The following is a 57,671-nucleotide window of genomic DNA, read 5'->3' on the forward strand; positions in this document are numbered from 1 at the left end:
GGAGAGTTTGTTTTTGTCACTGATTTAGCGATACCTGAACTAAGCAATTCATTCCTGATCAGGGCATAGTTCTTTGATATATCACCCGTCATAAAATGGTACACCAGGTTATCCTTATTATAACCAGTATCCCGGTCCCGGGCATAATCTATTTGCTGTTTTACAACAATGGTACAGATGATAAGGATGATGGCAAATGTAAATTGTAACACCACCAGCACTTTCCTGGGCGTTACCAATGCATGCTCCCTTTTATAGGTGCCCTTTAATACCTTAACCGGCTGGAAAGAAGAAAGGAAAAACGCGGGATAACTGCCTGCCAGCAGTCCCGTAAACAGGATAAACCCGGTAAATGCCATCCAGGTATAGATATTCTTAAAGTCTATGAACAGCTTTTTATCCGTCAGCACGTTATAGCTGGGAAGGCATATCAGCACAATGATAATGGCCGCAACACCTGCCAGCAGGGCAAGAAAAACAGACTCCCCTATAAACTGGTTAATAAGCGAGCTTTTTTGCGCACCCACCACTTTCCGTATCCCCACTTCCTTGGCCCTTTTTTCACTCCGCGCGGTGCTCAGGTTCATAAAATTGATGCATGCGATCAGCAATATAAAACCCGCTATAATGCCAAACAGCTTTACGAACATGATACGGCCACCATTATCTTCCACACCATCACTAAAGCTCGAATATAAACGCCAGCGGCTGATCGGGTACAGAAACAGCTCCCATTTCATTTCCTTTGCCTCATCACTGTAATGCTGTCTCAACACCTTTATTTTGGGCGCGATGGATGCCAGGCTTGCATTAGGCTTCAGCAATACATAAGTAGCAGTACTGTTATCACTCCAGCCATAGTCCTGCCCTTCCGCGTATTGTACATTCGCCCAGGGCAATAAGCAATCAAAATCAAACCTTGTATTGTTAGGCAGATCCTTTAAAACCCCAGTCACCGTAAAACTTTCATTCTCTCCTATCTTTATGATCTTCCCCAATGCATCTTCACCGCCAAATAAGCTTTTAGCGGTTTTTTCAGTAAGCACTACGGAGTATCTTTCTTTCAGTGCTGTAAGCGGGTTACCTTCCAGCATCGGGAAACTGAATAACTGCAGGAAACCAGTATCTACCATGATCCCCGATTGCAGTATTTTTTTATCGCCAACAGTAAGCAGGAAACTTTCACTCGAATGTACCCTCACCGCACGCTCTACCTCAGGCAGATCTTTTTCTATGGCGCGGGCTGTTGGGGCAGATACCGTATTCCAGCACGTGATCTTACCATCAAATGGCACCCGGTTCCATGTCTCATAGATCCTGTCCTTGTTTTTATGGAACCCGTCATAGCTTACCTCATTTTGAATCCACAACAAAATAAGTACCGCGGCAGCCATACCAATGGCCAATCCCGTAATATTGATGGCGGAAAAGCCCTTATTGCGGAGAAGATTACGGTAAGCTACTTTAAAGAAGTTCCTTATCATACGGTTTGGATTTACAGCAGCAGCTTGCGCAAAGCGAATGCCGGACAAACATATATATTGATTTACAGCGGGATAGCTATCTCATGAAAACCTTGTTTGTTCGGAAACGGACAATGGCTGTTCGATTATGAAATGCGCCGCAATCATCATCACGGAGCATAGATCTGCTTAAAGAACCCTTCGATCCGTTCCTGCATTTCAGTATTATCGTTCCCTATATCCTCATGGCTCCGGCCACTATATATAAACAACTCCATATCAGCCTCCCTGCCTGCTGCCTTCATTGCATCAAATAACCGCTCCCCCTGCTCTTTGGGTGTAATAACATCTTTATCGCCAAAATGCACCTGCGTTTTAGGAAGCTGCTTGCAAAAATATAATGGAGAGCTGGCAATTAGTTTTAACCTGGTTTCTTTCAGGGTAGCCTTTCCGCTGATCAAGTCATCCAGGAACTGAAATTTGTACGTCGGGTCATTTTGATGTGTTGCTGTTAATGAGAGCAGATCCGAGGGAAAAGCGATCGCCTCCGCCAATTTTACCCTTTTATCCCGCTCCGCCATTAATAATGCCACTGTTCCCCCTCTGCTTCCGCCCTGTATCATCACTTTTGAACCATCAGCTTCCTCACATGTACTAACCACCGCATTCAGGCTTGCAATAGCATCATCCGCGGCGCCATCAAAGGCGTCATTTCTTGTCCCTTCTGAAACGGGCGTCTCATACAGTATACCATCAACAGTTAAACGCAGGGATTGGCCTTTTAATGCAGGAAGCATATATACAAACCGTAGACTATCAGTGCCTATTTTGATATTATGTTCACTGGTAGCATCTTTCAGCGAAAATCCTGTTACATACATCCTAACAGGCAAAGGCTTTGTAGTAAAGGGTATCAATACGCCTGCATATTGTTTATAACCAGCTGAGCGGAATGAAATGATCTTAAGAAGAACGTTGGCATGCGCCGGATATGTTTTTTCAACTTTAATGTCCACTGGGTTCAGATCCCTTTTCTCCCAGCTTGTTTGTATCGCTTCCAACTCTCCGGACGTGGGCGTTCCAAACAGCGCATCTTTGTCAATATTCGCTAATGGGTCTTTTTTGCATGCGCTGCAAAGGATAATAAATCCTAGTAAAGCTACGTTGTACATTTTCATCATAGTAAAGGAAATAGGTTTCTTTACTAAGATATCCGATATTGACTATTGGATTTTTAATGGTAGATCACTTTAACATATTATTGGCGTAGCCGCCCATATCTTGATATTACTTGTTTAAAAAAAATCCCCAAACACCTCCGCCTTCTCCATTACCTCCCAACTCCCTTCTTCCACTTCCTCCTCCAACTCCACTCCATCCCAGCCACAATACCCAATAAACACCTTCACATCTTCCTCGCCAATCACCCCGTTCCTGATCCCCCGCACCACATCCTTAAAATCCCCACCCAAAAAAACATCGCCCGCCACCAGGCTACCTCCCGCTATCACATCCGGCCGCCGGTGCACAAAATAAATATGCTCCTGGTCCACCGGTCCGCCAACATACACCGGAAAAGGCCCCACCTGTTTAAACTCCTCCAACTCATTCAGCCTCCGCGGGAATAGTCTATTCACCACAAACCCCATCGCCCCTTTTTCATTATACTCCGCAATAAATATTACGGCCTTCTCAAAAAAGCTATCATCCAAAAGATCCGTACTATGTAAAAACAAGCCTTGTTTCATATATAAATTATCACGAACTAAAATTCAAAGAGACTTTAGTACATCTAAATCAGCCTCATATCTGTTTTCTTTTAAATACTCAACCCATCTCGCCAGCCTCACCATATCCTCCGCTCCCGCTTGGTACATCGCCCTAAATAGCCGCTTAAACCGGTCATCATCTTTGGTAAGTACAGATTTCGATACTTTCTTAAATGGTTCCAATGTCATTGGTAACTCAAAATCAGATAATGAAATATTCACAGCGGCGGCGCCATCCATAATAAAACGCTCCATAGCTGGGCTAATTTGGATGATGTAATGATGTTTTGCAGCGTCCCTATGCCGGTGAAGTATTAATGACACCGTTTCGCAAACAATAATAAACTCCTTGAGATAATCTACTTCAAGTTTATCTTTATCAATAATGCCCAATGCAAACCGGTCGCCAAAGGCCTTTTTCATCTTCATAGTAACTGTCCCGCAGCCTTTCTGATGATTATAACGTGTTACCGGAGGGACCAGAGTTTCAATAAGATTGGTATCTACAAAACATTCGGGGATAACTGCTTCATCCATCAAATAAAACTTTCACTATTAGTAAACAAATCCATACCATTTTGCAATACATCATGCAAATCCTGATCTGAAAGCTGTTTAACCTTCGTCTCATGATATTCATAATGAACAATAAAAACAGCCAGTTCACTCCGGCTGTTCTCCAACAGGTCATTCAATATAAATGGACTATGAGTCGCAATAAAGTATTGATTATCCTGCTTATGTATCATTTCCTGTGTAAGATGCGCCATATAGGGAGGAAACGAATGCGCCTCCGGCTCTTCAAACAATAAAACACTGTCATTATTTGATGCTACCGCTGTCTTATAGAAAATGATGCGTTGTAGTGTATCCGCAATCGAACTGTAAGGGATCAGGAAGATGCCATCTTTATCATTGGACTGAATAACTTTAATGGTCTGACTGCTTTTATCAAAAGCAATATCAAGTCCATACTCCCTGAATAGATCGGTTACCTCATTCCTGAGCGCGCCATATTGTTCGATGATAGACAGCAGATTCGGGCCAAAAGGAGGAATAAGATATTTGGCATGCCCTTTTTTATAAGGAACATCGGATTTATAAGTATACCGTTTGATCGGAGATTCAAACGATTTGGTTCTCAACCCACTTTTGACCATTAACTTTTCATCAACTTGAAAACTATAAACTTCACCAAAAAGATCAACCGAGATCTTTAAACCCTCCTTAGGATGATAATTCAATTTTACCGACCCCTCATTCGTACTAATGACTGCATCCGTTGCTGCATTACCATTATAAAACAGCTCCGGCTCATTTTCCAAACGAACCAAAGTGCTTAATTTCCTGGATGCGTTTTCTCTCAGGTGGGGAATCGAAAATAAAGACAGCGCTTCAATGATATTCGATTTCCCCACATTAGGGCGTCCTATAAATAAGTTAATACGCTTAAAACCCGATAGCTCCAGGTGCTGAATAGATTTGAAGTTGGTGATGGATATGTAATTAATTGAATTTGACATCTTAAGCTAAAAATAGATATTTTTTGCATTGAACAACCTGCTTTTACCCTATTTCTTTGTTGTGGTTGGCAACAATGAACAAACTGATAACACCAGTGTCAAAACCACCCCCTCACTGCTCCGTCATCGTCGGCAACGAATCCACCTCCTTCTTCCGCCCCAATTTTATCTTCACCTTCCCCTCCTTATTATCATCCGTCGCCCTCAAATGCAGCACAATCCCCTTATTCTTCTTCTCCTTCTTCGGATTCCTTAACGGTACATCCAAATATATATCCGTACCGGTGGGCATCCCATACACCCCCGTAACATCCATATTCAACGCGCTGGAGGCTATCTGCATGGGCGGTATAATGATCTTATTCCCCTGCAGCTGCAGCGTATTCTGCAAATTATCAAACGTGATATTCGACAAATTCCGCTTACGGAAAAAGAAATTGCCAATATTTTCCAGCGGCTCAAAATGCACCAGCGCCCCTTGCCGCAGGTCAAAGCTAAGGGTGCCGTACAGGGAACGGGGCGTTATCTTGCCTTTATCATACAGGTTACCGGTGATGTCTGCCCGGGCGGAAAGTATCCCTTTCAGATTCTTGGAAGTAAGGGATTGCATCCCAAAATTATCAAAGGCATAGAACAACTGATCAATATGGACATTCCGTATATCCGTATTCAGCTTAAAGCGGTTATTATTTCCCTGTTGATGGATAGCGCCCCGCATCATCAGGCTGCCACCGGCATGCGCCAGGGAGATCTGTTGCAGCAGGATATCCGTTTGGGTAAGGCGCAGGTCAGCCACTACACGTTGGGCATTAAAACGGCGATAGTTCAGCTGGTCCAGCTGCACGCGCATGTTTACATTACAGGCGTCCAGCACTACATCCAGCTGACGCGCCATCCGGCTGGCCTTGCGTGAAAGGCTGCTGCCGCCGCCCTTGTGCGCCTGCTTTTTACGCGGCGCCAGGAAAAACCGGAACTCGTCCAGGTCCAGCTGCGGGCTGCGTATGTTCCAGTCTACCAGTATCTTTTCCGGCGCGCTGAAATACAAAGCCAGCAGGTTACGTACGCTGCCATCCATCTGTATAGCGCTTTTAGCGCTTTGCGCCTTCACATTACGGAAGTACATATCCTGCCCCGTGAACTCTATCACCGCATTACAATCATGGAACTGCAGGTCCCGGGGCAGGTAGCTTAGCGCCCCGTTGGAGAGATGGATAGCGCCTTTAAGGAAAGTAGGCGCCGTATCCCCGGCCAGTACGCTGCCTTTATAGTACAGGTCTGCGCTGGCCATCCCTTTTGTAAATGCAAAGGTCTCGCTGGCCAGATCATTCAGATCCATCAGCGGAAACTCAGATTTAAAACGTCCCATTAATTCCGGGCGTTTCAGGTTCAATATGCGTAAAGTATCTGCGCTGAGTGGAATGCCCCACCATTTGGCTTTGAATCCATAAAACGTCACAGCAGAATTTTCATCATTATGTCCCAACCCGGGCTGGGCCTCATTCCGGAAATTTCCACTAAAGCTGCAATCACTCCATTCGCCGGCTTTGGTAACCAGTACATTATTGGCCGTCTTCCAGTTCACCCGTATATCCGGCGTATCATGCTCACGCATATAGCCTTTTATACGCGCATCGACATCCAGCGGCTTTTCCAGCTGTATGCTGTCCAGTTTCTGGGTAAGATGCGGCAGCAACAGGCCTGTGGCGGTATGGTAAGGCATGCCCGCAGCGGCAATGGTAATGGTATAGCTGACGGGCTTTTCGCCAAAAGTGAAAACAGCGCCCACCTTTACCGGTTGCTGATTAATATCTATCCGTTGCGCTGGTATTGTTAATGTTTTCGTAGCCCGGTTCACATTTATCTCTAAGCTGGTCTCCAGTATCCTGTCTTTAAGATAACTACCCCGCTCCGTATTAAAGGAAAAACTGTTCACCTGCGCACGCGTGCGGATCTTAAAGCGCCAGGCGCTATCCATAGCAGCCATACTGCCCCGCAGGGTGTAGATGTTCACTTGGAACAGCTTGTTTTTCTGCTGGTTATCTACTACGAACAGCATATTATGCAGTTCCAGGCTGGCAATAGCGGCGTCCTTCCCGGAGCCGTTGCCAGTAGTTTTTTCCTTGCGGGAGGCAAATACATGCGTATTCGTGTACCCCTGTTCGTTAGTATATAAATAAATGGTCCCATCTTCCATCGTTATCTCCCTGATATCCAGGCGGCGGCGGAACACGGAAAAAGTATTCACTTTAACGAATATACGCTTAACGGAAAGCAGGGGGTGATGGTGCTGCGCGCACAGGCTATCCTGCAGTTCCACCTTGTCAAGTGCCATGGACATATGGGGGAAACTACGCAACAGGGAGGGCGATATATCCCCAATCGTAAGCGTGCCATTCAGGCCCTGGTTCAGCCGCCCGGTAAGCTGTTTAAGGAAGGATTGCCGGTTCAGATGGATGTATAGGGCCAAAACCAGCCATAATAAGATGAAACATCCCAAAAGCACGGCGCCTATCCTGATAACTATACGTAACCATTTGGGCATGGGGTAATTTCCTTTAAGTTAAGGAATTTCCGGTTTTCAGCCGGCGTACCAAATATATACTTATCCAATAACTATGCCGCTGAAGGCCGGCGTTTATGCCAATAGGGAGTGGGGAATATTATTTCAACACATCAAACAAATGCAGGAAGTCATCAATATACCTGCGGCTGCATATAATGGAAGTGCCATTGGAAAGCACCACCTCATTCTCCTGCAGGTTAAGTTTTGATACGCTGCGGATGTTCACCATATGGTTACGGTGCACCCGTATGAACTGGTTCACCGGCAGGCGCTCCAGCAACACCTTCAGCGGTTGCTGCACCAGGTATTTCTCCTTGGTGCATATGATCTTACTGTATTTACCTTCTACTTCAATATAAAGGATATCATCCAGCTGGATCTTGGCCAGGGTATGACCGCTTTTTACAAAAAAGAAATCATTCAGCATCACCCCCTGCCCTTCCGCAGCGGAAAAAGCGCCCGCGGTTGCCCCGGCAAACCGCTCCGCAAACTTCTCAATGGCCAGCTCTATAGCATATTGCAGTTCCGGCTCATTAAAGGGTTTCATCAGGTAGCTGAAGGGCGAGGTAAGCCGGGCCGCCTCAAATGTTTCCCGGTCCACAGAGCTGGTAAGGAAAATAAAAGGCTTTTGCGCCTCCCCGCTTTCGCTTACCTGGGTGGCAAATACTACGCCGTCCCGCTTACCGTGTAAGTATACATCTATGATAACAATATCCGGCGGTTTGGTATAGAACAACCGCAACGCTTCCGGCAGGTTATCTGCCGTGCCGGTGATGTGGTAGCCATGATCATTCAACATGCCCTGGAGCAGTTCCGCTTCATAGGGATCATCTTCGACGATCATTACTTTCACAGCATTCATAGTTTTTATGCATTTACAGGTAAACAGATAGTAAAGGTAGTGCCTTTCCCAACCTCGCTGGTAACGGTTAAACGGCCATTGTTCTTCTCCGTCATGGTCTTACAAAGCCATAATCCCAGGCCGGTGCCCTCATGCCCCTGTGTATCCTGCCGTATCTTTTTACGTTCCGGGTCAAACAGGGCCTGCAACGCTTCCTCATCCATACCTACCCCGGTATCCCTGATCTGGATATGGCATTCATCCTTTTCCGCCAGGCAGGCAGAGATGGTGATGTCGCCACCGGCGGGCGTATATTTGATAGCGTTGTCCATAAGATTGCGCACAATGATCTTAAACGAATGCAGATCGGCTGCAAAGGTAACTTCTTCTGCTATTACCTGGTGAATGGTTACCTGTTTATCATTCGCCAAAGGGATCAGATCATGGCAGATCATATTGATAACCGTACGCAGGTGCAGTTTTTCCGGGCGGAAATAAAGCTGCCCCGTCTGGCTCAGCGCCCAATGCAACAGGTTATCCATCATCACATAGGTGCTGCCGGCTATCTTTTCATTACTGGCAGCCAGTTCCGCCGCCTTGGTCAGTTCCTGCTGCCAGATGGCCTTACGCAGCCTGGTCAGGTTGGCTTTAAGCCGGTATACCGGCGAGCGCAGGTCATGTGCTACAATAGAAAAAAGGCGGTCTTTGGTCTGGTTCAGTATATCCAGTTCTTCTTTCTGTTTGGCAATGATCCGTTTACTGCGGATCTGTGCGCGGTACGCCAGCCATATACCACAAGCCATCAGCAGAATGGCCATTACCGCAATCAACAACGAGTTCCTTTGCCAGTCCAGCACGCGGATGGTATGCTCTCTTTTCTGCAAGGCCAGTTTTCTTTCCTGCCGCGCCAGTTCCCATACATGATCACGGTTCCAGATACTATCCTGTATCATCTCAAACTGGCGGCGGTATTCCAGTGCTTCATTGTAGCGTTTACGGTTCTGTTCCACCACAGCCATGTTCTTGTAGGCATTCCGCAATACCTCCATATCGCCCGCGCGCTTGGCCAGCGCCAGGCCTTTTTCAAACAGCGGGATGGCCTTGGCGTCCATATATTGTTCGTAGTACAGATTGGCTATATCCATGCTCGATATGGCCAGGCCCGTAGTATCCCCCAGCCGTTCCTCTATGCGCATGCTGCGCATAAAATAACCCTCTGCTTCATCAAACCTTTTCAGGTAAAAGAAACAGAGGGCTTTATTATGATACACACTTTTAAGCGTAAAGGTATCTACCTGCGGACCAAACTTCCGTTCCCAGGTGTCATAGTACTGTAGGGACAGGGGATATTTCTCCTGCCGGTTGTAGATCTCCGCAATGTTAATATAACTGTTCGCCTGTAGTATACTGTCCAGTCCTTTGTGGCCAATAAGATACTGATAGCCGCGAAGGGCCTCTTCCAGCAGGTCTTTTTTGTACTGGATCCCTGACTTCATGAAAAGCGCGGCAGCGTAGATCGGATGGCTCGTATCATTATCTATATCCTCCATGGTCTGAAGGATATAATCATATGCGGCATCCAGGTCTTTTTCCGCCTGCGATACATGGCTGTTATGGAAGTTTACCCGCCAGGAGGGCTCCATCAATTGTTTGGCGATAAGTACCCTGGCCGTGTCCCCCGGCCGGTTGATGCATATACTGCAATAATGCCTGATTTGATTATCAACTACATTCTTCAACTGCGCAGATTGCCCCCGCAGCTGATGGTTGATCAAAAAAAAAAGCAGTGCGATGGTTACAGTTCTGTAGATCCTCATGAATAAAAGTGCATTAACCGCCTCTCTTTACAGTGGTAACGGTACCCCGGGATGTTTCGCCCAGACCCCCGTCAGGATTTACTTGCGTGAAATGTGAAAAAATAGCCTGTGCTGGATTGCTGTTTACAGTATACTCCACTTCCAGCGTCCAGAAGGAGAACGTGGTGGCCGGCGTACCGTCGAAGACATATTCTACGGTAGCTTCCCTGGCCAGCAATGTGCCCGCCTCTGTGTCAATGGAGCTCACTGTGCTGAAATCTACAAAGTTCAGGCGAGGGATGGCCGGATCCGGCACATACAAGCCTAATTGCAGCGTATAAGTGTTTCCTGGTTCTTCCTCAGGAGGTCCTACGGTCAATAATGGCTCCGTAGCAAATGGCACTGCCAACCCGGTCTGTTGCAGCGTAAGTTTTACTTTCCGAATAGTAACGTCTGAAGGCATAAGGAGAGATTTTGTGAGGTGGCAAATATAGTATTTATATTCATTCTTTGTTATCCATAATAGCTTATTTACCATTCCTACCATAAACCTAACCTTTTATACCCATCAGCATCCCGCTAATGTCCTTGCTGCGCCCATGCTTTACAGACCTCCGTAATTTAGCCACGCATCGTTTCACCCATAAATACATTTTCCATGAAACCGCTTACCAACACGCGGCAGAAACGCCGGCCCTCAAATGCATTGAAACAGGCTACCGCCCTGGATTTTGTGATCTCCAGGATGAATACCTTCAATAATACGGATAAGGCCATCCCCACCAGGGTGATCTTACTGCGCCCCGACCCTGCGCAACCTCACAACCACCAGCTTTTTATAGATCAACTGCCCATTCCCCGTAATGCCTGGCGGTTTGATGATCATGAGGATACCCTCACCTGGAACGGCGCCCATGGCGGCGGCAAGCTTCATTTTTATAATAACGGCCTCGGCGCGCATGGCGTTATTGGCGATCAGCTGGATCCCTGCTCTGTGAATGCCAGCGCCCGCGCGCAATTTAACTGCGCCGTGGCATTAAATGCCGGCGTTGCCTACCAAACCTCCGGCAACCAGGTGACCGGGTTATTATGGGATACCAATGCGCCGGAATGGAAAGCAGCCAGCTGGGTCCAGAACCGCCTGTTATTAACCTATACCGTTACCCAGGGAGGCCCTTTTGCGCCCCCTTCTTTCACCTTTGAATTTGAAGATCTGCAATCGGGTGATATCCCCTGGGATCCCTCCCTCACGGATTTTGCAGCATCCCTGCAGCTGGGCAGCTATAACGATCAAATGGTATGGGACCTCACCTTTAAAGCAACCGCCGATCCCTTCCCGGATAGCGGTAATCCCACCACCGGCCCGGATACGGTATATCCTTACTGGCTATCCGCCAGGGAAGATGCTTACGCCGCCACCATCAACGGCGCCATGGAGATAGACGATACGGCCCCCAACGGTACCCTCGTAGGTTTGCAGGGGGTACGGAATGCCGCCATGGCTACCGGCTACTACCGCCTGGCAGATACGCACGCGCCCTTTGGCGTTTTTGACGGCCGCCTGGTCATAAACGGCCAGCCTGTGCCCGGCTCCGGTATGAGAGGCAGTGTGCTCACCTGGGAAGGGCTGGCCCCGGCGCTGCAGCAAAGAACAGGCCTCGCGGAAAGCGGCAGCCTCTGGTTCGAAAAGAACGGCAACACCGCCACGCCGGATAACGGCCCCAGGATGGCTGCCAGGTTAGACCCGGTCACCGCCGCCCAGGCCATTGCCGCGCACAGCGACCTGCATACTAACCTGCACGAACAAACGCAATTACTGCATAAAGTGCTCAACGATAGCGGGCTTACGATAGACGGATTGTTCCTCATGAAGCCATTTGTGATGATGACGGATGAGAAGGGCCAGAAAGGATGGACAGATATTATACAGTCAAAAGTACGCGATGGCCTCAGCACCATTATGAATAGCTGCATCCCGGACGACCTGTATGATCTCCTGTTCCAGGGCCAGCAGAAACCTACGCTCAGCGGGGAATTAGCCATCGTAGCCGCTTCCCCGGTTAAGGATGTAAAAGATCCGCAGGCCTGGTACGCATCCCTCGCCACCGCGGTATTAACCCATGGCCTTTCCAGCGGTAGCAGCGATCAGGCTAAATATATGAACGGGCCAAGGGCTGCTGAATGGCTTAAAACACAGGTAGCTAACTCGCCGGTATATTATGCGCACGGACAATTACTTTTCCACTACGAATGGAAACAAAAATTTGCCGCAATTACAGATTACCTGGATGATCAGCTGAGCAATGCCGCCGCACTGGCCCCCCAAATAGACCAGCAGGTACAGCTCTCCATCGCAGATATCAATGCAAACGTAGCACAGGACGATACCACCCCTGATCTCAAAGCCAAACTCATAGCAGAGGTGCAGGCCGTAGGCCAGTATGCAAAAGATAATAAACTATACTGGGCCTTCAGGTATTATACCTATAACACCGCGCCGGGTATCCTGGCCAATATTGCACTGCAAATGGGCGCTAACACAGGCTCCGCGGACGCTACCACATTGGGCACCCTGTTCCAGACCAACCAGGCCGTGCTCACCGCACTGGATCCCTCCGGCTATTTTGCCCGTCAGTATAACAACACCGTGAATATATTCCTGGCTACTAACATACTGCCGGGTATGTTCGGGTTTGAAAACGGCGGTACTGATTTTGACATCATCAAACAATACCTGCAGCAATTCGTTGACCAGAACGTCAATAACGAAGACCAGCAAATAGCGGCAGCAGCCAAATCCATACAGGGCATCATCAACAGTGAAAATGCAGATGCCATCCTGCATGACTCTATAGATGCGTTGCGGAGTTTCTCAGAAGCGGTGACGGAAGCCATGAACCTCCCCTATGTAGTAGCCAAATTTGTGGCGCGTTTTAAAATAGAGAACCCTAATTTCTCCAGCGCGGCAGAAGTGTTTGGCGGCGTACTCGTGGCGGGCATTGCCGGCCTTTCCATCTTTAACCTGATTGGCCAGTATAAACAGTGGGATAAATTGTCCGATGGCGAAAAAGGCCAGCTGGTCACCAACACCATCCAGCTGGGTGTACAGGTGCTGGCGGCTATCGTAAAACGCGGCATTCGCGCATACGCCATCTTCAACGTAGAAGGCATGAGCAAACTCCAGCGTTTTGCCGCCCTGAATAAAATACTGATTTCCGGAGAGGCGCAGGAACTGGACTGGGGCCTCATGAAAATAGGCAATACCACCGCACGCTGGCTGGCGGATACAGAAGGCAGTTTGGGCCGGTTGGCCACAGATGGTGCAGCAGGTGAAACAGCGGTATTAATAAACAACGCGGCTACTGATGCGGAAGAGACCAGCTTCGCCGCCAAAGTGTTTGGTAAGAACCTGGATGAGTTTGTGGCCACCCGCCTGGGCACCATACTGGTGCTGGCCGGTATTGGTTTCAGCATCTATATGATGACCACCGGCGAAACTGGCGTGGCGCTGGCTTCAGACATTATCAATGTCGTGGGCGGTGCACTGGCCCTGTTCAATACGTTTGGCGAATGGGCCATTTTAGGTGGTTATGTTGCAGAAGAAGGCGCCATGGCCACCCTTATCACCTGCGCGGGACCCCTGGCCATCCTGGCCGCCCTGGCGGGCATTGGGTTGATGTTATACCAGCTGTTCAAAAAACAGCCAGACCCTGTGGAGGATTTTGTAAACAACTATGTAAAACCTGCCGGCTTTTATGTAGGGCGTCAGGCCGGGGCTATGGATTATGCGGTGGCGCACCAGAACCCTGATAAAGACAACCTGATGATGATCGGGTTTACCCTTACATCCAGCTACTATAACAAGGTCATTGGCATTCAGAACGATGGGCGCTTCTCCTATGGCGCCAATACTTCCCTGCCGGATACCGTATGGCAGGCCAGCACAGATGCCCAGGGCATGAGCCGTATACTTACCATCATACAACCCGCCGGAGTAACTGCGCCTAAAGTGGTTTTCCTGAGCCTCATGAGTGATCAGACTGTTTCTTTCCAGCCGCTCATGCCCGCCAAAAAACAGGCCACCGGTAAGCTGGGCGATCCGGTCACGGTACTCACCCAAACATGGCTTAGCGGCTGCTTTGGCGCCACCAATTACAGCAACAAACAGCTGGCCTCCTTACTGTTACAGCTGCAGCCGGTATTACCGGATGATAAAGGCAACTATGCCCCTTCACAGGCAAAGGATTTCCTGATGGCTACAGACAGCGGTCTGGCGATTGGGAATGTAGATGATAACCATATCTTCTTCACCCTCGAAATGGCTGGCATGGCGCCCAATTACTTAAGAATGACGGACCTGCATTTTATCCTTAACAGCGCCCCGTCTGCGCAGCAACAATACGGGCCTGTTTTTGGCATCTTGCCCAGCACACCGCTAAGCTTTAGCATCACCAATACCGCCCTGCCGCCATTCCTCACATTCAGCATCCAAACCGGCAGCTTTACCCCCAACGGGCAAAAAGCTACGCAGGCCACACAGCTGGATGAGACGATAACAGTCAAAAATATACTGGGTAGCGCCAGCGCCGCCTTTAAGATAACTGTGGCCGCAGCAGCAAAAGCTGCCATGCCCTCCAGTCTGGAACTCGCCTGATCTTTTGTTTACCTGACCGGGGAGGGCCATCAATAGGCCTTTCCCGGTCTTTTAATATCCGCTTATATGCCTACATTCGAGCAATACCAGCAACAGCTGGCAGCGCATACCACCCGCATTATCAATAAAACGCCGGCGGCCACAAACAGTGTGCAGCAAATGCTTACAGCACTCATCAACGCCATGCCCTATTACGGCTCGCCGGATATGATGAATGCCCACCGCGGTATCCTCGTAAACCTGGGTATGGTAAACCTGCCCAATAACGCCGTCACGGAGCCGCCCATGCAAAGCACCCTGGGTTCCAATACCAGCTATACCTACAAAGGACCCTATAATGGTTACCGTAACGCTTTTTATAACGGTGTTGTACAAACGCCCGCGTCTACCCTGGCCGCACAGCTCATACCGCAGGCAAACAGTAACCTCACCACAACCTGGTGGGGCGCCTATGCCGTGGCCCTGCTTACAGACGCTATCCACCAGCAACTGTCCGTATCCCTGGATACCGGTAAACTGGCCACCAACCTTACCGCCTTTCATCAACAGCTCACCACAGCTTTGACCAATGCCTACCTGGCGGCATTTGAACAGGGCTTCGCCCCCACTGCCCAGGCGCTCAAAACGATCTCCATTTCCGGACTGTTGTCACAGGCAGCCACCACCCTGGACGCCGCCATTTCAAACGGCGAGTTTACCGCCAACATCAACCTGGCCATCTCTATGGGGGGCGATAGCTCCGCCGCGGCGGCCTGGTTCCTCTATAACCTCTGGGTCACCTTGTGGGCATTAGGTTTACCAGATCTGGATGGCGCCATCAACCGCTATGCGGCAGCCGGCCTGGATGTTCCCATCGAAGTATCAGCCGGCCATTGGCGCAATGGCGGTTATAGCAGCTGGTTTGCCCCGTTGTCCGGCGCAGACATGGTGGGCGCCGCTTTAGGCGCTATTCATGCGGATATGCCGGTACTGGCGCATTATAACGACGCTATCGGCCCGCAGCTGCCGGATAACATGACTACTTTCGCCAACGGCTATTCCCTGAGCTTTACCACCTGGGGTACGCTCAATAGTTACCTGCCCCAGCCCGCCAGCTGCTTTGGCGCAGATACGGCCGTAATGATGGCGGATGGCAACACACAACCCATCAGCGCCATCCAGCCCGGCCACCTGGTATACACCAATACCGGCCCGCGCAAGGTTGTACTGGTAGAATCGCCGCAACGCGCCGGCCGCACCTTATACCAGCTAAACGGCCAGCAGGTATTTGCCACCGCCGCACACCCTTTCAGAACAGCTGCCCCGCACAGCGCCAAACGCGCCGCTGTAGATGCCTGGACCTTAACAGACAGCATCCCTACCATGAGCGGCGCTGGCGTGCTCACCCTGGCCACCGGGTTAACACTCAGCGGACTGGAAGCAGGCGCTCCCGCCAACATACTGCTTACGCAGCTAACGCCGCATATCGCCGGCAGTATCGCAGATAACCTCCAGCACTATACTGAAGACACCACCAGCCTCGCTGATAACCACGCGGCACAAGAAGTCTACGACCTTGTACTGGAAGGCTGGGAACGCGATCACCCCGTATACTATGTAGGCGGGCCACAATACTTTTTTGCCGTAGATGCGGAAACAGCAGATCCCCTGGTGGATATCCCAACCACCGCCGCTATCGTGACCGCATTACAGTCTGTACTGCCCCTTAGCCGCCAGCACCTAACCGATCCCGCTACCCAGCTGCCCGGCATTTTCGCGCAACTGCAGCATGCGCCCTTATGCGATGCCCTGCTTGATCCTGAACCACTGGAACCGTTACAACGGCCGGTGATCCCCGGACCGGACTTCTATATGCACGATGGTAAATGGGATGCCCACGCTTCCCTCCTGGAATATCACCTGGTAAGACGCCTCAGCCGTTTTATCCGTAGGGAAACAGCCATGGCATGGCGGGCACGCCACAGCGCGCCCGCCGCCGGCGATCATTTTGTGGTAGCCCTGCATGATCTCATATTCGCGGGCGATGCGCCCCTTCCTGCGGCTGCAGACCTGGAGATCAGCTTTTCGGTGGATGGCTGGCCCGCCATGAAGGATAATAACCGGCAGCTTATCATTCCCGCCCGGGACCAACCCAGGTGGCAATATTTTGCGGATCAGCTGATTGATTTTGGGGTCATACGCGGCGCCGCGCCAAAAGCCATGCTGCAAGGGGAATTGCGGACAGCAGACCGGCTAACCGGCCGGTTCAGCGTAGCCATTACGGAAGCCCTCCTGCAGGGATCAGGCGGGGAACATTTCATTTTTGACGCCCACGGCAAAGTAACCGGCCGTATAGCCCTGGAACTGGGCCGCGTAACATCGCCCGCCCTGCAGGCGGCCAATACATTATCCACCCGCTGGCAAAGATTGCACGCCCTGGGTACCGGCGCGGGTTTGGGCAAGGCTATTGGCGCCAGTCTTACCACATTGCTCGGGGGCCATGATCACTCCATACTCAAAACCGCGCCACTTATTCCTATCAATGTACCACTAATGCCATAAGCCCAAAATGCCCCTACAGCCCGCTGTACATTTGTATTGTTGAACGGCACGGCGCCCTGGAGTACGGACAGTAACAAAGCAAGCAGTGCGCCGGCCTGCAACAAACGGGTAAAATTATACGCCCGGCATGAAACAGACCGTCCCGGGGGCGCCGCCCCCCTTTTCCCTCATATAGCCGTAGAACGGCCCAGAAGAGTGCAGCGCTGTGGTGCTGCACTTTTATTTCCCTTTGCGTATAACCCTCAACCTTATTTAATAATTATTAAAGCAACAAGGATCATGTCATTTGCTGCGTACAATGGGGTCAGACAAATCACTATCAACAGCTGCGCCGCCTTCTCAATGGCAGCGGCATTACATCATTTTGGATTAACCAGGCTCCCCCACCTGCTGGATACGGACAACCTGGCCGCCGGTTATACCATGCCGGGCGCCCATGCCTTTGCACAGGATATTTATCAGATCACAGGAAACCTTTTCCTGGATCTTACCAACAATGCCGCCACCTACCGCTACGGTATTCCCGTAAGCGACCGTAACTCCTTCTCCGCGCTCACCTATGTAGCCAGCCAGTTTGGACTGAGCGCAGACCGTATAAAAGTGCATTATAACCAGGCGGCAGAGCATTCCCTGAACCTGTTGCAGGTGACCAATCCTACGGGCAAAGGCAGTAAGGCCAACCTGCTCCAGGTAGAAACAGACCTGATCACCGGCCCGCCCTATGCTAAAGTAGCCGGCCCGGTAGACTATGCCCAGACGCCGCGGAATGGCGAAGCCCACCTGCTCATTGTCAGCCAGTTCATGCACTCCATCGTGATCAATGAAACAGAATGTTACGATCCCGGTACAGGTTACGTAGGGCCCTATACCACAGATGTAATACCAGGCAGGTCGCATTTAACAGAAATTACTTACAGGCACCATGGATTACCCGTGCATCTGCCTTTCAGTGGGTTTTGGATGCAGATGAGTTAATGTGCAGATGTGCAGCTGATTGATGTGCAAATGTGCACATCAATCAGCCAGCGTTCACCGCATAATAAGCCGCACCCCAGAGGGCGGCTTTGTCATTATTGATAACATGCAGCGGTACAGAGGCCAGCAACTCTATCAGGCGGTCGCCCTGCAGATAGTGATGGTAGAAATTATTATCCTCCAGTAAAGGGATGATGCGGGGTGGGATACCGCCGCCTACAAACAATCCGCCGGTAGCCTTCATCTTAAACACCAGGTTGGCGGCCTCCCTGGCCAGATAGCGTACAAACAGCTCCATTGTTTTTATACAGATGGATACTTTCTGATCAATGGCATTGCCGCTGATCACCGCGGCAGGGTCTTTCTCCAGCAGGTCTTCCTCCAGCCAGTCCGGCACATGCATATGCCGGATATCCCGCAGGAATTTAAAGGTATCATAGATGCCAGGACCGGATACCAGGCGCTCCCAGCTCACAATATTATATTTCTCCTGCAAGAACTGCAGCAGCTCCATATCCAGCTCATTACGCGGAGCAAAATCGCAATGCCCGCCCTCTGTGGCAAAAGGCGAATATGCAGTACCGTCCCAGTAAAGCCCCGCCTCTCCCAGCCCGGTGCCAGGCGCTATAATGGCCATATTCCCCCCTGCGCCCGGCTGTCCGCTATGCAGCGTTACCAGGCTGTCTGTGGTAAGCGTGGCCAACCCATACGCGGTGGCCTCCAGGTCGTTTATAAGGGTGGTCTCCTCTACATGCGCCGCCTCCTGTATCTCCGCCACCGTCAGCTCACGCGAAAGATTCGTGAGCTCTACTTTGCCCTTTATCACCGGGCCTGCCACGCCTATACATATACGCTGCGGCCGTTTAGAAGGCTGGCGGCCCACGAACTCCGCTATAATAGCCGCAAAGGATGCATAATCCCGGGAGCGGTATACATGATCCTCCACCACCTCCATCTTACCGCCGCCCGCCTCAAAAAGGGCCAGCCTCGTATTGGTGCCGCCCAGGTCACCGGCCAGTACATACAGCGGGTCCTGGCCAGCCGGCCGGTTCATACGCGCAAAGCGGGGAAGGTATTGTTGTTCGTTGACTGCTTGCATGTTATAAAAATACGGAATAATGAGTTAATGTGCTGATGTGCAAATATGCTAATGTGCTAATGAAATGCAGCTATTTGGTAGACCTCCAACCCGCAACAAACATTAAAATATATAATATACTTCACCATGCAGCACCGTCTATATTCACACATCAGCAGCCCGGCGCTGTACACGGGCCATCATCAGCACATTAGCATATTTGCACATCAGCACATCACCTTTGGCTTGGCTTTTGATATAAAGTGAACAATTTCATCCGCGCAGACGTAAAGCATATAACTTATTAATACAAGGCATGGAAAGACACACCTACCAGACGGGATTGATCGGCAATTGCGCCTTCCTGGCGCACGTACACCGCAACACTAACATAGAATGGCTCTGCTGGCCGCGTATGGACAGCACCTTTATCTTTGGAGGCCTGCTCGATAAGGATAAAGGCGGCCAGTTCTCCATACTGCCGGAAACAGAATATACCTCCCGGCAGTATTACATGGAAAATACCAATGTCCTCTGCACAGAGATCACCGCCGGAAACGGCAAATACCTGGTAACTGATTTTGCGCCACGCTTCTTCCAATACGACCGCTATTTTAAACCGCTCATGCTCATACGTAAGATTGAGCCACTCGAAGGCTCCCCGCGTATACGCGTGCGCTGTGAGCCGGTAAGCGATTATGGCGCCCAAAAACTGCATCCCCAGCCTGGCAGCAATCACGTAGAGTTCCTGGGCGCCGGAGAAAGATTGCGCCTTACCACCAATATTCCTGTTAATTATGTGCTGGATGAGCAATATTTCGTACTCAACGATACTAAATACCTGCTCCTCTCCTACGGCAGCCCGCTGGAAGCCGCGCTGAATGCCACCGCGGAAAACTTTCTCCGGGAAACCATCGCCTACTGGCGTACCTGGATCAAACATTCCAACATCGCCAATTTTTACCAGCCCTACGTAATACGGTCTGCCCTCACCCTTAAGATCCACCAGTACGAAGATACCGGCGCTATCATCGCCGCCAGCACCACCAGCCTCCCGGAATTCCCGGACAGTGGCCGCAACTGGGACTACCGGTATTGCTGGCTGCGGGATACCTATTATATCATCACCGCGCTAAACCATATAGGCCATTTCGAGGAAATGGAACGTTATTTTAACTATGTAACGGATATCTCCTTCTCCGGCGACTACCGCTATCAGCCGCTCTACGGCATTACCGGCCAAAAACTGCTTACAGAACAAATCCTGCCGGAGCTGAGCGGTTACCTGGGCAACCAGCCAGTACGCATCGGCAACCAGGCCTACGAACATATCCAGAATGATATCTACGGACAGGTGCTCATCTCCATGCTGCCACTGTATACAGATCACCGTTTTATCTTCTCAGAGCGTAAAGATTCCGCCTGGTGGATAGAATACCTCTTAGGCAAAATAGAGCGCACCATTGACGAAAAAGACGCCGGCATCTGGGAGTTCCGCAATTTTGCCAATATCCATTGCTACAGTAACCTGTTCCAATGGACCGGCTGTTGCGCGGCAGAGAAAATGGCCCGCACCATTGGCCATCAGCCCCTGGTGGAACGTGCCATCGCCCTCAAACAACGCGCGATCGATCATATAGAAAGCTGTTACGATCCGGAACGTAAAGTATATACCAATGCAGTAGGCAGCTCCCACCTGGATGCCAGTACGCTGCAGCTGATCAATATGTATTACCTGGATCCCGCTTCTGAAAAAGCGCGGGATCACCTGGCAGCGCTGGAGAAAGAGCTGAAAACGCCCCAGGGCCTTTTTTACCGCTACCTCCACGCGGATGATTTCGGCCGGCCCAAAACCACCTTCCTCGTCTGCGCCTTCTGGTATGTAGAAGCCCTGGCCTGCGTAGGCCGCCTGGACGATGCCATCCGCGAGTTCGAGAACCTGCTCCAGTACTCTAATCATCTCCTTCTCTTCAGTGAAGATGTAGCCGAAGAAGACGGCAGCCAATGGGGCAACTTCCCGCAGGCATACAGCCATGTAGGTTTGATGAACGCCGCATACAGGATTGCTATGAAATTGGATGTGCCGATATTTATCTAATGTGCTGATGTGCTGATGTGCTAATGTGCTAATGACGAATGCATAGCCCTTTAACGCAATATGCAGATGAACAACGGAAACAATTCCATTTATTCATCTGCATATTTTCAAATTAAACCATTCACCTCATTAGCACATTAGCATCAGCACATTAGCATTAGCACATCAGCACATCAGCACATTAGCATATCAGCACATTAGCATATCAGCACATTAGCACATCAGCACATCAGCACATTAAACCAGCGTCGCTAAAAACTGCCTCACCTCCTGGAAATTCCTCAAATAATAACGCGCCGCTGATACCTGGCTCCCTACCTTAATAGAGATCGTCTCCTCAGGCAACGCCTTAAAAATATCTTCATCCGTGTGGTCATCGCCGATAGCCATCACAAAATCATAAGGCCGGTCCTGCAGCCAGTTAATAGCTGCCCTGCCTTTATTGATCTCCACATTCTTCACTTCTATCACCTTATCGCCGGGCAACACCTGCAGCCCTTTATCATTGGTATAATAGCGCAGGTTATTCATCAGCTCATTGGCGCGCAGCTCACCCAGGCCTTGTTCCACCTTACGGTAATGCCACACCAGCGAGTAACTTTTTTCTTCAATGAATGAGCCGGGCGTACGGTCCGTATAAGTATCCAGCGTAGGGTAAATATCCTGTTTCCACTGATCATTAAGGCCCGGCAGCTTTTTCCAGCGCGCGCCTTGTTTCTTATTCCAGGCGCCATGTTCCGCAATCAGGTCCAGCTTCAGATGGCCCAGCCATTGAGATAAGGTCTCATGTTTACGCCCGCTGATCATGATCACCTCATTGGCAGGGTCTGCCGTCAGTTCCCGTAACAACTGGTACAGGTCCTGGTCTGGAGAAGCCAGATCAATATTCACGTTAAAGCCCACCAGGGTGCCGTCATAATCCAGGAAAATAGCGCGTTTCGTGGCGGATTTATACTGCCGCTGCACCTGCAGCTGCATATCCAGGCTCAGGCGGCGGGCCAGCATAGACTGCTGTATCTGCTTTACCTCCTGCAGCCGGTCCATGAAGAGTTTTACCCAGTGCGCAATATTAAATTTCGCTACCACCTGCCGCATCTGTTTCATACGGCGGTATTGCTCTGGTTTGGGCATTATCAGCGCTTCTTCTATGGCGCGGGTGATAGCGCCTATATTATTCGGGTTTACGATCAGTGCATCGATCAGCTCGCGGGATGCGCCGGCCATTTCGCTCAGGATCAGCACGCCATCGTTATGGGTGCGGCTGGCCACATACTCCTTGCTCACCAGGTTCATACCATCGCGCATAGGCGTTACCAGCCCTATGTCCGCAAAATTATACAGCGCGGATAAGGTCTCTATGGGGAATGAACGGTAAAAATAATGCACCGGGTGCCAGTTAATGGTACGGAAACGGGCATTGATACCACCTACCAGCTTATCAATCTCATCGCGCAGATCCTTGTACTGTTGTACATTATCCCGCGAAGGCACCACGATCATGTACAACACCACCTTCTCTGCATACTCCGGATGCAATTGCAGGAACAGCTCATAAGCCTCCAGGCGTTGCAGGATGCCCTTGCTGTAATCCAGCCGGTCAATGGTCAGGATCATGTCTATACCCTGGAAATTATCTTTCAGCTGTTTCAACTGCTCCTGCACTTCATGGTTGTTGCCCATAGAGGCATAGCGGTCATAGTCAATACCCATGGGGAACGTCTCTGCGATCACGGCGCGGTCATTCACCATCAGCACGTTGGCAGAGGCATTGATGGGCAGCAGGCGGGTAACGGCATTAATAAAATGCCGGCTATCATCAAAAGTATGAAAGCCCAGTAAGTCCGCCCCCAGCATACCCTCCAGCAGTTCTGCCCGCCACGGTATCAGGCGGAACAGCTCAAAGGAAGGAAAAGGTATATGCAGAAAAAATCCAATAGAAATATCCGGCATGGCCGCACGGATCATGCCCGGCAATAATAACAGCTGGTAATCATGGATCCATATTACATCGCCTGGCTCTGCTGTTTCCAGTATGATATCCCGGAACTTCTCGTTCACGCGGTAATAACAGTCCCAATGAGACTGCTCATAGCGGGCATACACCGCCATGTAATGAAATACAGGCCACAAGGTCTCGTTAGAGAATCCTTCGTAGTAATTGTTGATCTCATCCTGCGTTAAATACACAGGCTTCAGGTTCATGGCGGCCATTTCTTCTCGTATGCGCGCCTGGTCTTCTGTTGATGTAACTTCCAATCCAGGCCAGCCGATCCATACATTATTACCGTCTCTGTAAATAGAGCCCAGCCCTGTAGCCAGTCCACCCTCGCTCTGTGCCAGCGTATACGCTCCGTCCTTTTCTGTGATCCTTACGGGTAGCCTGTTCGATACAATAATGGTCTTACTCATAGTACGTTAAATGTCGTTTATCTAACAAAATCTGTTCCGCTGTATATAAAAATTCCTCACCGCAGGTAGTACCTGCCAGGTAACACGCGCTAATAGTTAAGTGCTAAATTCAAATGTCCAAGCCTGCTGCCATGGCTGGAGTTTCAATGGATACAACGAATACCGGGAATGAAGTATTTATATAATATAAGCAGCTTTAAGGCTTTCGCAAGATAAACATTCTTTATAACATAGCCGTATACGTTATACACGCAAAATGGCTTCGGTGTGGCAGCCACTACCTATATTTCGTTGAGAATGTGGAGATAATCCGCACATTCTGCGGAGCCCGCCAACCACTCATCATGTTTGTTGGTACTTTTTTTGTGGATGCATTATTTTCAAAAAAATATGAATCAATGGAACAACGGAAACTGGGTAAGTCAGCGCTAACAGTAGCGCCGCTCGCATTTGGCGGCAATGTATTCGGATGGACCGCAGACGAAAGCACTTCTTTTAAATTACTGGACGCCTTTGTAGCAGCCGGCTTCAATCTCATAGACACGGCGGATGTATATGCAAAATGGGTAAGCGGTAACAAAGGCGGAGAATCAGAGACCATTATCGGCAACTGGTTAAAACAAAATGGTAAAAGGGAGCAGGTAATAATTGCCACTAAAGTAGGCGCAGAAATGGGACCGCAACAAAAAGGCCTGTCTAAGACATATATCACCAAAGCAGTAGAAGACTCCTTACACCGCCTGCAAACAGATTATATCGATCTTTACCAGACACACTATGATGATGAAGGCACACCGGTGGAAGAAACCCTGGCCACTTATGCTGCATTGATAAACGCCGGCAAAATACGCGTGATAGGCGCCTCTAACATGAGCCCTGAGCGTTTGCAGCTTTCTTTACATAACAGCGAACAATATGGTTATCCCCGGTACGAAACATTACAACCGGAATATAACCTGTATGACCGCAAGAAATTCGAAACTTCTTATGCTCCTATCTGCCTGGAACACGAGCTGGGCGTGATCCCCTACTACTCGCTGGCCAGCGGTTTCCTGAGTGGTAAGTATCGTTCCAAAGCAGATCTTTCCAAAAGCCCCCGCGGACAAAAAGCGGTTAGTTATCTCGATGAAAGAGGCCTGCGCATCCTGGCAGCGCTGGATGATGTTGCTGCGCGTTATAACACAAACCCCGCCGGCGTAGCTATTGCCTGGCTGGTACAAAGACCGGGTATCACTGCGCCCATTGTAAGCGCTACGAGTGTGGAGCAATTGGAAGCATTAACAAAAGCGGTAACATTGGGACTGGATGCGGCCGCCCTGCAACAGCTGGAAGAGGCGAGCGCGTATTAAAACTTTATCACCGTCTTCCCCTTACTCCTCGCAGCACGGCTTTGCGCAATGGCTCCGCCCGTTTCCTCCGGTGAAATGATATTATCCAACGGCACTTTTATCTGCCCTTTATCAATCAGCTGTGTAAGCTGCGCCAGCGATGCCGGCGTGCCTTTTGTCTCAAAATTGCCGCCGTGGATCTGCCGCTCCTGCAAAAAATGTTTATCCGCCACAAATGCCGTGGTGAGCGCTGCGCCCCCCTGTTTCACCAGCCCAACAGCCGCTTCAAAATCTGCTTTATTGCTGATCACATCTATCAAACCATCTATCCCCTCCGGAAAAGCCTGTTTTACCTGTTCCACTACAGGGGCTTGCTTATAGTTGATCGTAGTGGCAGCGCCTAACTCCTGCATACGGGTAGCGCCTTCTTCACTGCTCACAGTGGCTATTACTTGCAATCCCTGCAAAGCGGCCAGTTGTACCACAAACGAGCCCACGCCGCCGGTAGCGCCTATCACCAGCAATGTTTGTCCTTTCTGTAACCCCAGTTTCTCCAGCAGCTGCAACCCGGTCATACCGGCATTGCCAGCGCCTGCGGCTGTTTCCAGCGGAATGGATGTGGGTGCATGATTAATGGCCGCATCTTCCGGTACGATCGCATACTCCGCATAAGAGCCTTCTCCCGCAGGGCTATGAAAAAAGATACCATAGATCTTATCCCCTTTCTTAAAGCGGGTCACGCCTTCACCGGTTTCCATCACTGTACCGGCGCCTTCTACGCCCATGATCAGCGGAAATTGATGCGGCATATGCCCATCCAGGATCCCGTCTGCCAGTTTCCAGTCAAAAGGGTTTATACCGGCGGCGGCTACACGTACCAGTACCGTGCCGGGACGCAGTTGCGGCTGCGGCAGGTCCATTACTTCAGGTGCGGCTTTAAATGCCGAAACAGCGATGGCTTTCATACTATCCGTTTTAAGTGGCTAAAGATAATTACTTTCGTTATAAAATGCTGTATCCATGCGTCCTGTAAAAATAGCTACCGCCCAATTCGAGCACCGCAGCGGCGATAAATCCGCTAACCTGCATACCATCCGCACAATGGCAGCAACAGCCGCAAACGCAGGGGCCGATGTGATCGCTTTTCACGAATGTTCCATTACCGGCTATACCTTTGCCCGCGATCTGTCTAAAGCACAAATGCTGGACCTGGCGGAGTTCATCCCGCACGGCCCCAGTATACAGGCACTGCAGGCCATCGCCGCGGATACCGGCATTACCGTGCTCGCAGGACTATTTGAGAAAGATGCGGATGATAAACTATACAAAGCCTATGTATGCGTAGATAAAAACGGCCTGCTGGCCAAATACCGCAAACTGCACCCCTTCATCAACCCGCATTTAACACCGGGCGACGCCTACGTGGTGTTTGAGCTGCATGGCTGGAAATGCGGTATCCTCATTTGTTATGACAACAACATCATCGAAAATGTAAGGGCCACTGCCCTGCTGGGCGCAGACATCATTTTTATGCCGCATGTGACCATGTGCACGCCTTCTACCCGGCCAGGCGCTGGCTTTGTAGACCCACAGCTATGGGAGCGCCGGGAAACAGATCCTACCTCCCTCCGCCTCGAATTCGATGGCATGAAAGGCAGGTCATGGCTCATGAAATGGCTGCCGGCCCGGGCATATGATAACGGCATTTACGCCATCTTCTCCAATGCAATTGGTATGGATGATGATCAGCTTAAGAATGGCTGCTCCATGATCCTGGACCCGTTTGGAGATATTGTGGCAGAATGCCGGGCGCTGGGAAATGATATCGCCATCGCCACCTGCACGCCGGAAAAATTAACACAATCTGGCGGTTACCGCTACCGGAAAGCCCGCCGCCCGGACTTATATGCAGATATCATCGGCCAACCGCACCAGGCGGAACAGAAAGTAGTCTGGATGACTACTGATGATCGATCTTAGGGATCTCTAAACGCTGCGATTTATAAATACCGCTATGCCCGCTAAAATAATACGCCGTAAAACATGCCACCGCAAAATACAACGCATTCGTTGACCCAAACAACTCTATGCCCATCAACGTACAGGCAAGCGGCGTATTGGTAGCGCCGGCAAATACGGCTATAAATCCCAGGCCTGCAAACAAATCCACTGGGGCGCCCAGCCACACCGCCAGCGTATTGCCCAGCGCCGCGCCTATGAAGAACAGCGGGGTCACCTCTCCCCCCTTAAATCCCATGCCCAGCGTAATAGCGGTGAACAACAGCTTCCACAACCAGCTCCAGGTATCTGCACCGCCCAGGTGGAAAGCGTTTACAATGCTTACGCCATGAGGATACTGACTATCCACGCCCAGGCCCAGGTAATCGCGGGTGCCCAGCGCATAGGTAAAGGCAATAACGATACAACCGCCTGCTACCGGTATCAGGTACGCGGGTTTTATCCAAAGCTGCGCATAACGCTTAATAAGATGCATGGTATGGGCAAACGCAAAACTCGCCAGCCCAAAAGCTATCCCCGCCAGGATCACTTTGGGCAGCAGCTCCGGGTGCAGGTTCATATGCAGGAAAGATAACCAGGGCGCGCCGCTGCCATAAGGGAAATTGATAACATAATGCGTATGGGTAATACCCCAGGCGCTGCATACCGCGTTGGAAAACACGGCTGCCATCAGGCAGGGCAGCAGCGCATCATACCGGATAACGCCTATCGCCAGCACTTCCAGCGCAAACACCGTCCCGGCCAGCGGAGTGCCAAACACTGCCCCAAAACCGCCGGCTATACCCGTCATCAGCAATATGCGGAGGTCCTTATCCGTTAGCTTTAACCAGCGCGCCACCATATGCGCCATACTGCCCCCTATCTGTACCGCCGTGCCTTCCCGTCCGGCAGAGCCGCCAAACAGATGCGTGATCACCGTGGTGATCAGCACCAGCGGCGCCATACGCGCCGGTATACCGCCGCCGGGCTGGTGGATCTCGTCCATGATCAGGTTATTGCCCGCCTCCGCGTTTTTGCCCAGCTTTTTATACAGCCAGTAAATACCCAAACCGGCCAGCGGCAGCAACCACAACAGCCAGCCATTACGCCAGCGCAGATGCGTGGCCTGCTCCAGCAGCCAAAGGAATAACGCCACTAGCGTGCCCGTGATCAGGGATACCGGTATAACAAGTAAGGTCCAGCGGATTAAATGATAAGCGATGGCAAATTGTTCTACGGAAGTTCTCAGTTTTTTGATCATAGTCCTACAAATGTTTTTTGCAGAGCACTGGGAAATGCTCCATTACTATTTGTAGGCGCCATCAGTACCCGTGTTATTGGGACGGTTCTTGTGCAGGAAGACACCATTTCCTGGTTTTGATGGAACAAATGTAGAAATAAATAATAAAAACTGCAACACACGATAGCATGTCATATAACTGTCTTTTAAAATAACTTAATCTTTCATGTTTCATTATACTGTTGCTAACTTTTACATTTGTTCCACCCTAAACGTTATTATCCATGACAAGCAAAGTTGATTCGTCCCGCATCGCTGCGCCCAAGGTTACCATGCCTGCCGGCGGAGGAGCGCTGCGGGGGATCAGTGAGCCGTTCAAAGCGCAGGCATTCACCGGCTCCGGCGCATTTTCTATCCCTTTTCCGTTACCGGATGCAAGAGGTTTTTCGCCAACCATCAATTTAACATACAGCTCCGGCGCCGGCAATGGCTTGTTTGGCCTCGGTTTCTCCCTCAGCTTTGATTCAGTGGTGCGCAAAACAAGCACCGGCATACCGCATTACGATCATACAGATGTATTTATACTGGGCAGCGCGGGCGATCTGCTCGAAAAATATGATCACACAGAAAATGGCTGGGTAAGATCCGCTTATACATATACAGATAGTGATACCACCTGGAATATCACCGCCTGGCGCCCCCGTCTGGAAGCCGCATTTGCCATCATCGAGCATTGGGTAGATGCAGCTACCTTATTAAGCCATTGGAAAGTGGTCACGGCTGATAATAAGACCAGCTTATACGGTATCTCCAGTAACGGCCGCATCTACGATCCGCAGCGCCCGCAGCAGATATTTGAATGGCTGATAGAATGCAGTTATGATGCCTATGGCAATAAGATCCTGTATAATTACAAACCAGGCGATACCACCGGCATTCCGGGTACCAGCTATAACACGGGCAGGGATTTCAGCTCCCAGCGTTATCCGGACACGATCCGGTATGGTAACTATACCACGCAGGAGGATGATACCACCCAGGAACATTTTGCTTTCGAACTGATCTTTGACTACGGCCAGCTCAATAAAGATGATCCGGATGCGCCGCCCTCCGCATGGACAGCCCGCCCGGACCCGTTCAGCACCTATAAAAGCGGTTTCGAGATCCGCACCGCCAGGCTTTGTCAGGGTATTTATCTCCGGCATCATTTTACCCTCGAAAATGAGGGACAGCCTTTCACCACCACCGCATTGCTGCCTGAATATGATCTTTCCGGTCTCTCCGGTTTTGCTATGATCAAACAGGTCATCAACCGCGGGTATAAGACCCGGCCCGGACAACCCCTGTGGATCGCAGATACGCCGCCAACCGTGTTAAGCTACCAGGACTTCACGCCCCTGGCCGCTGCCTGGCAATTGCTGGAGGCAGATGCGCCAGGATACCTGGATGCAAATGGTTTTATCCCGGTAGACCTGGAAGGCATCGGTATGGATGGCCTGTTATACAGCACCCCCGCATTTACCGCTTACCTGGCGCCATTGGGCAACGGCAAATATGCGCCCATGCGGGTATTACAAGACTTTCCCGTGTTCCGTGATCTGCAGACCGCACCGGTGAGCCTTACCTCCCTGGAGGGCAACAGTGTACTGGACCTGGTAGTGAACAATGGCGGGATCAATGGCTATTTTGAAAACGGCGGACTAAACGATTGGTTGCCCTTCCGGCCTTTTAACAGCTTCCCGGTGGAATACCTGTCCCCGGAAAAGGAAACAACAGACCTGAGTGGCGCCGGCCGGCACGATCTGTTATTTGCAGACAACCGCCAGTTAAAATTTTACCCATCCTACGGCAAAGCAGGTTTTGGAGCAGCAGCGGTAGCATATACGCCCGCCCGCTTTCCGCCAACAGGGCCTGCCGGCCAGGAGCAACTAACCGGCTTTGCAGATTTCCTGGGCGATGGTTTATCTCATCGTTTCCGGCTTTGTAACGGCAGCCTCACCGTGTGGCCCTGCCTGGGACACGGCCATTTTGGCGATGCCATTACACTGGCCAATGCCCCCTTGATAGACGGCCTGTTTGATGCGGCCCGCCTCTTCCTCATCGATGCGGACGGCAGCGGGGCCACAGACATTGTATATTGTTACCCGGGTTATGCCCGCATATGGTTTAACCAGAACGGCAACGCCTTCAGCGATCCGGTGGATCTCCCCTTCCCCGCCAGCTATTCCAATATTACATCCATCACCGCGGGCGATGTATCCGGTTACGGTACTGCCTCGTTGATCTTTACCACTGCAGATCCGGAGCTCAAACATTTTTACTACGATTTCAGCAATAAAAAGAAACCTTACCTACTGCAATCCGTTGATAACGGTACCGGCGGTTTATCTGCGCTAACATATACCACCTCCGTCCTTGAACTGCTGCGCGACAAACAGGCAGGATACCACTGGGCCACGCGTTTACCCATGCCCGTTAGTGTGGTGTCTGAAACCACCGCTACAGACCAGCTCACCGGCGCCATATACACGCAGCGGTTCAGGTACCATGATGGCTATTTCGATCCGGTAGAGCGTGAGTTCCGCGGATTTGGTTTTGTGGAAACATGGGATACGGATACCTTCGCCTCCTTCCAGGCCGCAGCAGCCACAGATGCAAAACGGGCCCGCTTACTGGAAGAACAGCTATGGGCGCCGCCTGTATACACGCGTACCTGGTTCATTACCGGCGCTTATGAACAAACGCCGGAGATCTGCGCGCAATACCAAACCCAGTTCTATAAAGGAGATACCCAACAATGGACTATCCCCGCATTTGAGCTGGATGCGCCGCTTCATCAACAAGACGCCGCTGCCATACGGCAGGCTTACGCGGCCATGGCAGGAACGCCTGTACGTACAGAGGTCTATGCAGACGATGATACTGCGCTGGCGCATGAACCATATACGGTATCCATGTCAACCCTGCTCGTTAGCCTGGTGCAACCCCGCATCAATAGCCGCTATTGCAGCCTGATGACAACAACAGTCAATGCGTTAAACTACACCTATGACCGTAACCCGGCAGACCCGCTCATCGGGCAGCATCTCACCCTCGCTACAGATCAGTACGGGAACCCATTACTGAGCACAGATATCAGCTTTCCCCGCCGGAATGTGCCAGGCGCTATTATTTACCCGGAACAACAACAATGGCGCATCCTCATCAGTGATGCTGCTTATATCAATACCATCAGTACAACCGGTTATCCTGCGGATACCTGGCAGCATATTGGCCTCAACTGGCAAACCCGCACATACGAAACAGGCGGTATCACCACGCCGGACAATGCGCCATTTACAAGGGCAGATCTGCTGCAACAGGTCCTCGCCGCCCTGCAAAACCCGGTTGTACCCACAGCCGCCCCTCCCCTGCAGCCATGGTCCCGCTTACTCAGCTGGGATCGTAGCGTGTACTGGAATAATGATGGCACAACAACGCTAGCTTATGGCGAAACAAATGCGCTATCCCTCCTGCATCATCAAGAAACTGCTGCCCTCAGCCCGGATCAGGTAACCCGCTCCTTCGGAGATAAGGTCGGTAACACCATCCTGGCCAATGACTGCGGCTACGTATTCGAAGACGGTTATTGGTGGAACTATGGCCTCATGCAATCTTATAACTGGAGCAGCCGGCAGTTTTACCAGCCATCCGTCACCAGGCCTGCTATCGCCACCATCTACACGCAGGAAGTATTGGATGACAGCGGCTTTAATGGTAACACCACCGTTAGCTACGATCCTTATTACCTGTCCGTTATCCAAACAGCGGAATTCATTACCGCTGAAATAACGGTGAGCACATATTTCCAGTATGACTACCACGTCATGCAGCCCTGGCGCAATATAGACGCCAATCAAACGGTGTCAGAACTGTTGTACGACCCGCTGGGCCAGGTGATCGTATCTACCGTATACGGTGAAATAAACGGCCAAAAAGCCGGCGACCTCCCACTGGACCAATACGTACTGCAACCAAACGCCACATTTAACGATATAATAGCCAACCCGGCCAAATACCTGCAGGGCGCCACCATCTTTTACTATTATGATCTCGCTGCCTGGCTACTGCGCAATCAGCCGGTAAACGCTATCAGCCTCACACGCAACCTGCATGTGCAGGCGCTCGGACTAACAGGCAACGAGCCCCTTATACCCATCAGCATCGCCTACAGCAATGGCCTGGGCGGGCTAATGCAATCCAAAGACAAAACAACACCCGGCACAGCGCCCGGTGACCGCTGGCTGGTAAGCGGTTATACAGTCTATAACAATAAGGGCATGCCAGTGGAGCAATACGAGCCCTATTTTAGCGATACACCAGATTTTGAAGACCAGCAGGAGATCATTGACCAGGAACTGATTCCGCCGCCCACGGTCACCTTTTACGATCCCATGGACCGTGTGATCCGCCTCAACTCTCCCAAAGGTTTTTTCTCAAAAACAGTATACGGATCCTGGGAAACAAACGCCTGGGATTTCAACGATACCATGCCGGATTCCACGTATTACCAGTGGTTCCTGGCCAACTATCCCCAGGATCCTGCGCCCTGGCAGGTGGCTGAATTAAACGCCCTTAACGCCGCCCTGCCCTGTTATAATACGCCGGAAACATCCGTGCTGGACAACCAGGGCAACACCATCCGCACCATTACCCGCAACCTGGGCGCTATAACATCTACGGCTATCCCGGAATCCGTAGCCGCCCCCATGACGCAGCAGGATACCTGGAATGCATTGCTGAATGCCGGTTACCTGGCTAAAAAACAAACGGAGGATACCGCCGCCTGGGTAACGCCGGCATTCCAGCCCTACCAGCCAGGGTTTCACCAGCATTTCTTAACGCAATTCCCGGATAACGGCGCCCGTCTCGAAGATTATCTAACCCAAACCTGTTTAACAGCTATGGCCGTATATGATCTCCAGGGACAACAGCTCTCCAATACAGATCCGCGCCTCTTCCTGGCCATGGTACGGGAAAACACGCCCTATTTTAACTTCCGCAGCGAATACGCCATGGACGGACAAGTGCTGCAATCAGACAGCGCAGACGCAGGCCTGCGCTGGTCCCTGCAGAATATAGCCGGCAATGCGGCCGTCTCCTGGGACAGCCGCGGGTTCGTTTCCCAAAATAAATATGATAACCTGCAGCGCCCCCTGGGTATGTATGTAAGCGGTGGCGATCAGTCAACGCCGTTAGCCAACTGGGTACAGCGTATGGTGTATGGAGAAACGGCCCCCAACGCGGCCGGCCTTAACCTGGTGGGAAAACCCTGGAAAGAGTATGACGATGCCGGCCTCACAGTGATCAACAGCTATGGCCTGGCTGGTAAGCCGCTACAGGTAAACACATACCTCCGCCCTGATTATAAAACAACCGCTAACTGGACAGCCCAGGCGCAACAGGATATCATAAACGAGCCTGTATTTACCCGCAGCACCGCCTGCAACGTAACCGGACAGGTAATCTGGGAAACGCAGCCCGATGGCAGCCAGCTGGCATATGAATACAACATCAACAGCGCTTTGCAGGCCAGCAAGCAAAAAATTGCCAACCCTGCCGTCACCGCAGATCCGCAATGGCAAACCGTGATCAGCAATATTGAATATAACGCCGCAGGCCAACGCCTCTCTGCTATCAACGGTAACGGGGTCATTACCCGGCACGCCTATGATCCGCTCACACAACTGCTCCGGCGTACATATGCCACCAGCAATATAACCGGGCAACCGGAAGTGTTGCAGGATGTTGGCTATACCTACGATCCGGTGGGGCATACCATCACCGCTACCAATAACAATGCGGAGACCGTATTCAACAACAACCAGCAAATAGACCCGGTCAGCACCTACACCTATGACCCGCTGTACCGGATCATCAGCGCAACAGGACGTACCCTGCCGGGGCTCAGGCAAAATACAACAGGTAGTACCACTGATCTGCAAAACCTGGAAAACTATACCCAGCTATTCGCGTATGATCTTGGCAATAACCTGGTCTTAAAACGCCAGGTAGCAACCAGCGCCAGCTGGAGCCAGGTAATGACCATCGCCGCCGGCAGCAACCGGCTCAACACCATGTACGCCGGCAACGCGGCCAGCCAGCCCTCATTCACCTATGATGCAAACGGCAACATGCTGGTACTACAGCCCGGCAGTACAGCGCAGATCAGCTGGAATTACGCCAATTACATGGCTGCCGTGGTAAACATCTCCCGTAATGTAACCAACCCGCAAACAGGCGAAAACATGGCCCTGGATGATGCGGAATATTACCAGTACGATATCAATGGGAACCGCGTAAGGAAAATAACAGAACAGATGGCCAACGGCGGCACACAAATTTTATACACAGAAAAGATCTACCTGGGCAGCTACCAACGGCAACGCAGCTGGACCGCCCCGGTAAATACAACTACCAGCACACCCATTACGCCGGATTCGGAAAAACACACGCTGGTAGTAAATGATGGAGACGCCGCTGTGCTCATCACACATCTCTGGACCATCCCCCCGCCCATACAAACAGTAATCGCCGCGGGCGATGTGTGCTACCGCTACCAGCTCTGCGATCCCCTCAATTCCGTCAGGATCGAAGTGAACGAGGCCGCCGGTCTGTTCACTTATGAAGAGTATTACGTGTACGGTGGAACGGCCTACATGCTAAGCAGGAACCAGCTGGATGCAGATACCAAGGAACTGCGCTTCTGCGGAAAAGAACGGGACAATACAACAGGCTTATACTATTACGGCGCGCGGTATTACGCGGACTGGCTGGCGCGCTGGATGTCCCCGGACCCGGCAGGCCCCGTAGACGGGTTTAATTTATACGAGTATGCTGGCGGCAACCCGGTGAATTATAACGATCCCACGGGCATGAACAGAACCCGTGTTCAGCCGCCCCGTGCGGTCAAAACGCAGTTAAAGAATGTGGCCAGAACTGCTGCAAAAAGCGGTAAAGGCAGAAAAGCGCCAAAAGCAGCCAAACTGACCTTAGGCCGCGCTCCTAAAGCCAACAGGAAGAAAGTGGTGAGGAAGGTGGTAACCAATCAGTCTCAGCTTACCGGCAACGCAAAAAAAGAACGTACAAAGCCCTATCCGTCAGAAGCAGATCCGCTCACAGCAGCGGCTAATAAAAGGTATGTCACTTCTACGAGCAGCGGCGTTATTGCCCTGCTAAAAGTAAACGGGCTGGCCATACAGGCCGGCGAAAACGGAAGGGCGGCAGAACACCTGGATTTTTATAACATCGGCACCAGCAACCAGCGGGGTACTAAAGATAACCCGCATGCGGAAGACTGGGCTACATCCTCCCTGCAGAATAATGCCGGCAGTTACGGCAAGCCGTTCACAACCTTCCTTAAAGACATCGGCGTGCCCAATAGCAGCAACAATACTGCCCAGGGTGGTAAAAACGTATTCAGCCTCCGTATCAACTATTCCCCCTGCCTGGGATGTGTAAATACCATTAAGAATTTTAAAGATGATATGGAACAGGAATTAGGGGAGTCCATCGTCTTACGGGTAAAATTCCTGCGGCCATATGATCTTCCGGTTACGCTTCAGGACGCCTCCAAAGACAAATTCCAGAATTTTAAAAGCTCCGTGGAGGAACTGGAAGCCGCCGGTATTCCGGTAAGGATCCAGACAAAACAATCCGCCCAGAAAATGGCGCCCACGGAAGACCTCACCAGCCAGGGTGATTTTGGAACAGGGACCATCAGCAGGCTGGATCCGGTTTTATATAAACGCCTCATGCAGGACTGGAAAACAAAAGGAGTCAATAGGACATAAAAAACAGCCACCGTATATAACAAGCACTTATCACCCGGAAAAATATTCATGTGACACTACTATCCACTTTCCTGACGGCCAATCCAGGCCTCCGCCTCGAAACGGCAGACCTCTTCAGCGAAGCCGCCCTCGCCGGTTACAACTGGCCGGATGGCAGCCGCAAAGACCTGCTGCAAAGCCTCCGTACCCGCCAGCGCATGTTAAAGGTATACCCTGACAACAACGTGGCCGAAGTCCTGGAAACCCTCGGCTTTCACAGCGCACATCATATTGCGGCCACAGACAACGCGGAATTTGCACAAAAAGCAACCCCGGCATTGTCTGCCCTCGAAGGCATAACAGATGCAAACGCCTTATGTGCACAGATCTCCGCCAATGCCGCCCGCATCCGGCGCGCTAGCTTCGAATTAGCGTTGGCCCGTCCCCGTACAGTTACCCTCGCGGTTACAGACACACCGGCAGCCGCCAACCAGCCGGATTTCCAGGCCGGCGTACCAGATTACGAACGTCTGTTTGGCCCCATGATCACCTGCGACTGCGACGATTGCCAGAGTATCTTTGGGCCGGCAGCCTACTTTACAGACCTTATGCGGGTGGTCACAGACTACGTAACCCCGCCACTGGAACAGCTGTTCACCCTGCAATATCGCCGCCCGGACCTGTGGACGTTGCCGCTCGATTGTGGCACCGCAGGTACAGAGCTGGCCTATATCGATATCGTAAATGCCATCCTCCAGCAGAACATTGCCACCAATTATGCAGGTGGTAACGATCCCTTGGAGCTGATAGCCGCCGCGCCCTATCCCTTCAGCGCGCCTTTTAACCAGTCATTCCTCACCATCCGCAAAGGCATGGAGGAATTGCAGACCGGTCTGGCCTCATTGTACAAAACGCTGGATAACACCGCCCCCGCCACAGCGGCTGCCCTCCTGGACCTTTCCCCGGAACAGCTTTCCATGGTGAATGGAACAACCGTTACCACACTGGCACAGCTCTACGGCTTTCATGATGCAGCTGCTACAGATGCAGACCTGCTGGCCGCACTTGGCCAACAACGCGTATTCCTGCGGCAAACAGGCCTTACGCCAGACGCATTGGAGGCGCTGCTGTACCAAAACCTGGAAGACAATGCAAACCTGCTCCTGCCCCTGTTCTTCCTCAATGGCGTGCTGTCATCCGGCCAATACCTCGATCTCCGCGATGCAGACCTCGTAAACAGGGAGCCCGCCGCTTTAGTGGTGACAGATGGCACAACAGATAGCGCCCTTACAGATAATATACTAAAACAGCTGGCCGTGTACATCCGCCTCAAAGCACAACATAACTGGTCTTATGAAGAGCTGGACTGGCTGCTGAGATCCGCGGCCTTATCATTAAACCCGGATGCGCCGGTAAACACAGTGGATGATTCCCTCATCGAAGTGCTGGGCGCCGCCGCCGCCATTCAAAAAGTATATGATATTCCGGCAGATGAGCTAAGCGCTTTCTGGTACGATATGAAAACCTATGGCGGGGAAACGCCTGGTGCAGCACAGCAAAACCTCTGGGACCGCGTATACAATACGCCGCCGCTGATGGCCAACAGTACAGACACCACGCAACCGGCTTATTACCGCCCTGTGTATGACGGTAACCCGGTGTTCGCGTCCACCGTCATTACATGGACGCTGACCGGCACACAAACAACGGAAGACCTCCGCCTCAACAGCCAGCTGGCAGGCGCCCTCCAGGTCAGCGGAACAGACCTTACCGCGCTACTGGCAGCTATCGCCCCCGGTGCGGTAAGCGTTAAGCTCGAAGTACCATTTATGTCGATGATGTATCGCGTGGCCCGTATGGCGCGCATGCTGGGTATGAGCGTACCGGATCTTACATTGATGGCCAGCCTGCTGGATCTGCCAATGACTGCCGCCTGGTCCCTGGAACAGGTGGAAACGTTGATCGAAACAGCGGAATGGCTCCAGCACGCCAACCTCACCGTGAGCCAGCTTAGCTACCAGGTAACCGGGGTATTACCCACCGGCGCCATACCACTTTCAGATGCGGCAGCCTTTGACAAAGCGCTCACAGATATGCTGCAATCCAGCCGCCAGGCCCGCCTGGACGAGAACAGCTTTAACACGGATACACTGGATGCCCCAACATCGCAAGCCATCTTTACCCAGCTGGTCGCGTCAAAAGTATTAACGCCCGATGGTATAGTCACCAACGCGGTTCCACTAACGCCAAAGCATATAGGCGCCATCCTCTATAACGGGGAAGTCACCGGGCCGGCGCTTTTCAAAATAAACCCGCAGCAGAAACTGATCGCCTTTGGCGCGGCCGGCGGACAAGGAAACGTAACGTTCCCTTTTTACCCGTTTGCGGACCCTGCCATCATAGCGGGAAATAGTTTTACCATCAGCCTCTGGGGACAGGTAAACGAGATCAGCACGGAAGGCTGGCCCATGTTTGTAGGTAACCGCGATGTATGGTATCCTTACGATATGCCGCCGGGTGTATTACTCTGTTCTATAAACGAAGCGCCCGCCCCGGGATCCATAAGGGTGGAGGAAGGATATAACGATATCCACTACTCCGGTACGGTGCCCGGCATATTCACAGCTAATAACCAATGGGCCTTTATCTCCTGGGTGAACGATAGCGGCAACTGGCGCCTGTACTGCAACGGGGAAGAAGTGGGTATGGGAAAAATGCCGCAGGAGGTGCCGGCCATCTACCAGCTGCCGGGATCGCAGACGGTAGCTTATTACGCCGGTTACGGTTTCAACGGTTATGTGGCCAACGTATCTATCTGGACAACCGCACGCACCGGCGAACAGATCATGCAGGATATGTATACCGCGTTCACCGGTTCGGAAGACGGCCTGCTGGCCTACTGGCCGATGAATGAAGGGACCGGTACTACCATCAACAACTATAGCCCCCGAGGCGCTGCTTACAATGGTACGTTCTATAACGGCAGCAACGTAGGCACACCGGTTTGGGTAGATGTGCCGGACCTGCCCTCCGCCAGCGAAGTGCTGGTGATCTGGCAAACCCTCATGAATGCCCTCACCGCACAGGAAACCCTGGTGATCAAAACCCTGGCGGGCGCCGCCCGTATGAGCGCACAGCAGATGGCAGGCATAAGCCGCCTCTCCAGCCAGGAGGTGAACAATGCCACCGCGCTTGGATTTGAAGACAGCACGCCTTACCCCTACCTCGCCAATTTCCTGCTGGTCACCGCCCCGGATAACAATCCGCAACGCACTGCCTACCTGGATACGCTCTTCCGCAATACCGCCCTCGCCCGCGCCCTCCGCCTCAACGGAAAAGAGATGACGGCGATTGTGGCGCTCCCGGATGCCTTCGGCACTGGAAACATCTCGTATGATGATACATTACTCAGCATAACGCAGCTGCAAACGATCACCGCCTACAAGTCCCTGTTAGCTTATTGTAACAACAGCGAAGGATTGCTGCTGTATTTCATCCTGGCGCAATTGCCGGAAAATTTAACCGTCCCCCAGCTGCCCGGCATTTTGGAACGGCTGCCCGGCAAGATGTTCGGCCAGTATGTGGATACGCTCAAAACCTGGCTGGGCAACCCAACGGGGTACCTGGCTTCTCTCACAGGCTGGAATGCAGACGAGATCAGCGCCATCACCAGCCAGGCTTATTTCTCCATGGTTGATTTTACAACGGTGGCGGGCATACGCAAACTGGCCGCCGTATTCGTACAGGAAGAAAAACTGGGCATGAATATCGCCTCGCTGAACCTGTTGCGCGGGCTCTCTGCGGATAACCTGTTCACGTCCACAGACAGCTGGCAGAACTACCTGGCTGCCGCCGCTGCCATCAACGGCGCCCTTAGCTCCAAACGCGGCAGCGCCGCCATAGAGAAGGTACGGGCAGACCTGGCCGCCCAAACCCGCAACGTGCTGGCCGATTGGCTCATATGGGAACTGGGCGGCGATATAGACGGCGTAACAAATGAAGACCAGCTGTATGAATACCTGCTCATAGATGTGAATATGTCGCCATCCGTAAAAATATCCTGGATGGTGGCCGGTATGAACAGCCTGCAATTATATGTGAACCGCTGCATCAATAATATGGAACCGGGCGTAGTGAACCAGATCCCCAACAGCTGGTGGGAATGGATGAGCACCTACCGGGTATGGCAGGCTAACCGGGAAGTATACCTTTACCCGGAAAACTATGTAGACCCCAGCTTACGGAAATTCCAGAGCCCCCAGTTCAAAACGTTTGTCAATGATATATCCAAAGGGCAGATCACGGATAACAATGTAAAACAGGCGCTGGCCAGCTACCTGGAAGCAGTAAACGAAGTAGCCAGCCTGGAGATCGTAGACGGTTATGTGGCGCGTATGCAAAAAGGCGGGCCGGGTTTGCAGGACGATAATGATAAGCACTCGCTTTTCATCGTTGGCCGCTCCCGCACCGCGCCTTACAGCTTTTATACGCGGGTGGCGGTGGCGCTTACCAGCAAAGACGCCGTGGAGGATGGAACCCCGCCCAGCGACGCCACCAATATGAGTTTTGGCCCCTGGGAAAAGATCAGCCTGCAGATCAGTGCTCCATATGTTTCCACCATCGCCGCTTTTGGCAGGCAGTTCATTTTTTGGGTTGAACAGACCACGGTGGTCAACACCACCGCCAGCGATCAGAAATATACCACGGTATACGGTAGCATCTACTACTCCTACCGTGATTTCTCCGCTACCTGGATCGCCCCGGTGATCTTGAGAAAAGACATCATCATCGCGGTATACGGCAGCGGGCTGCCACACACCAACTATTATGAGACAGACCTGCTGGGCGCACGTATGGGCGATACCGCCAGCCAGCAACAGTATGCATTTTATAAAACGCTTCCCTGGAATAAACCGCGCTTGCAATTTGTTCCTGGCTCCGCCGGCATCGCAGACAGTATCCTGGTACAACTGGGAGACATAGTGGGTTGGAACCCCGCCATTACTTCCGCCCCCGTTCAGCCGTCCACCTCGGCCATGACGGACGAACAGAGAACGTTCCAGAACCAGATCTATACAGCCGCCAAACTCGCCTACAGTAACCAGTCTGACTATTTCTCTATCCTGCGCGCCTCCGTGTTGTTCTCTTCCCTACGCACGCAGGAGGTGAATGCGGGCATTAACACCCATGCTTACCTGTTACTCGATGGCTGGCTGGAGCAAACAGACCACCAGACGCAACTGAGCTTTGCCGCCAGCGCCAGCCTGATCTCACCACCGCTGCCGGTTAAAACATCCTGGTGGCCCGGTATTGACAATTATGGCCTGGTAAAGGGCACTACCGTTAAGGATGTTGTGGGTGGATCTAATGGATCATCGTCCAATAATTTCACTTTCAAACAGAACGTGTTCCCTGCTATGCCCAACGCTGCTGTGGCATCCTTTACAACAGGCAGTTGGTACAACTTCATCTGGACGGTTAACGAGTCGGCAGCAAATTCCACTTTTAGCTGCTGGCTCAACGTGCAAAGTATTGCCTCCGGTGGCAGCATCCTTATGGGGTTCCCGCTCATGTCCAGCAATGCCATCTTACGGATCAAGGAATGTTTCATATACAATGGTTATCTGTATATATTCTATACACCTGCCAACAGTTCAAGCACTACCAATGTATGCCTCCCTATCAGCTTAAACACCTGGTATTTTCTCACGATCACTACCAGCTCATCCGGCATAAAAGTTTATTTAAATGGCGTGGCGCAACAGGCTGGTTATGCGCCGCTAAACATCAGTGCAGCTACCTTTAGCCAAATGCAGTTTGGCCGCTTCAATGGCTATGCCCTCGGGTTCCAGTATTGGGATATCACGCTCACAGCGGCGCAGGTATTGCTGGCCTATCAAACCTCCCTTACCCCATACCTGTCGGGCATGGATTACGCCAACACCAGCCTTTACCGCCTGGGCAATAGCGCCGGCGCCTTTGCATTTAATACCGGTAACCAATCCTATCTTGTTCTCCCTGATATCGCCACAAAGACCATCGCCGAGTGTATACAATCCTCCTATCATGAAGATTCGGCCACGCTGATACTAAGTTTCCAGCGCTCTCCACTGCTGGACAGTACCGCAAATTTCCCCATGCGCTTTGTGCGGATGAATACAGATACCCTCCCCGATCTGATAACGCTGTTAGCTGCCAACGGCATCAATGCATTATATGCCCGGGAAGTCCAATACCTGCCGGAGCAGGACCTTAACGACTACATGCCCTCCCCGCTGGTCACCTTACCGGCAATGGACAGCATGAATTTTAACGGGGCCTTTGGCATGTATTTCTGGGAGCTGTTCTTCTACGCGCCTTATCTCATTGCAGAGAAACTGCGGGCAGGTAATAAATACGCGGCCGCGGAAAAATGGTTCCGTTATATCTTCGATCCCGCCAGCAGCCAGCCGCCTACCGTGGAGAAATTATATGATTTCCTGTTTAACACGGATAGCAATACCGGCCCGGTGGCCATCTGGCCAATGAACCGTTCATCCAATAACCAGTTCATAGACCTTAAAAACCAGCTCCCGGTTACATTCAATACGCTGACAGAAGCAGCCGGCCAGCAGCCGCCTTTTAGCAAATTTGACCGCGCGATATGGACCTTTGGGCCTTCCTCTACCGCAACCAGCCCATACAATGCATCGTTGAATACGGCGGAAATGACCATTACAGCCTGGGTGCGGCTCACGTCCATGCCATCCTCCGCCACCTATATCACCATCGTTAATTCACAGACAGCCAATACAGGTTACCACCTGGCCTTTCATTACAACTCCAGCGCAAAGAACTGGACGCTGCGGTTGCTTATACAGGGTCAATCAAACGGCGGGCCCACCGGATGGGTAAGCGCAGATTCATATCCGCTCGACACCCTTAATGAATGGCAATTTGTAGCGGGGCGTTACGACGGCAAAACATTGAAGGTGTACATTAACGGTAAGCATGTTACGCAAAATACTGCCCGCATTACCCATTATATCCACAATACCACGGGCACTTTCCGTATAGGCTGCGGTAGCGCCGGCTCCGTTAACGAGTTCTATTTTAACGGCCAGATCGCGGATGTAGCGGTATTTGGCTATGCCATGCGTGGCGCTGATATTGAGCGCCTGTATCAAAACTATATCAGCGTAGGGCCTAATGCGTTATACTGGAACTTCCGGCCTTTCCAGCGTATCAATGCGGAAACCCTCTACCATATCCTGAATGGGGATGCCTGGCAGGAAAACTTCCTGCAGCCGGCGGAATATTATACCGCCTCCCTGCAGATGGCCGTTTACGAATACGATCCCTTTGACCCGGATACGATTGCCCGCCTCCGCATAAACTCCTGGCAAAAAGCCACCTTCATGCGCTATGTAGAGAACCTCCTGAACTGGGGCGATTCCCTGTTTACCCAGGATACCTGGGAAACGCTGAGCGATGCTACCATGCGCTATGTAATGGCAGCCTCCCTGCTGGGACGTATACCCGTTAAAGAAGTATCAGAAGCGCCGGAACCTGCCGTAAACTATGCAGATATCGAAGACGCTTACGGCGCCGGCAACGTGCCGCCTTTCCTCATAGAAATGGAGAACCAGCTGGCTGGCATTGGTCCGGACGCTACACTGGAACAACAGGTACAGAGCATAGTAGACGCTTATTTCTGTGTGCCCGCCAACAAACAGCTGTTGCAATACTGGGACCTGGTGGCAGACCGCCTGTTTAAGCTGCGGCATGGCCTCACCATCGGCGGCACGCCCAACCATATCCCCTTATACGCCCCCGCCATTGATCCGGCCGCGCTGGTAGCAGCCGCGGAAACCGGTGATCTGGGCAACGCATCGGCCGTATCTATCCCCGCCGTGCCGGCCTTCCGCTTCAGCTATATGATAGCGCAGGCAAAAGCCGTTACCTCAGAAGTGGTACGCCTTGGCGCAGAGCTCCAGGCGGCCCTCGAAAAGCAGGATGGCGAACAGCTGGCCCGGATGCAGGCCGGTTACCAGGAAGTGCTGTACAATATGACGGCAGATATCCGTGCCAGCCAGGTGAACCAGCTGCAATATGTGGAAGCGGGTTTACAGGCCAGCTATGACAATGCCGCCTACCTGCACAATACCTACAACAAATGGCTGCGCACGCCCGTCAATTTCCTGGAGGCGGCCTCCCTGGAACTGGGCGCGCTCGCAATAGACCTTAACCTGGTAACAACTGATATCGATGCGCTGGCCGGCATCGCCTTCCTGCTGCCAAACATCTTTGGCCTGGCGGATGGCGGTATGGATTTCGGGCATGCCACTGAATCGGAAGGCAAAGCGCTGCAATCCCTGGCCCACATCAGCGGCCTCACAGGACAACTGGCCGCGCAGATGGCCCAGTATGTACGCCGTGAACAGGAATGGGGCCTGCAGGCCACCGTTGCCGGCAACCAGATGCAGGAGATCAGCGCCCAGATAACGGCAAACAGCTTTGCATTACAAGCTGCCCGCCAGGAGGCGTCGCTGAACCAGGCACAGTTACAGCAGGCGCAGGAAGTATACCAGTTCCTCACCAACAAATTCACGAACGAAGCCCTATACAGCTGGCTGTCCGGACAGCTATCCGGCCTGTACTCCCAGCTGTTCCAGCTCGCCTGGACACTGGCGCAGCAAACCCAGACAGCCCTGCAGTATGAGCTCAACCTTACCCATACATACCTGAGCAATGCCGCCTGGAATGCCGCTTACCAGGGCCTCCTGGGCGGAGACGCCCTCCTGCTGGCATTACAGCAAATGGAAAATGCATACATCAGCGGTAATAACCGCAAACTGGAGATCAGGAAAACATGGTCCATGCGCCAGAACAACCCGCAGGCTCTACTCACCCTGCTGGCTACCGGCAGCTGCTATTTTGATCTGAATGAGCTCAGTTATGAACTGGATTTCCCCGCACATTATAACCGTAAAATAAGATCGCTGAGCGTTACCATTCCGGCAGTAGTGGGCCCCTACCAGGATCTGCATGCTACGCTGGTGCAAACCGGCAACACGGTAATGATACGGCCCAGCGTAACTGCCGCCCAATACCTTACAGGCATCACCACTACGCCCCCCAGTGATGGCTCGCTGCGGATGAACTGGAACCCCAACCAGGAGATCATCATCTCCACCGGTATAAATGATGCGGGCGTATTCCAGCTCAACTTCAATGATGAGCAGTACCTGCCCTTTGAGGGAACAGGCGCGGTATCTTCCTGGTACCTGAGCATCCCGCAGGCAGCCAATGCTTTCCCCCTGCGTTCCATCAGCGATGTGATCTTCACCATCGACTACACCGCAGAAGATGGCGGCAGCGCCTACGCAGCGCAGATCACGGCCTTACCACCGCTCACAGACTATAAAGGCTACCAATACCTCAGCCTGCGCCAGCTGTATAGCGCCGCCTGGTTCAATTTCTGCAACAACACCGTAGTAACAGGTAGCGGCACTACGCAGGAGGTAGCCTCCTCCCTCTCATTTGAGCTGGTAACCGCCATGTACCCGGCTAACCTGGCTAATGTAAAACTGGGTAACAGCGCCGGTCAGGTAGGGCTCTTCCTGGCTACGGAAACCGGCATCAGCGCAGACGGGTTAACATTACAACTCAACAGCGGCGAAGAAACCGTATGGCCGCTGCCAGATTACCTGATCCGGAACGGAACAGCCACCGGCCCGGTAACAGTACCGGGCAAAGGCGCTCCCTGGGTGCTGCAGGCAGCGGATATCCCGGCCAGCCTGCTCACCACTGGTAATCTTATCGACCCGGCCAAACTACTGGATATCATCCTCGTGGTACCGTTTAGCGGAACGCTGAGCTGGTAAGACTTTATCCTGGTTGATAGAATATCCAGGGCAAAAAACGCCCGGGATATTTTTTTAACAAGGCTGCAATAATAATAACCAGCCCTTATGCCTATATGAAAAAATCTCATCTCCCGGGCAACCCGCCGGATATGCGCTCCGTATATGTTGACAGTACAACGAAAAACAGCGCTGAGGGATTGTAAAGTTCTTCCCTCTCCGGAAACCATATTAATTAAACGTGAACAATAAACCTTAACGCAAAATCTCCAACATTATGTCAACTGCGCTGAAGCTTTCAGGCAAGAGGATCCTTTTTGCCAGTGTCCCCGCCGACGGCCATTTTAACCCATTATCCGGTCTCGCCATCCATCTCAAAGAACAAGGCAATGATGTAAGATGGTATACATCCGCGGTCTTTAGTAAAAAGCTGGAAACGTACGGTATCCCCCATTACAGGTACGTAAAGGCATTGAACCTAAACGTAGATAACATGGAGGAACTGTTCCCCGCCAGGAAAACCTTTACCGACATGATACAGAAACTGAACTTTGACCTGGTGGAGGTCTTTGCCAGGCGTTCAGAAGAATATTATGAGGACATGAAGGATATCTACGCATCCTTTCCGTTTGATATTGTTATAGCAGACAGCATGTTCTCCGCCATCCCCTTCATCCGTCACAAGATGAATATCCCCGTAATTTCCATTGGCATCATCCCGCTCGCAGCGGAATCCAAAGACCTGGCGCCATACGGCCTTGCATTACCCCCCGCCGCTAACGAAGAGCAACGCGCACAATACGCCAAAATGCGGGAGGATGGAACTAATATCCTGTTTAAAGAAGCAGTAGATGTATATGACGAGATCCTCACCAGGAACGGCGTTCCGCATACCAGGGGCATGCTGTTTGATATCCTGATCCGGGAAGCAAGCCTGCACCTGCAGATAGGCTCCCCCGGCTTTGAGTACGAACGCAGCGATATGGGCGGGAACGTACGTTTTATCGGCGCGCTCTATCCCCCTGACAGCACCGCACACCGGACAGAATGGTTTGATGAGCGCCTGAACAAGTATAAGACCGCCTTGCTGGTAACACAGGGTACCGTGGACAAAAGTATGGATAAGCTGCTGGAGCCTACGCTGGCTGCTTTTAAGGATACGGACATCCTCGTTATCGCCACCACCAGCGGCGCCCGCACGGAAGAGCTACGGCAGAAATACGCGGCAGACAACATTATTGTAGAGGATTACATTTCCTTTGGGGAGGTAATGCCGCATGTAGACGTATATGTGACCAATGGCGGTTATGGCGGTACCTTACTGGGTATACAGCATAAATTACCCATAGTGGCTGCCGGCATTCATGAAGGGAAAAGCGAGATATGCGCACGTGTTGGCTACTTTAACCTGGGCGTTAACCTGGCTACGGAAACGCCTACCCCGGATCAGCTGCGGGAAAGCGTGCAACAAGTGCTGCGCGATGCCACCTATGCACAACAGGTGTCCCGCCTTTCAGACGAGATTGGGGAATATGATGCGCACAACCTGTGTGTACAGTATATACAGGAGCTGCTGAACTGATCGTGCATAACAAAAAGTGTTGTGCTACCAGCCGGCAGCGCAACACTTTTTTTCTTACCACCCCATAAATACCATTCCTGCCCCGCAAATAGTAACCGTGGCCCCGCCTATCGCATGTATATACCTCTCCAGCCTATCTGTCTTAAAGAACGCATACCCATAATATCCCAGCATCACCATTACCACCATGGCAATCAACGTAAACACCATAAACGTCACCACCAGCAGCACAATACCCAGCGTTGACTGCCGCGCCGCAGGATAGGTCAGCAACGGGATCAGCGGCTCGCAAGGGCCCAGCGCAAAAATGATAAACAGGATCCAGGGCGTCACCTTCGTCCGCTCCTGCGGATACACTGGCCCTTCCCCATGTTTATGCTCATATACATACACAGATCCATCCTCATACATATCAAAATGTTTATGCGGCTTGTTAAGATACGCCCGCCGCAGCCCCCATACCAGGTAAGCCAATCCAAAGAACAGCAGCGCCCAGCCGGCAATACCGCCCCGCAGCCCTTCCAGCCAGCTGATCTTGCCAATCTCCCAGCCCAGGAACACACCCAGTAAACCCAATAACACGGAGCTGCCTACATGCCCAATACCGCAGATAATGGTCCATAGAACCGTTTTAGCCGGCGACCATTTGCGCGACTGTGACAGGGCAATAAACGGCACATAATGATCCGGGCCGGTAACCGTATGCACACAGCTAATGGCAATAGCAGTAAGTAATAAAGCCCCGGTCTCTGAAGTCATATTTCAAATTAGTTAGTCATTGCATCAGTTATAACGCGTTCCTGCCACAACACCTTCTCCATCCTCCGCATACACCCAAATAACTGTTCCGCGCCATTCCCAAGTATCCGCAGCACAATAGCCGGCCCGGCAGCCTGCGATACCCCATACGCTATCTCCTCCTCCCCTGCCAGCAAATCCAGCAACACATCCGCCATAGGCGGCGCATCCGCACGGGTATCCGCATAAATAAGCGTTGCCTGGTGTGTAAAGCCCTCCAACTGCCCCGGGCCCGCCAGCTTGATCCGTTCCGGTTGCAGCAGCAGGTTATCCTTTACGATCAGCTTACCCTGGTAATATAATTCCGTAATGTTATGGAACAACCGGAACTGAAACACCTCCCCACACAACTTACGCCCACAGGTAACGATCTCGCCCCAAATAAGCCGGCTGCCGGCTTCCAGGAAAATACGGTTATGGCCTTCAAAGCTGGCTCCTGCGTGCGGTACTACCGGGTGCGGAATATAGCTGAAACTAGCGCCCTGATGCACTTCTACCTGCATATGCTGACAAGCCCCATGCTCCATATGATATAAACGCTGATACGCCTGCGTCTGTAACTGCAGCCTGCTGCCGGCGCTAACGGTAATATGTATACGGTAATCATCCCCATCCAGCATACCCGGCGATGCGGACATCAGCATCAGGCACAGCGCCTTATCTGTACGGTACGCGCCTATGTCCGCCAGTTTAAACGGGCGGGTCCAGTAGCTTTCTTTCAGCCAGGTAGCGCCTGCACGGAGGCCGGTCACAATTTTTAATTCGCTGATCATCTTTGCAGTGCAGGTTCCGTTACGTCTTCCAGCAGCGCATATTTTTTTATCCAGGCAATCACCTCCGGCAGTCCTATACCGCGCATCAGGTCAGTAAATACAAACGGCTGTCCTTTGCGCATCAGGCGGGCGTCGCGGTCCATCACCTCCAGGCTCGCGTTTACATAAGGCGCCAGGTCTATTTTATTGATCACCAGCAGATCGGAACGGGTAATACCCGGACCGCCCTTACGGGGGATCTTATCGCCTTCTGCTACGTCTATCACAAAGATCGTCACATCTGCCAGGTCCGGGCTAAAAGTAGCGGAGAGGTTATCGCCGCCGCTTTCTATAAAAATAAGCTGCAGGTCCGGGAAACGGGCTGCCATCTCATCCACAGCCTCCAGGTTCATGCTCGCGTCCTCACGGATGGCCGTATGCGGGCACCCGCCGGTCTCCACGCCCATGATCCGCTCCGCCGGTAACAGGCTGTTCTTTGTCAGGAATTCCGCATCTTCTTTAGTATAGATATCATTGGTGATCACGGCCAGCTCATAGGCTTCCATCATATTACGCGTAAGCCTTTCTATCAGGGCAGTTTTACCGGAACCTACCGGCCCTGCGATCCCTATTTTTACATATTTCCTCATGACATATACAATCTTGAATATAATCTTTCATGCTGCATACAACGTATATCAAAACCCGGGTTACAACAGCCCAGGAAACGGCGGTCCGGCAATAAGGTGACCATAGCCAGCTCGGTTAACAAGGGCTGCAGCCGCAGGAGGATATCCTGCCCTTCCAGCTGCCCCAGGGGTACCAGCTTTACACAGTTGGTCACCATGCCCGCAATGGCGTTATAATAAAACGCCTGCAAAGCGTCTGCTTTAGGCGCATGTAACAGCGCCGCATATACGCCAAATGCCAGGCAGTAATGCCCCGTAGCACGGCCCTCTTTGATAGCGCCCTCATATTGCTGCATAAAAAGGAAGGGCCGTTCCCGGCTAAAAACCTTCTGTAAACGGATGCCCAGTTTCTGGCTCGCCTGCCGTATTTCCTTCGCCACCTTTAATGCCGTACATTCCTCATCCAGCTGCAACAGTGCGCCCAGATCCTCCTGCATGGCCGCATCGTACGCCAGGCTGACAAATGCGGCATCATTATAACGGAGGTTATTGGCCAGCATGCTATGTATCCACGCTTCTGCCGTGGCGGCGTTATGTACCAGGCCTTGCTGCACATAGGTCTCCAGCCCGTTGGAATGGCTATAACCGCCTATAGGCAAGCCAGGATCAGATAAATGCAACAATGCGAGCATGATTATCTTGTTAGATTAATGATCTTCTGAAATAAAGAAGTACCGCCGCTATCCCCGTGGCTATGCGGCATTACATTAGAGCGCAGCATATTGGTAAGCTTGCGTACCGCTTTTACCGGCGCATAACCCGCGGCTTCCAGCCAGCGGAACAACGGCTCTTCCCAGGGGATCAGCACTTCATTATCCTGTAAAAAAACAGGCAGGTGTTTATTGCCTATCTCGTAACAAACAGCGCCCATCTCCTCCATAGAGGCCGGTTTTACAACAATGGCCTCGCAGGGCAGGATGTCTGTCACCACCATGGTCTGATCATCCATATAAACAATATCCCCTTGCTGCAGCCGCTGTCCTTGTTTTAACAGGCGCAACGCCACATCACGGCCGGCAACCGTTTGTTTGCGCTGTATGCGCCTGGCGGTCTCGTACCATTCCAGTTGCAGCAAGTCCGTTTGCCGGCTGCCCGCCGGAACAGTGTTGATATTGCCTATAATATCTTCTATGATCATACGCTCAGATTTACCAGCACGCCTAAAACAAAAAATACCGTTGCGCTAACGCCACTTCCTTCAGCGGTTCACAGGTGATCTTCTCCCCGTTTACCCGTACCTCGTAAGTTTCCGGGTTCACAGTAATATCCGGTGTTTGGTCGTTGTGGATCAGGTCTTTCTTGGAAATGCTCCGGCAGCCGCTTACGGGTAACAATGTTTTCTCCAGGCCATATTCCTTTGTAATATCTTTCTGCAAGGAAACTTTCGATACAAATATCACGCTGGTATGCAGCAATGCCTTGCCATGCGCGCCAAACATATGGCGGTAGATCACCGGCTGCGGCGTGGGTATAGAAGCATTGGGATCGCCCATTTTACTGGCGGCAATCATCCCGCCTTTAATGATCATCTCCGGCTTAGCGCCAAACAGGGCCGGTTTCCACAGCACCAGGTCCGCTATCTTACCGGTTGCTATCGAGCCCACATGATCGGCAATACCCTGCGTAATGGCCGGGTTGATGGTATATTTAGCTACATAACGTTTTACGCGGAAATTATCATTGTCCTTGCCGGCGTCTTCGGGTAGCGCGCCGCGCTGCTTTTTCATCTTATCGGCCGTTTGCCAGGTGCGGATCACTACTTCGCCTACACGTCCCATGGCCTGCGAGTCAGAGCTCATGATGCTGAACACGCCCATATCATGCAGGATATCTTCTGCGGCAATGGTCTCCGGGCGGATCCGCGAGTCTGCAAAAGCTACGTCCTCGGGCACACGTTTATCCAGGTGATGACAGACCATCAGCATATCCAGGTGCTCATCGATGGTGTTCACCGTATACGGGCGCGTAGGATTGGTAGATGCCGGCAGCACATTCGGAAAAGATGCCGCCCGGATAATATCCGGCGCATGGCCGCCGCCCGCGCCTTCTGTATGGAAGGTATGGATCACGCGGCCGTTGATGGCCTTCATGGTATCTTCCAGGAAACCTGCTTCGTTAAGGGTATCTGTATGGATGGCGATCTGCACATCCAGTTTATCCGCCACCTGCAGGGAAGCGTCTATCACCGCCGGCGTAGCGCCCCAGTCTTCATGGATCTTAAGGCCCAGCGCGCCGGCTTCAATCTGTTCTTCCAGCGGGGCCGTGGTAGCGCAGTTGCCTTTGCCAAAGAAGCCCAGGTTCATAGGATAGGCTTCCGCCGCCTGCAGCATACGCTGAATGTTCCATTTACCCGGGGTAACGGTAGTAGCGCTGGTGCCATCTGCCGGACCGGTCCCCCCGCCTATCATAGTGGTAATACCGCTGAACAGGGCATGGTCCACCAATTGCGGACAGATAAAATGGATATGCGTATCAATACCACCCGCCGTAGCAATAAGATTGCTGCCGTTATGTACTTCAGTAGCCGCGCCAATGATCATATTCGGGTGTACGCCATCCATGGTATCAGGATTACCGGCCTGGCCTATACCCACGATCTTGCCGTCTTTGATACCGATATCCGCTTTTACAATGCCCCAATGGTCAATGATGATCACGTTGGTGATCACCAGGTCCAGCACTCCTTCGGCCCGCAGGGCGGTAGCTGATTGCGCCATGCCATCGCGCACGCTCTTACCACCGCCAAATTTACATTCATCGCCATACACGTTATAGTCCTGCTCTATTTCTATGATGAGGTCTGTATCCGCCAGGCGTATACGGTCACCGGTAGTGGGACCGTACATGCTTACGTATTTATGTCTGTCTATCCGGAGGCTCATGGTAATTTGATTTTAAACTGCTGTTCGGCTGCTTTCAGCAAAGCTTGCTCTTTTATGGTATCATCTGTAGTAACGCCATTGGCCAGGTTATTAATACCTATTACGCGTTTAGCGCCGCCCAGCTCTACCAGCTCCACGGCTTTTACCTCGCCCGGTTCAAAACGCACAGCGTTGCCGGAGGGTACATTAAGGCGCATGCCAAAGGCCGTAGCGCGGTCAAAAGCCATCTGGCGGTTCACTTCAAAGAAATGGCAATGGGAACCTATCTGTACCGGGCGGTCGCCCGTATTCACTACTTTGATGGTAATGGTCTTACGGCCCTCATTGGCAATGATATCGTCCTTTTTAAGGAAGTATTCTCCGGGGATCATGTCAATTGTTTTATGGGTTAGCGGATAGGATGGTGTACGGTCACCAGTTTGGTGCCATCCGGGAAAGTGGCTTCTATCTGTATCTCATGGATCATTTCAGGGATGCCTTCCATCACATCATCACGGGTAAGGATAGTAGCGCCGTATTGCATCAGGTCTGCCACTGTGCGGCCATCCCGGGCGGCCTCCTGCAAGTGGCTGCTGATCAGGGCAATGGCTTCCGGGTAGTTGAGCTTAAGCCCCCTGGCCTTCCGTTTTTCTGCCAGTTCGCCGGCTACATGCAGCAGCAGCTTTTCAGTTTCTCTTGCGGTCAAATGCATAATTTACTGGTTATTGATCAGAAAAATACAATATTTATTATCACTTATTTAAAAAACAAGCGCCAAAATCCGCCTAATACACACATTAAATATTACATAATATATTTGTTAATATGAATCCCCGGTAAGCCTTATATTTTGCAACACTGGAAAATGCGATATATCTTACGCGCCGTTGACGGTGACCGTTAATCATTCAACCTAACCCAAATACCCTTACTATGAAAAAAGCACGCCTCATGTGCTATTGCGCTGTTCTCATTGCATATACGATCAGTTGTAACAGTCCTGCAACAAACAACAAGGCGGATGAACCAATTGCCCAACAAGCCGATACCATCCGGCAAGTAGCAGACACCGCCCATACCGCCCCGGTCACGGGCTCCGTTCAGCCGGCTCCCGTTGCCAAAGTCATTGATACACTGACATTAACCCGCAACTCGGACATCCATATAATACAAATGGAAAAAACCGCATGGGAAGATTCAGCAGACAGCTACTTTTCCCGCTGTGCGAAATGGAAACTGGACGCTAACCAGGTGATCGATATCCTGAAGAATTCCCCGCAAATGGGTGCCCATATCCTGCATTATGCATTTTCCCAGTTACATTGCAGTATGGAAGGGACAGTCGCGATCGATAATAAGGAATACAAATTTGAGGTGAATGCCGGCTCCTATGTTATATTACGTAACAACGACACCACTTATTATCTCGATGCCGACAGGAAGCCGCTGCGCAAGTATTTTTTAGAAGAAAGTGACCATGGTCAATAGTGTGTATCTTCAGAATCTCTACAGAATGTTTTCTGATTTTCGTACTACACTTAGGAATTCGACTTCAACCATAAACAAAGGCCGGGCCATGCGGGTGTGCTCTTTGGGACAAGCGCAACGCATGCCCATCAGGCCAGCCTTGCCAAACTACAACTGCATATTGGCTGATAACAGCGTTGGGTGGGAGTTATCCATCCATGGGGATTGGTTACTCCCGGGGTTATATGTGTATAAGACCGGGGGGCTTGTCCTTCTGACATCCGCTTTGGGGCTGTAAAAGGATGTTATTATGATATTCAATAAATTTTCTCGTTACGTCGATTACTGTAACCGCAGGCGCTGTCAATTAGTTTCCAATAGAAACCTTTTTAACGGCCTGTAAATAGTCCTGGCCCCTTTTTCCAGGCCTTTCATATACATTTTCAGGTACTTTCCTGATAACACGGGATCATCTTCATAATATAGCCGGTATAATTCGAATTTGCTATCATTAACCAGTTCCTTCGCCATATCACGATCCAGTTTACATTTTCCAGACATAGCGCCTTTAACGCCCAGTTTAATTATCTTCTCATAACAGTAAATGGCTATATCATTCTGCCCGGCAGATCTTCTGACAGAACCCATTGTAGACAACACCATCGGACAATCCGGATCGAGTTCAACTGCCTGTATAATATAACGCTCTGCCACGCGCCATTTCCTCCAGTACACCTCTTTTCGTTGCTTCCCATTTTCGTCAAAACGGCTTTCATCAAGAAATGTTTGCGCAATACATTGCAGCAGATATGGGTCTTCTTTATAGCTTAATTTCCTGATTAATGACCTTGCTTTAGCGGAGTCACTTACAAGCACATTACGATATTCCTCCAATATTTTTCCTCTATCCATAATTCAACAACAATAGCTATTATAGTTTTCTTCCATTCTTATCAATTGCATAATTTTCCAGGATGTCTATTTCGATTAATAAAATAGCTGCGCAGATATCTAATGCAAACAATTTCTGCATAGAGGGGAGCTATTCCTATATAATAATAACCTTGCCCCGATGGCGAGTATTCTGGTCGCTGCGTAAGTCTATAAAACCATCACTGGATGCTATCGGCGGTTCCATCGATTCACATTTACCTCGCGGATGACAAGATAATTTTATTTACAAAATGACACGGCGCTATAAGCTCGCCCCCCATTTCTTCTTCCCGTCCTTAGATAGCAAATAGAACACCCGTCCAGACTCCTTATCCCACCCCATCTTTCCCACGGGCTCTACAAAAGACGGATCGGATTCAAAGAGCTTTTCTCTTTTTATTTCTTCCTTGGCCATGTTTAGAAAAATTACAAATGCCTCGAACTTATTACTATCTCAGTTACAATAAACACCGCCATAATGATCTCGCCCGGGTGATAAGATATATTTGTTTTCGCGAATCCAGGTATGTTCCAGTTTTTTGGTTAGGCAGCATTCGTAAGCCGCCTTTAAAGCATTTTCATCCCATTTCTTGCTATTTTCAATGTATAAAAGCCCTTGCTGCAAAACATCTAGAATCATTTTTTTTCTTTCAAACTTATTGCCATCATAGTATAGGCTGAAGTCAAACACCCTGCTGATCTTGATAACGTTTAACATTTCCTCCATTTGATTCTCCCGGTCGGCATTGTCTGAAATTTCAATGGTCACTTTCTTAAAAGAGCCTGCTTCGTATTTCCCCAGGCAGGAGAGATACAACGCTGTCATGCTCCAGATCGCTCCTCCCTCATTAAATTGCAATAGGAATTTATTAGGTGTTCTGATCGAAATATCTGCAAGTTTCATATTTGTCTTTTAACCCTAATGCCGGCAGGTCTTGTTCATGCACATTATTTATCCATTCTTTAAAGGAGTCCACATTACATTCCCTGGCATTGTTAAAATGCCGGGCCTTCACAGCCAGGTTGCAGGAATGCACAAGTCAAAAATGGTAATATGATCTGACGCACGGCAAACATATTTCAGAAGTAAAACACCATTTTTACTGCAGTAACATATCCGGTTTTCTAAAATTGACCTTGTCAATATTTATCTTCTTCAAAGCATTATTAAACCCGTCATATGAGTTAAATGATCTCTCTGACAAAGAGGCCGGATCTATAATAAACCACAATTCATTATATTGAATGTTGTTTACCTCTGTTCCGCCCTTAAAATAAATCATGATCTTTCTTGCCACCGTATCCACCCCTTGCACATTATCGATTGAAAGAGTTAGCAAGCTAGTGGTTTGTAATTCAAGTCGCCACTCCGTATCATTCACTTTAATGAGTTTATAAGGCTTTATTAGCGGGATATTGAGTCGATCAAACAGATTTCCTTTGGAATAAAAAGGATCAGCACTTTTTGTTTTTTTAGAGTGTTTGCAACCTAAACACACTAAAAAAACAAAACTTAAAATAATAAAGACGCTTTTCATTTTCAAGTAGTTTAATGAATCTGATCACTCCAGGCGAACCCTGGCGATCTCTAGCTGATCCGCCTGCGGATTTTTTGTTATTATCTGGTAGTATGCTCAATGATCCACTCCCGCGTTACCAATTATAAACTCCTCCACATACGAGTATGTAATAAAATAAATCAAACCTTAAATCAATCTTATTATCTACTTGGGAATTCAACTCTTTTAGTTGCTCTGCATTTAGTCGATATCCATCATAGAGTAAAGGGTCTTCTGCTGGAGGAGGCACTATTTTTGTTAGAGACTCAAAACTAATGCTATCGATATTAACTTCATCAATCAATTCGTCATCACTGAGCCGATAGATATTAATTGTCCTTTCAACTCTTTCCAGTTTATCTAATAAATTTTTTGATCCCATATTAAAATTTTATAAAACTAAAATAGGCGCAGCAGCCCCTCCAGTACCAACTGTTATTCCCAATTCAACGACTTTTAACAAAATATATCCAACTACTACAACCGTTGTTCCCACCTTAACTTCATTTCCAACGTAAGGAGACGGGAGAGCGTTGTTCATCCCATTAGGTGGAGCTGTTGATGGCAGCTCTGTGCCAATAGATTTAGGTGTCTTTCTATTCGTAATGGGATCTTTTATTTGGTCTCCTGTTTGTGGGTCATATGCTCCCTGATGTTTACCATTCTTATCATATTTTTCAACTTCACCATGTTGTTTATCCCATTCTAGAATACCACCTCCGGGCAATTGCCATCGCCATCTTTTACTTTTAGGGCTATACTGCCCTTTACCTGCGTCAGGAAAGCCTGGCAATCCATTTTTAGGTGCAGGTTTATATCCTTGCTGACTATCGTTATTGGGTACAGAACTGTCCCCAAGTGGATCACTAAATCTAATAGGATTATCAAACATGGCTGTATAAGGAGACCACGCATGCATACTATCCAATTTAGGATCTATTTGCAAAAAACGGCCTATTTGAGGATCGAGACCTCTATAAAATGCATCATACTGATTAACATCCAGGTCCTTCGTGAACTCTATCCCATTATACTTCTTCCTATTCTCCGCATAACTCATCCCTTTCAGCGCATTTGAAGATATCCCCGCCATCGTCA

Annotated in this window: 37 protein-coding genes and 1 riboswitch (2 of these 38 running past the window's edge); of the genes, 10 read left to right on the forward strand and 27 right to left on the reverse strand. The window is 50.9% G+C overall.

The window, feature by feature from the left end:
- The 9 genes from F0L74_RS20290 to F0L74_RS20330 all read right to left on the reverse strand — a co-directional run.
- Positions 1–1,484: the 5' portion of an ABC transporter permease gene (locus F0L74_RS20290; RefSeq protein ID WP_149839745.1), read on the reverse strand. 895 nt of this gene lie to the left of the window's left edge; the window shows 1,484 of its 2,379 coding nt (coding positions 1–1,484); the start codon lies at positions 1,482–1,484; its stop codon lies beyond the left edge, outside the window.
- A 149-nt stretch (positions 1,485–1,633) separates the two neighbouring features.
- A complete protein-coding gene (locus F0L74_RS20295; protein ID WP_149839746.1) occupies positions 1,634–2,644 on the reverse strand; it encodes an alpha/beta hydrolase family protein in 1,011 nt (336 codons plus the stop codon).
- Positions 2,645–2,758: 114 nt separating this feature from the next.
- Positions 2,759–3,211 (reverse strand): YqgE/AlgH family protein, encoded by a 453-nt coding sequence (locus F0L74_RS20300; protein WP_149839747.1) that lies wholly within the window; start codon positions 3,209–3,211, stop codon positions 2,759–2,761.
- Positions 3,212–3,235: 24 nt separating this feature from the next.
- On the reverse strand, positions 3,236–3,769 hold the full coding sequence (locus F0L74_RS20305) for a hypothetical protein (protein ID WP_149839748.1): 534 nt from the start codon (positions 3,767–3,769) through the stop codon (positions 3,236–3,238).
- The gene (locus F0L74_RS20310; protein ID WP_149839749.1) at positions 3,769–4,755 is read right to left on the reverse strand and encodes an AAA family ATPase; all 987 of its coding nucleotides are present in this window, start codon (positions 4,753–4,755) and stop codon (positions 3,769–3,771) included. Before F0L74_RS20310 ends, F0L74_RS20305 begins: the two co-directional genes overlap by 1 nt.
- A 112-nt stretch (positions 4,756–4,867) precedes the next feature.
- Positions 4,868–7,297, reverse strand: a complete 2,430-nt coding sequence (locus tag F0L74_RS20315; RefSeq protein ID WP_149839750.1) for an AsmA family protein — start codon at positions 7,295–7,297, stop codon at positions 4,868–4,870.
- A 118-nt stretch (positions 7,298–7,415) separates the two neighbouring features.
- Positions 7,416–8,180 carry a LytR/AlgR family response regulator transcription factor gene (locus F0L74_RS20320; RefSeq protein ID WP_149839751.1) on the reverse strand — a complete coding sequence of 255 codons (765 nt, stop codon included), beginning with the start codon at positions 8,178–8,180 and terminating at the stop codon, positions 7,416–7,418.
- 5 nt (positions 8,181–8,185) lie between these two features.
- Positions 8,186–9,976 (reverse strand): tetratricopeptide repeat-containing sensor histidine kinase, encoded by a 1,791-nt coding sequence (locus F0L74_RS20325; protein ID WP_149839752.1) that lies wholly within the window; start codon positions 9,974–9,976, stop codon positions 8,186–8,188.
- 13 nt (positions 9,977–9,989) lie between these two features.
- Positions 9,990–10,418, reverse strand: a complete 429-nt coding sequence (locus tag F0L74_RS20330) for a hypothetical protein (protein WP_149839753.1) — start codon at positions 10,416–10,418, stop codon at positions 9,990–9,992.
- Between the two features lie 195 nt (positions 10,419–10,613).
- Between F0L74_RS20330 and F0L74_RS20335 the strand changes: the two genes are divergently transcribed.
- From F0L74_RS20335 to F0L74_RS20345, 3 genes are all read left to right on the forward strand, one after another.
- Entirely contained in the window at positions 10,614–14,609 is a 3,996-nt protein-coding gene (locus F0L74_RS20335) for a hypothetical protein (RefSeq protein ID WP_213087039.1), read from the forward strand.
- A gap of 66 nt (positions 14,610–14,675) precedes the next feature.
- Entirely contained in the window at positions 14,676–17,150 is a 2,475-nt protein-coding gene (locus F0L74_RS20340) for a Hint domain-containing protein (RefSeq protein WP_149839754.1), read from the forward strand.
- A 279-nt stretch (positions 17,151–17,429) separates the two neighbouring features.
- Entirely contained in the window at positions 17,430–18,125 is a 696-nt protein-coding gene (locus tag F0L74_RS20345; protein WP_149839755.1) for a hypothetical protein, read from the forward strand.
- A gap of 43 nt (positions 18,126–18,168) precedes the next feature.
- Here F0L74_RS20345 and glk read toward each other — a convergent pair whose 3' ends face one another.
- Positions 18,169–19,224, reverse strand: coding sequence for a glucokinase (gene glk, locus F0L74_RS20350; protein ID WP_149839756.1), 1,056 nt, complete (start codon positions 19,222–19,224; stop codon positions 18,169–18,171).
- A gap of 295 nt (positions 19,225–19,519) precedes the next feature.
- Here glk and F0L74_RS20355 point away from each other — a divergent pair, with 295 nt between their 5' ends.
- Positions 19,520–21,301 carry a glycoside hydrolase family 15 protein gene (locus F0L74_RS20355; RefSeq protein WP_149839757.1) on the forward strand — a complete coding sequence of 594 codons (1,782 nt, stop codon included), beginning with the start codon at positions 19,520–19,522 and terminating at the stop codon, positions 21,299–21,301.
- A 237-nt stretch (positions 21,302–21,538) separates the two neighbouring features.
- Here F0L74_RS20355 and F0L74_RS20360 read toward each other — a convergent pair whose 3' ends face one another.
- Positions 21,539–23,710 carry a bifunctional alpha,alpha-trehalose-phosphate synthase (UDP-forming)/trehalose-phosphatase gene (locus F0L74_RS20360; protein ID WP_149839758.1) on the reverse strand — a complete coding sequence of 724 codons (2,172 nt, stop codon included), beginning with the start codon at positions 23,708–23,710 and terminating at the stop codon, positions 21,539–21,541.
- A gap of 398 nt (positions 23,711–24,108) precedes the next feature.
- On the opposite strand from F0L74_RS20360, the gene F0L74_RS20365 reads away from it, so the two are divergent.
- Positions 24,109–25,059 (forward strand): aldo/keto reductase, encoded by a 951-nt coding sequence (locus tag F0L74_RS20365; RefSeq protein ID WP_149839759.1) that lies wholly within the window; start codon positions 24,109–24,111, stop codon positions 25,057–25,059.
- Here F0L74_RS20365 and F0L74_RS20370 read toward each other — a convergent pair.
- Complete coding sequence (locus tag F0L74_RS20370) at positions 25,056–26,003, reverse strand: NADP-dependent oxidoreductase (RefSeq protein ID WP_149839760.1); 948 nt, start codon at positions 26,001–26,003, stop codon at positions 25,056–25,058. The two genes, F0L74_RS20365 and F0L74_RS20370, sit on opposite strands and share 4 nt — an antisense overlap.
- 55 nt (positions 26,004–26,058) lie before the next feature.
- On the opposite strand from F0L74_RS20370, the gene F0L74_RS20375 reads away from it, so the two are divergent.
- Entirely contained in the window at positions 26,059–27,018 is a 960-nt protein-coding gene (locus F0L74_RS20375) for a nitrilase family protein (protein WP_149839761.1), read from the forward strand.
- Here F0L74_RS20375 and F0L74_RS20380 read toward each other — a convergent pair.
- Positions 26,999–28,297: a voltage-gated chloride channel family protein gene (locus F0L74_RS20380; RefSeq protein ID WP_149839762.1), complete on the reverse strand. Its 1,299-nt coding sequence runs from the start codon at positions 28,295–28,297 to the stop codon at positions 26,999–27,001. The two genes, F0L74_RS20375 and F0L74_RS20380, sit on opposite strands and share 20 nt — an antisense overlap.
- A 45-nt stretch (positions 28,298–28,342) precedes the next feature.
- Positions 28,343–28,417, reverse strand: a riboswitch (Fluoride riboswitch).
- Between the two features lie 143 nt (positions 28,418–28,560).
- On the opposite strand from F0L74_RS20380, the gene F0L74_RS20385 reads away from it, so the two are divergent.
- The 3 genes from F0L74_RS20385 to F0L74_RS20395 all read left to right on the forward strand — a co-directional run bounded on the left by F0L74_RS20385 (position 28,561) and on the right by F0L74_RS20395 (position 47,514).
- Positions 28,561–36,108 carry a SpvB/TcaC N-terminal domain-containing protein gene (locus F0L74_RS20385; RefSeq protein ID WP_149839763.1) on the forward strand — a complete coding sequence of 2,516 codons (7,548 nt, stop codon included), beginning with the start codon at positions 28,561–28,563 and terminating at the stop codon, positions 36,106–36,108.
- Between the two features lie 50 nt (positions 36,109–36,158).
- Positions 36,159–45,953: a Tc toxin subunit A-related protein gene (locus F0L74_RS20390; RefSeq protein WP_149839764.1), complete on the forward strand. Its 9,795-nt coding sequence runs from the start codon at positions 36,159–36,161 to the stop codon at positions 45,951–45,953.
- A 256-nt stretch (positions 45,954–46,209) separates the two neighbouring features.
- A complete protein-coding gene (locus tag F0L74_RS20395) occupies positions 46,210–47,514 on the forward strand; it encodes a glycosyltransferase (RefSeq protein ID WP_149839765.1) in 1,305 nt (434 codons plus the stop codon).
- A gap of 54 nt (positions 47,515–47,568) precedes the next feature.
- Here the strand turns inward: F0L74_RS20395 and F0L74_RS20400 are convergent, their stop codons facing one another.
- The 8 genes from F0L74_RS20400 to ureA are packed head-to-tail and all read right to left on the reverse strand — an operon-like array spanning position 47,569 to position 53,326.
- Complete coding sequence (locus tag F0L74_RS20400; RefSeq protein ID WP_149839766.1) at positions 47,569–48,273, reverse strand: urease accessory protein UreH domain-containing protein; 705 nt, start codon at positions 48,271–48,273, stop codon at positions 47,569–47,571.
- Between the two features lie 8 nt (positions 48,274–48,281).
- The gene (locus F0L74_RS20405) at positions 48,282–49,085 is read right to left on the reverse strand and encodes an urease accessory protein UreD (RefSeq protein ID WP_149839767.1); all 804 of its coding nucleotides are present in this window, start codon (positions 49,083–49,085) and stop codon (positions 48,282–48,284) included.
- Positions 49,082–49,714, reverse strand: coding sequence for an urease accessory protein UreG (gene ureG, locus F0L74_RS20410; protein WP_149839768.1), 633 nt, complete (start codon positions 49,712–49,714; stop codon positions 49,082–49,084). The genes F0L74_RS20405 and ureG overlap by 4 nt, the downstream gene beginning before the upstream one ends.
- Positions 49,711–50,385: an urease accessory protein UreF gene (locus F0L74_RS20415; RefSeq protein ID WP_149839769.1), complete on the reverse strand. Its 675-nt coding sequence runs from the start codon at positions 50,383–50,385 to the stop codon at positions 49,711–49,713. Before F0L74_RS20415 ends, ureG begins: the two co-directional genes overlap by 4 nt.
- A 2-nt stretch (positions 50,386–50,387) precedes the next feature.
- Complete coding sequence (ureE, locus tag F0L74_RS20420) at positions 50,388–50,891, reverse strand: urease accessory protein UreE (RefSeq protein WP_149839770.1); 504 nt, start codon at positions 50,889–50,891, stop codon at positions 50,388–50,390.
- Between the two features lie 22 nt (positions 50,892–50,913).
- Positions 50,914–52,635, reverse strand: a complete 1,722-nt coding sequence (gene ureC / locus F0L74_RS20425) for an urease subunit alpha (protein WP_149839771.1) — start codon at positions 52,633–52,635, stop codon at positions 50,914–50,916.
- On the reverse strand, positions 52,632–53,006 hold the full coding sequence (gene ureB, locus F0L74_RS20430) for an urease subunit beta (protein ID WP_149839772.1): 375 nt from the start codon (positions 53,004–53,006) through the stop codon (positions 52,632–52,634). The genes ureC and ureB overlap by 4 nt, the downstream gene beginning before the upstream one ends.
- A gap of 17 nt (positions 53,007–53,023) precedes the next feature.
- Positions 53,024–53,326: an urease subunit gamma gene (gene ureA, locus F0L74_RS20435; protein ID WP_149839773.1), complete on the reverse strand. Its 303-nt coding sequence runs from the start codon at positions 53,324–53,326 to the stop codon at positions 53,024–53,026.
- A 221-nt stretch (positions 53,327–53,547) separates the two neighbouring features.
- Here ureA and F0L74_RS20440 point away from each other — a divergent pair, with 221 nt between their 5' ends.
- Complete coding sequence (locus F0L74_RS20440) at positions 53,548–54,102, forward strand: hypothetical protein (protein ID WP_149839774.1); 555 nt, start codon at positions 53,548–53,550, stop codon at positions 54,100–54,102.
- A gap of 342 nt (positions 54,103–54,444) precedes the next feature.
- Here the strand turns inward: F0L74_RS20440 and F0L74_RS20445 are convergent, their stop codons facing one another.
- From F0L74_RS20445 to F0L74_RS20465, 6 genes are all read right to left on the reverse strand, one after another.
- Entirely contained in the window at positions 54,445–54,993 is a 549-nt protein-coding gene (locus tag F0L74_RS20445; protein ID WP_149839775.1) for a tetratricopeptide repeat protein, read from the reverse strand.
- 283 nt (positions 54,994–55,276) lie between these two features.
- Positions 55,277–55,429: a hypothetical protein gene (locus F0L74_RS33340; protein WP_188316087.1), complete on the reverse strand. Its 153-nt coding sequence runs from the start codon at positions 55,427–55,429 to the stop codon at positions 55,277–55,279.
- Positions 55,430–55,468: 39 nt separating this feature from the next.
- Positions 55,469–55,918 (reverse strand): hypothetical protein, encoded by a 450-nt coding sequence (locus tag F0L74_RS20450; RefSeq protein ID WP_149839776.1) that lies wholly within the window; start codon positions 55,916–55,918, stop codon positions 55,469–55,471.
- Positions 55,919–56,114: 196 nt separating this feature from the next.
- A complete protein-coding gene (locus F0L74_RS20455) occupies positions 56,115–56,552 on the reverse strand; it encodes a hypothetical protein (RefSeq protein WP_149839777.1) in 438 nt (145 codons plus the stop codon).
- Positions 56,553–56,667: 115 nt separating this feature from the next.
- Positions 56,668–56,955 carry a DUF7683 domain-containing protein gene (locus F0L74_RS20460; RefSeq protein ID WP_149839778.1) on the reverse strand — a complete coding sequence of 96 codons (288 nt, stop codon included), beginning with the start codon at positions 56,953–56,955 and terminating at the stop codon, positions 56,668–56,670.
- 9 nt (positions 56,956–56,964) lie between these two features.
- Positions 56,965–57,671: the final stretch of a DUF6443 domain-containing protein gene (locus F0L74_RS20465; protein WP_149839779.1), read on the reverse strand. It continues 3,517 nt past the right edge of the window; the window shows 707 of its 4,224 coding nt (coding positions 3,518–4,224); the start codon falls outside the window, past its right edge; it ends in the stop codon at positions 56,965–56,967.

Source organism: Chitinophaga agrisoli, assembly GCF_008386695.1.
Taxonomy (GTDB): Bacteria; Bacteroidota; Bacteroidia; order Chitinophagales; family Chitinophagaceae; genus Chitinophaga; species Chitinophaga agrisoli.

Excerpts from the sequence above, each read along its gene's own strand:
- F0L74_RS20305 (WP_149839748.1), bottom strand. The coding sequence starts at position 3,769 with ATGGATGAAGCAGTTATCCCCGAATGTTTTGTAGATACCAATCTTATT.
- F0L74_RS33340 (WP_188316087.1), bottom strand. The coding sequence starts at position 55,429 with ATGGCCAAGGAAGAAATAAAAAGAGAAAAGCTCTTTGAATCCGATCCG.
- F0L74_RS20345 (WP_149839755.1), top strand. The coding sequence starts at position 17,430 with ATGTCATTTGCTGCGTACAATGGGGTCAGACAAATCACTATCAACAGC.
- F0L74_RS20335 (WP_213087039.1), top strand. The coding sequence starts at position 10,614 with ATGAAACCGCTTACCAACACGCGGCAGAAACGCCGGCCCTCAAATGCA.
- F0L74_RS20370 (WP_149839760.1), bottom strand. The coding sequence starts at position 26,003 with ATGAAAGCCATCGCTGTTTCGGCATTTAAAGCCGCACCTGAAGTAATG.
- F0L74_RS20360 (WP_149839758.1), bottom strand. The coding sequence starts at position 23,710 with ATGAGTAAGACCATTATTGTATCGAACAGGCTACCCGTAAGGATCACA.
- F0L74_RS20395 (WP_149839765.1), top strand. The coding sequence starts at position 46,210 with ATGTCAACTGCGCTGAAGCTTTCAGGCAAGAGGATCCTTTTTGCCAGT.
- F0L74_RS20460 (WP_149839778.1), bottom strand. The coding sequence starts at position 56,955 with ATGGGATCAAAAAATTTATTAGATAAACTGGAAAGAGTTGAAAGGACA.
- F0L74_RS20380 (WP_149839762.1), bottom strand. The coding sequence starts at position 28,297 with ATGATCAAAAAACTGAGAACTTCCGTAGAACAATTTGCCATCGCTTAT.
- F0L74_RS20450 (WP_149839776.1), bottom strand. The coding sequence starts at position 55,918 with ATGAAACTTGCAGATATTTCGATCAGAACACCTAATAAATTCCTATTG.
- F0L74_RS20375 (WP_149839761.1), top strand. The coding sequence starts at position 26,059 with ATGCGTCCTGTAAAAATAGCTACCGCCCAATTCGAGCACCGCAGCGGC.
- F0L74_RS20415 (WP_149839769.1), bottom strand. The coding sequence starts at position 50,385 with ATGCTCGCATTGTTGCATTTATCTGATCCTGGCTTGCCTATAGGCGGT.
- F0L74_RS20330 (WP_149839753.1), bottom strand. The coding sequence starts at position 10,418 with ATGCCTTCAGACGTTACTATTCGGAAAGTAAAACTTACGCTGCAACAG.
- F0L74_RS20295 (WP_149839746.1), bottom strand. The coding sequence starts at position 2,644 with ATGATGAAAATGTACAACGTAGCTTTACTAGGATTTATTATCCTTTGC.
- F0L74_RS20315 (WP_149839750.1), bottom strand. The coding sequence starts at position 7,297 with ATGCCCAAATGGTTACGTATAGTTATCAGGATAGGCGCCGTGCTTTTG.
- F0L74_RS20385 (WP_149839763.1), top strand. The coding sequence starts at position 28,561 with ATGACAAGCAAAGTTGATTCGTCCCGCATCGCTGCGCCCAAGGTTACC.
- F0L74_RS20405 (WP_149839767.1), bottom strand. The coding sequence starts at position 49,085 with ATGATCAGCGAATTAAAAATTGTGACCGGCCTCCGTGCAGGCGCTACC.
- F0L74_RS20440 (WP_149839774.1), top strand. The coding sequence starts at position 53,548 with ATGAAAAAAGCACGCCTCATGTGCTATTGCGCTGTTCTCATTGCATAT.
- ureG (WP_149839768.1), bottom strand. The coding sequence starts at position 49,714 with ATGAGGAAATATGTAAAAATAGGGATCGCAGGGCCGGTAGGTTCCGGT.
- F0L74_RS20455 (WP_149839777.1), bottom strand. The coding sequence starts at position 56,552 with ATGAAAAGCGTCTTTATTATTTTAAGTTTTGTTTTTTTAGTGTGTTTA.
- F0L74_RS20320 (WP_149839751.1), bottom strand. The coding sequence starts at position 8,180 with ATGAATGCTGTGAAAGTAATGATCGTCGAAGATGATCCCTATGAAGCG.
- ureE (WP_149839770.1), bottom strand. The coding sequence starts at position 50,891 with ATGATCATAGAAGATATTATAGGCAATATCAACACTGTTCCGGCGGGC.
- ureB (WP_149839772.1), bottom strand. The coding sequence starts at position 53,006 with ATGATCCCCGGAGAATACTTCCTTAAAAAGGACGATATCATTGCCAAT.
- glk (WP_149839756.1), bottom strand. The coding sequence starts at position 19,224 with ATGCAAGCAGTCAACGAACAACAATACCTTCCCCGCTTTGCGCGTATG.
- F0L74_RS20325 (WP_149839752.1), bottom strand. The coding sequence starts at position 9,976 with ATGAGGATCTACAGAACTGTAACCATCGCACTGCTTTTTTTTTTGATC.
- F0L74_RS20365 (WP_149839759.1), top strand. The coding sequence starts at position 24,109 with ATGGAACAACGGAAACTGGGTAAGTCAGCGCTAACAGTAGCGCCGCTC.
- F0L74_RS20445 (WP_149839775.1), bottom strand. The coding sequence starts at position 54,993 with ATGGATAGAGGAAAAATATTGGAGGAATATCGTAATGTGCTTGTAAGT.
- ureC (WP_149839771.1), bottom strand. The coding sequence starts at position 52,635 with ATGAGCCTCCGGATAGACAGACATAAATACGTAAGCATGTACGGTCCC.
- F0L74_RS20300 (WP_149839747.1), bottom strand. The coding sequence starts at position 3,211 with ATGAAACAAGGCTTGTTTTTACATAGTACGGATCTTTTGGATGATAGC.
- ureA (WP_149839773.1), bottom strand. The coding sequence starts at position 53,326 with ATGCATTTGACCGCAAGAGAAACTGAAAAGCTGCTGCTGCATGTAGCC.
- F0L74_RS20355 (WP_149839757.1), top strand. The coding sequence starts at position 19,520 with ATGGAAAGACACACCTACCAGACGGGATTGATCGGCAATTGCGCCTTC.
- F0L74_RS20310 (WP_149839749.1), bottom strand. The coding sequence starts at position 4,755 with ATGTCAAATTCAATTAATTACATATCCATCACCAACTTCAAATCTATT.
- F0L74_RS20340 (WP_149839754.1), top strand. The coding sequence starts at position 14,676 with ATGCCTACATTCGAGCAATACCAGCAACAGCTGGCAGCGCATACCACC.
- F0L74_RS20400 (WP_149839766.1), bottom strand. The coding sequence starts at position 48,273 with ATGACTTCAGAGACCGGGGCTTTATTACTTACTGCTATTGCCATTAGC.